Raw genomic sequence first — 56699 nt, 5'->3', positions numbered from 1 at the left:
CCCCCCCCCCCCCCCCCCCCCCCCCCCCCCCCCCCCCCCCCCCCCCCGCCCCCCCGCCCCCCCCCCCCCCCCCCCCCCCCCCCCCCCCCCGCCGGCGGCGGGGGGGGGGGGCCCCCCCCCCCCCCCCCCCACGCCCACTCCGCCGTCCTGCGCCGGGCGGTCGAACACCTCGTCCTGCGGCCGGGGCAGCGCCTGGTCATCGACCTGACCGGGCTGGAGCACTGCGATTCCACCGGCATCACCACGCTCCTGGCGGCCCGCCAGCACGCGATGACGGCCGACGCCGTCCTCGCCCTGGCCCGCGTACCCGCCAACACCCTGCGCGTGCTGCGCATGACCGGGCTCGACCAGGTCTTCACCCTCCACCCCGACGCCCCCACCGCCTGAACCCGGACCCGAACCCGGGCCGGGGCGGCCGGGGGACCGGCGCGGTCCGGTGCGCGGCCGTGTGAGGAAGTCGTCGCGGGCCGTTTCGGCATTGCACGGGGCCGGGGGATGCGCGATGGTTGCAGGAGGCAATCTTTTTCGAACGGCAGAGAGGTGGTGGGGTGCGCACGATGCGTCCCCCGGCTTGTGATCCCTTCCCCGGGAACCCCTGACAGTCCGCGCGACGGTGGCGTCCGCACCGGTCCGGCGTGGAGAGACGCCCCCTGTCCCGTCCTCGTCGCCGACGCGGCCGGGAACATCGTCGAGACCAACGAGGCCGCGCGCCGTCTGCTCCTCCGGGCCTCCGGAGACGGCGGGGACCCGGCACCCGACGGCATGCCGGACCGGCTCGCCGGGGCCCACCGGCGCCCGTGGCCGGCCGGAGAGCTGCCGGACGCAGTCTCGGGCACGGTGGCCGGCCGCGCGTTCGACGCGCATCCCTCGTCCGGGGAGGACGGGCGCGTGGTGTGGTGGCTGGTGGAGAACGCCGGCCCGCGCACGACCGGGCGGGCGCCGCGCGGCGAACGCGAGCCCACCGCGTTGCCGGCGGACATCTCCGACGCGCTGTTCTCGTCGCTGAACGTCGAACGGTGCGCGGAGACGACGGCCCGTACGGCCGCGGACCACTTCGCCGACGAGGCGGTCGTCGTCGTCCCCGCCCGGGGAGGCCGCCACGCCCTGACCCACGCGCGGGCGGGCGGCGCCGTCACCCGGCGGGTGGTGACGCTCGACACCCGGACGGTTCCGGGACTGACGGAGGCGCTGCGGGGGTTCCCGCCGGTGCCGACGCGGTGGATCGATCCCGCGGACATCCCCGAGGGAGCGGTGCCGCCCGGTTTCACGGGCCCCGCCGGTTCGGTGGTCGTCACGCCCCTGTCCGGGCACGGAGCCCTGATCCTGCGCTCCCGGGGGCACCGGGCGTTCACGGACGCCGAGGAGGTCTTCGTCCGGCTGTTCGCCGCGCGGGCCGGGGCCGCCCTGTCGGCGGCCAGGCTGTACGCGGAGCAGACGTCGATCACGGCCACCCTGCTGCGGGAACTGCTGCCGCCGCGGCTGGGGCGGGTGCACGGGGTGGAGTACGCCGGCATCTACCGGACCTCGCAGGAGCACGAACGCGTCGGTGGCGACTTCTACGACGTCCACCCCGGCGCGGACGCCTCGCAGGAGACCTTCGTCGTCCTGGGGGACGTGGCGGGGAAGGGCCTGGAGGCCGCCGTCCTGACCGGAAGGATCCGCAGCGTGCTGCACGCGCTGCTGCCCCTGTCCGGAGACCACCAGCGCGTCCTGGGCCTCCTCAACGACACGATCGTCAACTCCCACCACACCCGCTTCGCGACCCTGGTCCTGGCCTCCGTCCGGCGCCACCCGGAGGGGGTGCGGCTGCGGCTGACCAGCGCCGGGCACCCGCCCCCGCTGATCATCCGCGCGGACGGGAGGGTGGAGGAGGCGGACACCGACGGCACCCTCGTCGGCGTCCTGCCCGAGATCCGGGCGCGAAGCGCGGAGGTGACGCTGGCGCCGGGGGAGACGTGCCTGCTGTACACGGACGGGATCACCGAGGCCCGCGGCGGACCGCTGGGCGACCGGCTCTACGGCGAGGAGAGGCTGCGGAAGGCGCTGGAGGAGTGCGCGCGCCTGCCGGCCGAGGCGGTGGTGGAGCGCGTCCAGATGCTGGCCGCGCAGTGGCTGGGCGGCGGCCGCCACGACGACATGGCCACCGTGGCCGTCACCAACCCGGTCGGCGGCCACGGGGCACCCCGCGTCACGGATGGCGAGGAGGACCTGCGCCCCCGCGCGGAGGACCGGTGGTGACCTCCGTCCCCGCGCGGCGCGCACGGCCCCGGCACCGGAGCGGCCGTTCCCGTTCCGTCCGCTCCCGGGTCCGCTCGCTCCTCGACTCCGCTCACTTCCCGGGTCCGCGAACCGTCCGGGAGTCCTCGCCGGGCGAGCCTCCGGGCCGTCCGGCGGTCCCGGCCGGGACCACCCGTACCGGACGCCCCGTCGCCCGTGAGCGCGTGGCCGCCTCCGCGACGGCGAGGGCCGCGCGCGCGTCCCGGCCGGTGCAGGGGCTCGTGCGCAGACCGGCGACCACTTCCGTGAACGCGGCGAGTTCCGCCCGGTAGGCGTCCCGGAAGCGTTCCATGAAACCGGGGTACGGGGTGCCGGTGTCCCGGGCGGGACCCCCGGCCGGGACCAGCGGGGTGCGCTCGGTCAGGCCGGCGACCAGCGAGCCCTTCGAGCCGCAGACCTCGAGGCGCACGTCGTACCCGGCGCCGTTGTAACGGGTGGCGGTGCAGACGGCCAGCGTCCCGTCGTCCAGGGTGAGGACGCTGACCCCGGTGTCGACGTCGTCGGCGGCGGCGAAGAAGTCCTCACCGCGGTTGGCCCCGGTGGCGTACACCTCGACGACCTCGCGTCCGGTGACCCAGCGGACGGCGTCGTAGTCGTGCACCGAGCAGTCGCGGAAGATGCCGCCGGAACCGGAGACGTAGGAGGGCGGCGGCGGGGTGGGATCGGCGGTGCAGGCGCGCAGGGTGTGGGTCCAGCCGAGGCGTCCGCTCGCGACCGCCTCGCGCAGCTCCCGGTGCCCGGCGTCGAAGCGGCGCTGGAAGCCCACGTGCAGCGGCACGTCCGAACCGGCGAGGGCGGCGAGCACCGCGTCGGTCTCCGCGAGACCGCCGGCGACCGGTTTCTCGCAGAAGGTGGGCAGCCCGGCACGCCCGGCCGCCAGGATCAGATCCGCGTGGGTGGCGGTGGAGGAGGCGATGACGACCCCGTCGAGTCCGGCGCCGAACAGGCCGTCGAGGTCGCCGGCCACCTCGGCGCCGGTCCGGTCGGCGACCGCCCGGGCGGAGCGTTCGTCGGTGTCGTGGACGACGAGGGAGCCGACCGCGGGAAGACCGACGAGGGTCGCGGCGTGGAAAGCGCCGATCCGGCCCGTACCGATGAGTCCTATGCGCATGCTGGGTGAGCCTTTCGTGCGGAGAAGGGCGTCCGGGGACGACCGCCGACAAGAGGGCGCTCCCCATTGTTATTACATAAGGACGTAAGAACGTGGGGACTTACCGAATTCGGGAGAACGCGCCACACTGTGTGGGCGCACGCCGCGCGCGGGAGGGTGACGTGGAGCAGGTCGCGAAGTTGATCAAGATCGACCGGAGCAGCCCGGTCCCGTTGTACTTCCAGTTCGCCCAGCAGTTGCAACAGCTCATCGAGAACGGTGTGTTGCCTCCCGGGACCAGGCTGAGCAACGAGATCGCCCTGGCCGAGCAGTTCGGGCTCTCCCGGCCCACCATGCGTCAGGCCATGCGACACCTCGTCGACAAGGGGCTGCTGACCCGCAAGCGCGGGGTGGGCACCCAGGTCGTCACCCACCGCGTCCGCCGGCAGACAGAGCTGTCGAGCCTGTTCGACGACCTGCGGCGCGACGGCCGCCGTCCGGGCACCAGGGTGCTCTCGCTGGAGAGCCGGCCCGCCGGGACGGAGGTCGCCGCCGCCCTGCGGATCGACGAGGGGGACGCCGTGCTGGTGATCGAACGGCTGCGGTTCGCCGACGGACAGCCCCTGGCGCTCCTGCGCAACCACCTGCCGGCCGGCCGGATCGACCCGACCGCCGAGGAACTGGCCGACACGGGCCTGTACCGGCTGCTGCGCCGGTCCGGCACCGACCTGGTCACGGCCGAGCAGACCATCGGCGCCCGCCGGGCCACTTCCGCCGAGGCCGCGCTCCTGGAGGAGTCCCGCGGCGCCACCCTGCTCACCATGACCCGTGTCGCCCACGACGGGGCCGGGACACCGGTCGAGTACGGCACCCACGTCTACCGGGCTTCGCGCTACTCCTTCGAGATGACGATCGCCGCGCGCTGAGCCGCGCTCCGCCGTGGGCGGTCCCGCCCGGGGGCGGACACCCGGCGACGGGACGGAAGCCGGCCGCTCGGATCGCGTCACGGCCCGGCGGGCACCGTAAGGCACGATGTCCTGACATGTCGTTGACAGGCGTCGTCCGACGGGGCAGGCTCGTCCGCGGACGAGCCGGGCACCGGACCCGTACCCCGCCACCGGAAGAAGGACGTGGTATGCGCATCACGCCGCCCGGCTCCGACGCGCCCCTCGTCGGACGCGTCGCCGGCGCACCGATCTCCTGGGGCGTGTGCGAGGTCCCCGGCTGGGGTCACCAACTGGCGCCGGACGTGGTGCTGCGCCAGATGCGCGACATCGGCCTGGCCGCCACCGAGTTCGGTCCCGACGGCTTCCTGCCCGACGCCCCCGCGGCCAAGGCCGGGCTCCTGTCCGCGTACGGGCTGCGGGCCGTGGGCCAGTTCGTTCCCGCCGTGCTGCACGACCCCGGTCACGATCCGCTGCCCCGCGTGCGGGCCGCCCTGGCGGACCTGCTCGTGGCGGGCGCGACCACGGTCGTCGTCGCGGCCGCCGGCGGCGGTGACGGCTATGACGACCGCCCCGCCCCGGACGCCGAAGGCTGGAACACCCTGCTGGCCAACCTCGACCGGATCGACGCGGCGGCCGCCGGCGCCGGCCTCACCGCCACCCTCCACCCGCACGTCGGCACCCTGGTCGAGACGGCGGAGGAGACCCGGCGCGTCCTCGACGGCTGCGGCATCGCCCTGTGCCTGGACACCGGGCACTGCCTCATCGGCGGCGGCGACCCGGTCGACCTGGCCGCCCGCGTGCCCGACCGGATCGCGCACGTCCACCTGAAGGACGTACGACGGCACCTCGCCGACCGGGTGCGTTCCGGGGAACTCACCTACACCCAGGGCGTCGCGGCGGGCATGTACGCGCCCCTGGGCGCCGGCGACATCGACGTCGCCGCGATCGTCCGCGGGCTCGAAGCGCACCGCTACTCCGGCTGGTACGTGCTGGAGCAGGACGCCGTCCTCACCGCCCCGCCCGGACGGGACGGCGCCCACGACCCGCTGGACGACGCGCGGGCCTCCCTCCGGCACCTCCTGACCCTCGCGGAGACCGCCGCGGGCCCCTCGCGCCCCCCGGAGGGGTGAGCCGGCGAGGCCCACGGCCCGGGGCCCCGCACACCCCGGTCCGGTTGTGTTGACGTGCCTCAGGCCCTCTGGCAGGGTGACGCTGCACACCGGGCGGGGAGTTCGATCTCGAGCGCGACCGACGACCCGGTGCCGGACAAGACGCGGTCGCGGTCTTCGAGCGGGGGTCCATGCTGAAGCAGGTCGCCGAGGGCGTACTGGTCCACCAAAGTGAGTTGCTCGAGAACAACACCGTTGTCGTGCAGGGCGGGGACGGCGTGCTGCTCGTGGACGCCGGGATCACCGGCGCCGAAATGACCTGCCTGGCGAACGACCTCCGTGAGCTGGGCCAACCCGTGGTGGCAGGCTTCTCGACGCATCCCGACTGGGATCACGTGCTCTGGCACGCCGAACTCGGCGAAGCGCCTCGTTACGGCACGGCCCGCTGCGCGGCCTTCATGCGGGACGTGTTGTCGAACGCGGACTGGAGGGCCGGCGTCACCGAGGGGCTGCCGCCGGAAATCGCCGAGGACACACCGCTCGCCCTGTACGGCCTCATCACCGGTCTGCCTGCTGGAACCGCGCAGCTTCCCTGGGACGGCCCCGAGGTGCGGATCGTCGAGCATCCGGCGCACGCCCCGGGCCATGCGGCGCTGTTGATCGAAGACCGCCGAGTTCTCATCGCCGGCGACATGCTCTCCGATGTCTTCGTTCCCATGTTCGACGACACCGACAACCCGATGGAGGACTACCTCGTCGGGCTGGGAGTCCTGGAGGGCGTGGCGGACGGCGTCGGCGTCCTCATCCCCGGACACGGATCCGTCGCCAGGGGCGAGGAGGTACGCGCAAGGATCGAACGGGATCGGGCGTACGTGGAGGACCTGCGTGACGCCCGGATTTCCCGCGATCCAAGAGTCGTATCGCCCAAGCCCGGCTGGGAGTGGGCCCGCGACATTCACGAAGGGCAGGCCCGAAGCCTCGCCCGGGGAAGCGAGCGCGAGGGGACGCCTGACCAGGGATCCTCTTCCGCCGAGGGACGCCCCTGCCGGTGAGCCGTTCCCGTCCCTTCTCTGTGGGGCGAAACAGCGGGCCGGTAAGGGTGTGCAACGGGACGAGGCCCCGCGTCGTGCTCCTGAACCGGTCCGGGGTCTCCGCCGCCTCCTGGGCAAGCGGCCCCCCGGCGCGACGTCCTACCGAGTTCTCCTCGGCGGCCCGGGCGCCGTCCTCACCGCCGTGCTTGCTCGTCCTCTGTCCTCCCCCTCGGCCGTCAAGTGCGGGGGAACGCACTGAACCCGCTCCAGCACCGTCAGGCCCTCAGACGGCGGGGACAGGCGCGACGCCGGTCAGCTCCGTGCTCGCCTCCCACAGCCGACGTGCCGTTTCGGCGTCCTCCAGCTGGGCCCACAGCCGCTCGCGGTGCGGCCGGCCCCGCAGCCCGAAGACGCGCGGGCCCCACAGCTCGCCCCCGGCGATCCGGGGGTCGAGCACCGCCCGGACCGCGGGCCGGGCACCCGCGTGCTTGCCCTGGAGGACAAGTGCGGCGGCCGTCCCCCGCAGCGCCGCCCCGGCCTTCCGTACATGGACCGGCGGCCGCGACGGGGTGAGCGAGTCCAGCGCACCGCCGGGATGGACCACCACGCTCGACACCGTGCTGCCCACGGCCCGCAGGCGGCGGTCGAGTTCCAGGCCGAAGTGCATCTGGGCCAGCTTCGACCGGCCGTAGGTGCGCTTGGCCCGATAGCCGGCCCGGGACTGCAGATCGTCCAGGTCGAGCCGCTCGGACTTGGCGGCGAAACTGCCGACGGTCACGACGCGGGCGCCCGGCGCGGCCTCCAGCAGCGGCAGCAGCCAGTGGGTGAGCGCGAAGTGCCCGAGGTGGTTCGTTCCGAAATGCATCTCATTGCCGTCCCGCGTCTCCCTTCGCTCCAGCCCGTCGAGGAGGACGCCGGCATTGTGAACCACCGCGTCGAGGCGCTCCGCCCCCAGGGAATCCGCGGTTCCCCGCAGCGAGCCGAGGTCGGCGAGGTCCAGGCCCACCGAACGCACCCGCGCACCGGGCACCCGCGCGCGGATCGCTCCCACGGCGGCCTCGGCCCGCTCGGCGCTCCGGCTGCCCAGCACCACCGTGGCGCCGGTACCGGCCAACTGCTCGGCGGTGAAATACCCGATACCCGCGTTGCCGCCGGTGACCAGATACACGCGGTCGGCGGCGGAAGGGATCTGAGACATGGCGGAAACTCCCGTGAGGTGCGACGGCGGCTCCCGGCGGAGCGACCCGGCGCCCACGCTGCCACCGGTCTCCGACATATCACCGACAACCATCCGACAGGGCGGAGCCGGCTGCGCGTTCACGCGCAGCCGCACGACTGCCGAAGACCACCGGCCACGACGGCAACTGCTTGGTCCGCGACCGCCGCGGAGCGTCCCACAGGCCCCTCATCCTCAGCGACCTTCGGGTGACCGAGCCCGGAGGGAGGACACCGCCGGTCCCGGGGAGAGGGGGCGCCCGCCCCAGCCGCGTCGTACTGGTGCGGAACGTGGAAACCCCGACGGGGTCCGAGCCACTGGCCCGGTACGCCAACCGCAAGGGAGGCCGAAGTCCCCGGCGGGAGGAGGAAGATCCGAGAAGCGAGGGCCGGCGGGCCGAAAGACCGGAGGGAAACGGGAGGGGGCCTTCACCCGCTGGGCCGAGTACGAGGAGAACGTACGGCGGCTGAGGCGGAGGATCTTCAGGGCGACGCAGGACGGGGACCTGAAGAAGGTCCGCAACTCGCGGAAGCCCATGCTGCGGAGTCGCGGCAACACCCTGATCAGCGTGAAGCGGGTGACGCAACAGAGCAGTGGTCGCACGACCGCTGGCACCGACGGGGAACGAGCCCTCACGCCGGAGGCGGGAGGCACCTTGGCGGCCGGGACCATTCGGTCGTCGAAGCCCTGGAAGGCCAGGCGGTCAAGCGAGTGTTCATCCCGAAGGGCAACGGGAAACAGCGGCCACTCGGCATCCCTGTCATCCGTGACCGGGTCCTCCAGGACCGCGTGAAGAACGCCCTGGAGCCCGAGGGGGAAGCGCGGTTCGAACCGGGTGCGGGGAAAGCTCGCACGTCCGGTTCCGAGGGGCCGGGGATCAGCGATGGTCTCGGCTGCCCGACCGCACCCGGCCCGCGCGCCGGCCCCGGGTCCACGGGGCTACAGGCCGAACTCCAGGTGCTGGATGTCGGTGAAGCGGACCCCCTCCAGGCTCCCGGCCCGCCTGCCCCCGTCCTGGAAGTAGACCTCCCTGAGCGCCTCGGCCGCGATCTGCCGGAGCCGGTCGTCACTCGCGCCGGCGTCCTGGGCCTCGAAGAGACGGGCGGCGTGGACGGGGGGCGGGGCGACGGTCAGATGGCGGACGCGGTCCTGGTCGGTGGAGCCGATCGGGGCGGTGTAGCCCATGCGGGCACGGGTGTCGATGACGATGCCGTCGGTGGTGGCCGCCCTCCTGCGGGCCCCGGCCCTGATCTGCGGCTGCCACCGTGCCTTCACCTCGCGTTCCAGACGTGCGGCGAGGTCCGGACGGGGCTTCTTGATCTGGTCCTTCACATACCGCTCGACGGTGCGCCGGGAGACCCGCAGCAGCCGGGCGACGTCCTTGGTGCCGCCGAGCCGCTTGACCAGGTAGCGCATCTGCGCGCCGGCCGACTTCGGGACGGGGCGGGTGAACGCCTGGTGCACCGCCTCGTCCAGGCTGTCGCCGATCAGACCCATCGCCCTTTTCCCTACTCTCCGTCGTCGGCGTCGGTGACGGTGCCGTCCTTGATGTACCGGGCCAGGTTCAGCTCGGGCGCCCGGAACCGCTCCCGCACCCCTTCGCCCCACAGGACCGTCTGGGTCCCCTCGTGCTTGACCGGGCCCGGGTTCACGCCGAGCTTGAACCCGCCCGGCAGGGCCTTGCCGTCCCGGTGGGGCAGGAAGTCCAGCGGGCTCTCGCCGTCGGCGGCGTAGACGACGCAGTCCGACAGGACCGCGACGGGGTACTGGCCGGTGAACGCGGCGTGCCTGACCATCTTGCGGTGCAGGTTGATCCGGGTGCGGGAGATGACGGCCGCACGGATGTCCGGCCGCCAGGTGGGCCGGGACAGGGCGCGCCACGGCTCGCCCGGCCGCCAGCCCTCGCCCCGGGGCCGTTCACGGAGTTTGCCGATGCCGCCCTTCACCGTCGCCTTGACGGCGGAGACGACGAGCGCGAGGTCCGGGTCGCGGTCCCTGTAGCCCTCCATCTCGGCGAGGAACCGCTCCGGGCCGGTGTCGGTGTGGACGCCGAGGTCGGCCATCGTGGCGAGATAGGCGTCGCGGAGGCGGGTGTACCAGCCGTCGAGATAACGCCCGTTGTCATGGCGGACGTACGCCTCGACCGGACGCACCTCGTAGCCGAGCTCGACCGCGTAGGCGACGGCGGGGGTGGCGTACCAGGCGGGCCCCCCGGGACGCTCGCCGCTCGGTGTGAACGGGCTCGGCAGCAGGTCACCGTCCAGCTCGGCCCACCTGTCCTTGCCGACCTTCACCTCCGACAGGTCGACGTGGGAGAGGTCCACGAGCCAGGAACCGGGCAGCTTCGGGTCGAACACCGGCGCCTCGACGCGCGTCGGCGCGCCAAGGCCGACGACCAGGCCGTTGGCGCCGGCCGCGAAGGCCATGTTGACGTCGACGCCGACCAGGAACCGGCGCGTGCACTCCTCGTCCGTCATCGGCCGCGCCCAGTCGTACGCCTCCTCGAAGAGCTTCTCGGCCGGGCCGCGGACGTGGAAGGGCGGCAGATCGGCGAGGACGGGGTGACCGTCGGGGGGCCTCGCACGGCGCCGGGTCCACCGGGTCCTTGCCCAGGGAGCCGGGGTTCTTCCCGTCGGCCTGCCGCAGCGCACCGGTCTCCGGGTCGCGCACGGCGCGGGTCGGCGGGTGCAGCGCGGTCATCAGCTCCAGACCGGTCACGGCCGTCGAGCCGCGCGGCGTCATCACCCGCGACGCGTACGCGCCCATGACCCGGGCGAGTTCCGCCGGCGGCAGTGTGGCGGCGTGGCCCCAGTGCCGGGTGTCGAGCGCGTTCCACGACGGGAGGCACAGCTGCACGCACCGTCGTTCCGTTCCCTGGACGGGCCGGTAGATCCGGGCCCACGGCCCGAAACCGCGCTTGGTCAGCTTCCAGTCGGCGCGCGCGAGCTGCTTGACGGCCTTGTGGCCCTCCGGGAGCCGTCCGGCGTTCCGCTCCGCGTCGGTGAGCGCGGCCGGCAGGCCGTAGCGTTCGCACGCGGCGGCGGTGAGGACGAGGAGGGGATCGGCCGGCCGGGGCCGGACAGCTTCGGCTGCCCGAGCCGGGCCTCCTCCAGGGTCCACTCCACCAGCGCGGGCAGGGACTTGGCGGGCACGCCCAGGACCGCGCCGCCGACGCAGTGCGCCCGTACCCGCCCGGTCCCGTCGGCGTCGACGACCGCCAGCGGCCCGTTGACGAACCGGGGGTCGGCCCCGCCCGGCGCGGCGGCGACCGCCGGGGCCGCCTCCGGCGCCTCGTCCCGCCGTGCCGGCGCCGCGTTCCCGGCCGGGCGCGCCGACGCCTGCCCGGCGGCCGGGCCGCCGGAGGAGAGGGGGGCGGGGGCGGTCGGGACGGCGCCGTGTCCGGTCCCGTCCGCCGTCCGCGGGGCCGGCTCCGCGGGAACGGTCCGTGCGTCCGACGCGGGGGCGGCCGTGCCGGTGGACGTCTCCGGGGCGGTCACGGTGCCGGGGAGCGCCGGAACGGCCACGGTCTCGTCCGGGCCGGTGTCACCGGCGGGGGCGGGATAGAGCTTGGCGAGTCCGTCCAGGAGCCGCGCGTACGCGTCGCGTTCGGGCGGGCGCGGCTCGGTTCGGCCCGCCTCCCAGCTGGTGACCGTGGCCCGGCGCACCTTCAGCGCGGCCGCGACCTCGTCGACCGTCAGCGCGTGGGCCTGCCGCAGGCGTTTGCGCTCCTCGGGCGGCGTCAGCGCGGCGCGGGACGCGAGCAGCGCGTCGACCGCGTCGAACAACTCGGACATGAAAGGTCCTCCCGCGCGCACCATATCCCGCGAAGCGTGCTTCTCGCGTACATGTGGCGTGCCTGAGGCGCCCATATCGCGTTCGGGGGCGGAAGCGGAAGCGGAAGCGGAAGCGGAAGCGGAAGCGGAAGCGGAGGTGGAGGTGGAAGCGGGGCTCAGGGACGCGCCGGGACGGTCCCTGACTTCACCGGCCCCGGGCCTCACCCGCCTCCGGACCCCGCCACCCCCTCCGCGCCGGGGCCCACAACCGTTCCCCGCGCCCGCCCGTGCGAAGGCCAGTTCGTCAGTCACGAGCCGCGCGCGCCACACGTCCGGGTGCCAGTTGCCTCCCCCGGTGGCTTTTGGGCACCGAGGACCGGTGGAACCGGAAGAGTTGATCCGTGATCACCCACTCGCTTCCCAGTCCCGATCCCGCCGGCGATCCCGAATCCGGGCCCGTCCGGCGGCCCTCCCGCCGTACCGTCATCGCCGGCGCCGCCGCGGGAGCCGGCGCGCTCGCCGTCACCGCTCCCGGCGCCGGGGCCTCCCCGGCGGCCCCCCGTCCCGCCGCCCCTTCCGACTGGGACGCCTGTCTCACCGTCGCCCGGGCCCTCCTGGTGCGGGACGACGACGACCTGCCCCTCGTGCCGCGCTACGCGGACATCCTGCTGAGGACAGGCCTGCCCCGGCCGAACGGGGGAGGGGGCCGCCGCGGCCGCAAGGTGCTGATCGTCGGCGCCGGACCCGCCGGGCTCGTCGCCGCCCATCTGCTGCGCCGGGCCGGTCACCGGGTCACCGTCATCGAGGCCAACGGCAACCGGGTGGGCGGCCGGATCAAGACCTTCCGCACCGGGGGGCACGAGAAGGCCCCGGCGCCCTTCGCCGACCCGAAGCAGTACGCCGAGGCCGGCGCCATGCGCATCCCCGGCAGCCACCCGCTCGTCACCGGCCTGATCGACAGCCTGGGCCTCGAACGCCGTCCCTTCCACCTCGTCGATGTCGACGGGGCCGGCCGTCCCGCCTACCGCACGTGGATCCTCGTCAACGGCGTCCGCGTCCGCCGGGCCGACTACGCGCGCGGCCCGCAGGCCGTCAACCGCTCCTTCGGCGTCCCGGCGGCCTACGAATCCGTTCCCGCGGCGCAGATCGTGCGCGACGCCTTCGCCCCCGTCCGCAAGGAGATCGAGGGCAGGAAGGACAGGGAACTGGTCGAGGGCTGGGCCCGCGTCTTCCAGCGGTACGGCCACATGTCCATGTTCCGGTACCTGACGGAGGTGGCGGGGCTCGACGAGCGGACCATCGACCTGATCGGCACCGTCGAGAACCTCACCTCCCGTCTCCACCTGGCCTTCGTGCACAGCTTCATCGGGGCCTCGCTCATCAGCCCCGACACCGCCTTCTTCGAGCTGCCCGGCGGCACCGCCACCCTGGCCGACGCCCTCTACGACCGGGTCAAGGACCTCGTACGGCTGGACCGCCGCGCCACGCGGATCGCGCACGGCGACGGCAGGATCACCATCGACACCGTCTCCGAGGGCCGGGGCCCCGGGCCGGTGGAGCGCGAGACCTTCACCGGGGACGCCGCGATCATCACCGTCCCCTTCTCCGGACTGCGGCACATCCCGGTCACCCCCGCGCTCTCCTACGGCAAGCGGCGCGCGATCACCGAACTCCACTACGACGCCGCCACCAAGGTGCTGCTGGAGTTCAGCCGCCGCTGGTGGGAGTTCGACGAGGCCGACTGGAAACGGGAGCTGGAAGCGGTGCGGCCCGGCCTGTACCGGAAGTACCAGCTCGGGCAGACCCCCACGGACGGCAGCCTGCTCGGCGCGCACCCCTCCGTGCCCGAGGGGCACATCTCCGCCTCCCAGCGCGTCCACTACGCCGCCACGCGCCTGGTCTCCCGCGACCAGCCCGAGGCCGCCGGGGTCATCGGCGGCGGCTCGGTCACCGACAACCCCAACCGCTTCATGTTCCAGCCCTCCCACCCCGTCGAAGGCAGCCCGGGCGGAGTGCTCCTCGCCTCCTACAGCTGGTCCGACGACGCCCTGAAGTGGGACTCGTTCGACGACGAGGAGCGCTACCCCCGCGCCCTCGCCGGGGTGCAGGACGTGTTCGGGCAGCGGATCGAGGTCTTCTACACCGGCGTCGGACGCACCCAGTCCTGGATGCGCGACCCGTACGCCTACGGCGAGGCGTCCGTGCTGCTGCCCGGCCAGCACACCGAACTCTTCCCGCACGTCCGCGAGGCCGAGGGGAACCTGCACTTCGCCGGGTGCCACACCTCGATCAAGCCCGCGTGGATCGAAGGCGCCGTCGAATCCGCCGTGCGGGCCGCCCTGGAGGTCCACTCGGCGTGAGGGGCGACCGTGGGGCGGGCACACCGTGCCCGGCCCACGGCACGCGCCGGTCCCCGGGGTCAACTCTCGGCCAGCACGATCAGCCAGTCGCCCGCGGCGAACCGGACCCGGCACCTCTTGTCGGGGTTGACCCGCACGCCGTAGTCGGGGGCCGTGGCGGCCGACGCGCGCCGCCGGTACCCGACGGCGCACTCACCGCGCCGGCGCGCCGACTCCACGGCGGTGGCGAAGGAGACCTCCCGGTCGAGCCGGACGTAGTCCCCGGCCGGCTTCAGGTGGAACTCGCTCCCCTCGGCGGTGAACAACTCCTCGAAGACCGAGGCGAGATAGCCGCTCTCCGAGATCTGCGTCATGAGGAGGCTGATCAGCCTGCCGCTCACGATGAAGTCGGCGCCCGCCCGGACGGGCGCGAGCAGCCTGTTGCCGTCGTCGGACATCTCCGTGGTGAGGTCGAGCTCCCGGGACGCGGCGTCCCCGATCGCCCGCAGGTGCAGCAGGGTGACCAGCGTGCGGTCGTCCGACCCCGATTCCGCCCCCGGTTCCGTCTCCGTGCCTCGCCGCGTCGGCAGGCCCGTGTCGCCCATGACGATCACACCGTCGTACGACACCACGTCCAGCGCGGCCAGTACCCGCGGATCGGTGATGTCCCCGCAGCGGAAGGTGACGTCGAGGTGTTCCCGCGCCGGGACGTCGCGGACGGCGTCGCCCACGGCGGCGTCGTCGCCCCGCGCCACGACGTCCAGGACGGTCCCTGGACTCACGTACTGGCCGAGTTGCTCCACGACGAGCGGCGCCCGCCGGTTCCAGCCGAGCAGGAGCAGACGCCCGGCGACGGACGCCCGGGGGCGGGCGACGACGATCGCGTCCTCGTCGACGCAGGAGGACGCGTCCTCCGGTACGGCCGTGTCGTCGTCCCGGGTGATGACGACGATCCGGTCGTCCGCGCCGATCGTGGAGCCGGGATCGGGATTGAGGGCGACCACGCCGTCCGCGCGCAGCAGACCCACCACGGACGACGTGGTGAACGCCAGCAGGGCCTCGCCGAAGGGGCGTCCGGCCAGGTCCCCCGCCGCGGTGGTGTAGAACTCGTCGCCCTCGAAGTCCAGCAGTTCCTGGTACACGAGCGAGAGGCCCGGCTGGAGCGCGGTCTGGACGAGGAGCCGGGCGACGACGTGGTCGATGCACAGCACGTGTCCGCGCGGCCCGGCGGCCAGCCGGGCGGTGAGGTGGTTGCGGGCGTCGCGGACGGCGGCGACCACCACCGCCTTCCCGTCGCCGGGAGCGACCGCGCCGAGGGCGAGCAGGGTCTTCACCACGTGGGCGTCACCGTCCTCGTCCTCGGGCGGCAGGACGAGCACGGACTTGGCGGTCTGCGGGCTGACCCTGGACAGGACCGGAGGGTCGGTGGGGTGGCCGGTGCGGCAGATGATCCGGGTCGTGCCGGGGTCCGTGACGCGGGTGGCGATCCCCTCCTCCATCCCCACCTTGTCCCGGGGGGCGAGAACGGCGATGGCCGCCCGCCGCTGGTTGGCGTTGGCGCAGACCAGCTCCCCGATGACCGGGAAGATCTGGTCGGACCAGCCCAGGATGACGGTGTGCCCGGCCTCCAGGACCGTGGAATGGCCCAGACGGAGCGACCTGACGCGCTGGTCGATGCCCGTGGTGATCAGGCTGACCAGTGTCGACACGAACAGCAGGGCCACCAGGGCGAGCGACACGGAGGTCAGGACGTAGAGGGGGGAACCGACCGCGCCGCCGATCTTGAGCGTCTGCCCGACGCTGACCCACACCGCCTGGAGCCGGCCGGTCAGCGAGGCCGGGGCTTTCCGGTCGGCCCAGACCAGAACCGCGCTCGCCGGGACGACGACGGACAGACAGGCCAGGGTCAGCCATCCGATCAGCGCGGCGGTCCCTCCCGCCACCAGGTTGTCGAACCGGTACCGGAGGCGTTGGCGGAGGGTCGTGTGCTGCTGCGCCACGCGGGCTCCCGTGTATGAGACGTGCCGACCGGGCGGCTGTCGGCCGCTCGCACGCTCACCTTAGGGATCATGCGACGCCGTCCGGCGCGAAGCCGCCCGCCTCACCCGGAGGTGTGAACCGGAGTCAGATGGGGGACGGGCCGGGACCGGCGGTACGGGCCGGATCGGGCCCGGTACGGGACGGACCCGGTGGTGGGCCCGTCCCGCGTCCGGTCGTCCGTCCCCGGTTCAGGGACGGTGGAACCGCACCTCCGGGTGGGCCGGGTCCGGGCCGTCGAGGAGCGGCTGGTCCCTGTCCCGCAGGTGTTCGTCGAAGAAGGCGGCGAGGTACGCGCGGGTGACCGCCACCGCCCGGGGCGCCGGGAGGGCGTCGCCGGGAAGGCCGAGGTGGCTCAGGAGCACGGGCGCGTCGGAGAAGGCGAGGTGGCCGGAGCCCTCGACGGTCAGCCAGCGCTTCTCACCGCCCAGGGCCGCCCAGGTGGTGTCCCAGGAGGTGTCCCCGCCGCCCGGCCGGTGGAACTCGTCGGTCCCCAGGAACAGGAAGGGGCGTCCGCCGAGCCCGTCGGCGGGCGGCGCGTCCCAGAACGAGCCGTCCATGTTCGCCCCGGCGTCGATGCGCCCGTCGGCGGCCATGGCGGTGGCGGCGCTCGCGCCCCCGATCGAGTGACCGGCCATGCCGATCCGCGTCCGGTCGATGGAGGACGCGTACCGCCAGACGGGCCGGGGGCCGGTCAGCCGGTCCAGGACGAACCGGGTGTCGGCGGCCCGGGCCCCGGTCACCAGGTGCCCCAGGGACCAGTCGTTCTCCTCCATGACGGTGCAGGCGACGCAGGTCAGGGTGCGCCCGCCGGGCACCGACGTGCCGGACGACTCGTAGGCGTGGTCGAGCGAGGCGACGACGTAGCCCCGGGAGGCGAGGTCCACGGCGAGGCCGGTGAGGGTGAACCGCGGCATGCCGAAGCCGGGCGAGAGCACCACCAGCGGGTGCCGTCCCGGAGCGGGACGCGCGTCGACCGCGCTGTGCGTACGGGCCAGCGCCACCCGCCGTACCGCCTCCGGGTCCTGCACCGACACGCCCTTCAGGAGCAGCCGGACCTCTTCCGGGGTGGCGTACGGGGCGGGGCGCCCCGGGGTGTGCCGGGCGGTCGCGGGGCGGGCCGCGGGGTAGTGCAGGGTGACCATGAGTTCCCGGCCGTCGGCCCCGGGCACCCAGGGGTCGGTGCGGGAGCGGTCCACGAGGTGGAGGACGGAACTCCCCACCCCGTACGGCCCGGTGGGGGCCGGCAGCCGCATGCGGTCGGCCGGCCGGTCCGGGGTGTCCGCGGCGGCGGGCGGCGGAGCGGGAGCGGCGGTGGCGCTGGCCGTGGCGGGTAAGGCGACCGCGCAGGCGAGGAGGAGGGCGGTGGCCGCCCGGGTCAACGTGTTCATGCCGGGGACGCTACGGTCCCGGCCCCGGGGCCCGCGTCCTCCTGCGGTCGCGACCGTCGCCGGGGCCGTACATCCCCGGGCGGACGCCGCTCCCTCCACCGGGCGGGGGAGGGAGCGACGTCCGGCCCGGAGTGGTCCGGGCCGGCCCTCCGGCGCGGGAAGGGCCTCCTGCCGCCGCCCTCGCGGTGCGACGCGGTCGAGGGGAGGCCGGGACACGGCCGAGGCCCGGCGGACGGACGGCGGGGCCACGATGCGGTGGAAAGGACGCCCCCGTGTCGTCCACCGGACAAGTCCCCGGGGCGTGCCCCGGGTGGACAGGAATGAGGTCACTCGTGCGCAGGTCGACAAACCGACTGACGGCCGTCTCGCTCGCGGGCGCCGGCACGCTCGGCAGCGTGCTCGCCCTGGCTCCCTCCGCCTCGGCCGTGGTCGGCGGGACTCCGGTCGCGGACGGGCAGCGGCCCTTCGTCGTGCAGATCGAGAGGCGGGCCGAGGACGGAACCTGGTCGCACTACTGCGGGGCGGTGCTCATCGACAGCCGCGTCGTGGCCACCGCGGCGCACTGCTCCAAGTTCGCGGAACAGGGCAGGGAGACGATCCGGGTGGTCGTCGGCCGGACCGACTCGCGTGCTCCCGGAGGGACGGTGGTGACCGCCGACCGCTTCTCCGTCCACAGCCACCCCGGGTTCGACACCACGACCAACACGGACCTGGGGCTCATCGTGCTCGACAGCCCGGTGTCCCAGACCCCGGCGGCCCTGCCCGCCGCGGGGGAGAAGCCGCGCCCGGGCCGTCTGGTGCGCGTCGCCGGCTGGGGGCGGACCGACCTCGCCGACGAGACCAAGCCGACCCGTCTGCGGGAAGCCGTGCTGCCCGTCCAGAGGTTCGACACCGAGGGGGGAATCTGGGACAAGGAGTTCATCTGCGCGGGGACCGCCGGGACGCGGGTGGCGCCCGGGGACAGCGGGGGACCCCTGTTCGAGACGAAAGGACACGGCAAGGCGGTCGCGTACGGCCTCGTGACCGGTGAGACGAACACCTGCACCGGACTGTTCACGAACCTGGCCGACCCGGCCGTCTGGAAGCCGTTCCACGACGTTCTCGCCTCTCGCGGGCTCGGGCACGTCATCCCGAAGTAACCACGTCCGAAGCCCCGTTCCGCCCCGCGGAGGCTCGGTGGCCGCCGCGCACGCCCGGGACGCCCGGACGTGGCGGACCGGGGCTTCGGCCCCGGCCCGCTCTCCCTCCGTCCCCCTCGGGGCCGTTCAGGGCGTCACGTGGTAGTACCGGGTGCAGGCGCGGACCATGCCGTCGTCGGTGATGCTGAAGAGGTCGACGAAGCGCAGCTCCCGCCCGCCGGCGCCCGGGCCGACGCACCGGCCCGTGGCCACCACGCTCCGGTCCTGGGCGACGACGCGGTCGATCTCGTGGCGGCCGCTCGGCGCGGTGTGCCCGAGCCGGGCCCGCAGGACCGCGGTGCGGCCGCGGACGGGCGGCATGCCCGGAAGTTCGAACACCACGCCGTCGTGCAGCAGGGAGGCACACGAGTCCAGATCGCCGGCGTCGAGGTAGTCGTAGACGAGACGCACGTGGTCGACGCCTGCTGCGGTGACCAGGTCGACCGGTCCCGGCGGGCCGACGGCGGTCGTGTCATCGTGGCGGTTCAACGGCTGAGCCCCTTTCGCTCTCGGTACAGGATTCTCGGGGGAGCCGCCAACTCCGGGTTATCACCCCTCTATCTCCGACGTCTCCGACCGGGATCTTCACGGCATGGACAGACCGGGGGCGGGTGTGGAGACTGTCCTCACTTGGGTCTCCAGGGTCAACTCATTTGTTTTCGTGGGGGAATCGGTGGCTGACGTCGTGGGAGAGGGAGACCCGGAACCCCCGGACACGTCGCGCCTTCCCTTCAGGGTCCTCGGGCCGCTCCAGGTGTACGCCCCCGGCGGACCCCTGCGGGTGCCCCCGGGCCGTCAGGAGGTGATCCTCGCGGCCCTCCTCCTCGACGCCAACCGGGTGGTCGCCACCCACCACCTGGTGGACCTCATCTGGGAGGACAACCCGCCGGAGACCGCCCGCACCCAGGTGCAGATCTGCGTGTCGCGCCTGCGGAAACTGCTGGCCGCCTCCGACGGGGAGGCCACGATCACCACCCGGCCCCCCGGCTACGTGCTGCACACCGAGGCGGAGAACGTGGACGCGGCCCTCTTCACCGGCCTCGTGCTGCGCGCCCGGCGGCTGCAGGAACAGGGCGCCCCCGAACAGGCCGTGCGCCTGCTGCGGAGCGCGGTGAGGCTCTGGCAGGGCGAGTGCCTGTCCGGCCTGGACAGTGGCCCGCTGGCGAACCGGGCGCGCCGCCTGAACGAGGAACGGCTGACCGCCGTCGAGTTCCGCATCCAGCTCGAACTCGAACTGGGCCGCTACGACCGGCTGGTGGGGGAGCTGCAGATGCTCACCCACGAACACCCGCTGCGGGAGAAGCTGCGCGGTCAGCTCATCCAGGCCCTGTACTGGTCGGGGCGGCAGGCCGAGGCCCTGGAGGCGTTCCGGACCGGCCGGCGGATCCTCGCCGAGGAACTGGGCCTGGAGCCCGGCCGGGAACTCCGTGAGCTGGAGTCGGCGATCCTGGCCGGCGCCCTCCCCCCACCGGCGGGCGCCGGCCCCGCCCGGCCGCCCGCCGGCGCGGCCCGCGACACGACCGGACCGGCCGGCGACGGGCCCGGCGCGGTCCGCGAGGAGGGACGCGGTACGGCACCGCGCGAGACCGTGGCGGACGGGAGAGCGCGGGCTTCGGAGGACCGCGGCGGCGCGGGCCCCCCGGCGGCGGCCGCGGGGCCCGCGCCCGGCTCCGGGCCGCACCCCGCGCCCGATCCGGTCCCCGCCTCCGATCCGGGTGCCGCCTCCGAGTCCGTACGGCAGGACACCGTTCCGCACCAACTCCCGGCCGACGCAGCCGACTTCGTGTCGGACGACGCCCGGGTCGCCGGCCTGGAGCGGGCACTGACCGGGGGAACGGGCCGCACCACGGTGGGGCTCGCCGCCATCACCGGCAAACCCGGCACCGGCAAGTCGACCCTCGCCGTACACGTCGCGCACACGCTGGCCGAGACCGGATTCCCCGACGGACAGCTCTACTGCGACCTGCGCGGCACCACCGGCACCCCGACCGCCCCCGCCGAGGTGCTCGGCCGTTTCCTCCGGGCCCTCGGCATCCCCGGCCAGCTCATCCCGGAGTCCCTGGACGAGCGCGCCGAGATGTACCGCACCCGGCTGGCCTCCCGCCGGGTCCTCGTGGTCCTCGACGACGCGGCCGGCGAGGGCCAGGTGCTGCCCCTGCTGCCCGGCAGCCGCGACTGCGCCGTCCTCGTCACGGGCCGGGCCCGCCTCACCGCGCTCCCCGGCGCCCACCGGGTGGAACTCGACGTCTTCGACGAGGACCGGGCCCTCGAACTGCTCTCCCGGATCATCGGCCGGGAACGGGTCGCCGGGGAGGCGCCCGCGGCGGAGGCCCTGGTCCGCACGGTCGGCCGGCTCCCGCTGGCCCTGCGGATCGTGGCCGCCCGGCTCGCGGCACGCCCGCACTGGACCCTCGCGTCCATGGTGCAGCGCCTGGCCAACGAGCGGCACCGGCTGGACGAGCTGACGCACGGCGAGATGACGATGCGGGCCAGCCTGTCCCTCACGTACGAAGGGCTCGGTCCGGACGACCGGCGGCTGCTGCGGCTCCTCAGCATGGCCCAGACGCCCACCCTGCCCAGCTGGCTCGCGGGCGCCCTGCTCGACGACCACCGCCCCTTACCCTCGGATCTCATGGAACCGCTCGTCGACGTGCAGATGCTGGACGTCGACGGGATCGAACGGACCGGCGGCTTCCGGTACCGCTTCCACGAGATCATCCGGGTGTACGCGCGGGAACAACTGGCGGCGCACCATCCGCCGGAGACGCGGCGGGAGGCACTGGCCCGGATGGCGGGAGGCTGGATGCACCTGGCCCAGCAGGCCCACCGCGCCGTGTACGGGGGCGACTTCACCGTCCTGCACGGCGACGCCCCGCGCTGGGAACCGCCCGCCTCCTACGTCGAGGAGGTCGTGGCCGACCCGCTGAACTGGCTCGACGCGGAACAGACCGCCCTGTGCCGGATGGTCGAGCACGCCGCCGACGAAGGGCTCCACGACCTCAGCTGGGACCTCGCCACCTCCCTCGTCACGCTCTTCGAGGTGCGCGGCCACTACGACCTGTGGGAGCGGACGCACCTGAAGGCGCTGGGCGCGGTCCGCAAGGCGGGCAACCTGCGCGGCACCGCCGCCGTACGGGCGTCGCTCGGCTCGCTCTACATGAGCCGGAACCAGTTCGACGCCGCCCGACAGGCGCTGAACTCGGCGCTCGACGTCTTCCAGGCCCTCGACGAGCCCATGGGCGAGGCCCTGTGCCGGCGCGACATGGCGCTCATCGCCCGCACCAACGGCGACGACGCCTCGGCCCTGGAGCTGTACCGCAGGTCCCTGGCCGACTTCGACCGGGCCGGCGACGTGGTGGGCCGCGCGATCGTCCTGACCCAGAGCGCCCACATCCGGATGCGCCAGGGAGCGGTCGGGGAGGCGCAGAGGCAGCTGGACGAGGCGCTGGGGATATACGAGGAGGTGGGCTACACCGGCGGCAGGGCGCGGACCCTGCGGCGCGTCGGACAACTCCTCCTCGAACAGGGCCGGAGCGACCTGGCGGTCCTGACCTTCACCGAGGTGCTCGAACTCTGCCGGGACTCCGGCGACGTGATCGGCGAGGGTCATCTGCTGCGCGACCTCGGTCACGCGTTCGCGGTGATGGGCCGCCCCGACCGGGCCAGGGACTTCTACGACCGTGCCGTGGCCGCGCGGGAGGAGATCATGGACCTGAGCGGCGGGGCGCTGGCGCGTCTGGACCTCGCCCGGCTGCTGGAGGAGCCGGGACGTTCCCGGGAACTGCTCGCGCCGGCCGTCGAGGTGTTCCGCGAGCGGCGGATGGAGCGGGAGCTGGCGGAGGCGAAACGATTGCTCGGAACCGGGTGACGTCGGGGGCCCGTCGCGGCCGGGGTCCGTCCGAAGCCGAAGCCGAAGCCGAAGCCGGGGCCGGGGACGGGGCCGGGGCCGGCTGACGCCGGGAGACCGCCGGGACCGGGGAGCCGGGTGCGAGGAGTCGCGGTACAGAAAGCGCCGCCGAGGTTGACCATGGCCCGGCGGGCGCCGGGGCGAGCGGGTTGTCCGGCCGACGGTTACCCGTCTCAGCCCCCGAGACCGGGTCGGAGCTGCTGCCCCACACCCGGTCTCGCCGCCGATGCCCCGCTTCGCTTCCCGCTGCCTGGCCCCGTCCGGGCCTTCCGAGTCCCTCTCAGGAGGGCCTGTCCGGACGGGGGCATCGGCACCTGTGCCTGTACGGGCGGTCCGACCTCGCGGACCCGGCGGATCCGCCCCAGCCGCTCGCGCTCCGCCGGGCGCTACTCGGTGCGCAGCGCCGTGGCCGTACGCGCCCTGGCGGCCCAGCCTGCCGGGATCAGCGCGCCCAGCACCGCGATCACGACCCCGCCGAGCCCCAGCAGGAGCAGCTGGAAAGGTCCGTATACATCGAGGACCAGCGGTGGCAGGCCGGTTCCTACGGCACGCCCCATCACCGGCATGACGACGTGGTGCAGCGCGTACCCCGCAGGGACGCCGATGAGTCCGCCGATCGCGCCGATCATGGCCACCGAGGCGAGCACGAGGCACATGGTCTGCCGCGGCGTCATGCCGATCGCCTTGCAGACGCCCAGGTCGTGAATGCGTTCCCGGGTGTCGAGGACCACGGAGTTGAGTACGCCGAGACCGGCCACGGTGATCAGCATGAGGGTGAGCAGCGCCGCCATCGCGGACATGATGAGGATGACGCCCTCCTGTCCCGGGGAGGCGTTGGTGGTGGCGTCGCCCCCCAGCGGCTGTACGACTGCGGCGATCTTCTGGGCGTAGTCGTCGGCGGAGACGCCGGGCTTGGTCTCGACGAGGAAGGTACTGGGCTTGACCGACGTGAAGTTGGCCATGTCCGCGTGGATCACCAGCCGGCTGCCCGACGTGTCGAAGGACTCGCCCACGATCCGCAGGTTCGCGGTCTCCTTCTCGTAGGTCACCCGCACCGTGTCACCCACCTTGGTGCTGGTCCTCTCCAGGAAGCGGGAGGGCACCACGACCTGCCCCTTACCAGTGATCCAGTGCCCGGAGAGCATCTCGTAGCTGCCGGAGCGCGCATTGCCCTCGTAGAGGCCGGCCTGGATCGAGCCGGAGATCCCTGCCACGGTGACCTCGGTCCGGGCCTTGCCGTAGTACGACTCCGTACCCGGCTGCGACATGACGGCGGCCCGCACCCTCGCCGGATCTGCGACCTTGGGCTTTTCGGACGTGCTTGTCGCGCTGTTTTCCACGGGAGGCGGGCCCGACTCGCCGCCGCCAGGGGGAGGCGAGCCTCCCGCGTCGCCCCCCGCGGGAGGCGGCGGGGGAGGAGCTGCTTCGATCGCCCTGGTCGTCGTGATCGTGACCGCGGCACGGTTCTCGGGGTCCTGGGAGGTGCCGATCGCGTTCAGGGACGAGGTCAGCCCCACGGCGAACGTCGCCGCGACCGTGCCGAACGTCACCGCGAGCAGCATCCCGAGGGTACGTACCGGACGCGTGAAGGGGGTCGCGAGACCGTAGGTCACCGGCCGCGGCAGCGGCAGCGTCCCCATCGCCCGATGCGCCCACTGGCCGCGTCCTGTGCGTGGCGACCGGCCGACCGCGATGGCCTCGACCGTCCGCAGTCTTCCGGCCCGCAGTGCGGGAACCAACGCCGCGAGCCCCACGACGACCAGGGCGGCGGCCGGCACCGTGACGTCCACCCACCAGGCCACTGAAAGCGAGACGGTGCCGTATACCGCCTCGGTGTCCGAGAGCAGCGGCACTGCCAGGAGGTTTCCCAGGACGACCCCCAGGGCCACGCCCGCACCGGCCGGAATCAGCGCCTGGGCCACGTAGGCGCGTACGACCTCGCGCGGAGTGAAGCCGATGGCCTTGAGAATGCCGATCCTGCGCAGGCTGGTGCCGACCGCACCACTGATCACGCTGCCAACGATGATCACCGACATCACGATGCCGAGCATGCCGAAAGCCATCACGAACGGGACGGTCGCCGCCGCGCCCTGATCAGCGGCGCGCTTGGTGTCCAGCCAGGACTGGGTACCCAGCAGCGCCCCGGACCCCACGGAGGCGGCGAGCTTCTTGCGGTCGGCGAGGATCTGCTCCTTCGTGCTCGCGGAGTCGAAGCGGTAGAGCATCTGGCTCGAGACCGGGTTGCCCTCCGGCGCCAGCGCGTCGACCTGCGCGGGAGTCGCCCAGGAGTCGGCGGTCTTGCCGGCCGACACAGCGAAGCCGACGATCGAAAGAGTGGGGGCGTTCGTGGTGTCCGAGGCCTTCAGGGTGGCGCCGATCCCGATGGCGGGCCCCTCGAACGACGCGTCGAGCACGATCTCGCCCGGCTTCCGCGCCCATCGGCCGGACTTCAGTTCCACGCGGTCCACGGCGCCGTCCGGACCGGACCGTCCGACCAGGGTCAGCGTGGGCAGTTGGAAGCCCGCCTGATCCACCGGGCGGACCGAGGTGGACGGGTACGGCCCCGCGCTCGCGGCGACGCCGGGCAACTTCCCGGTCTTCGCCAGCTCTCCCGCACCCGCCTTGGCCGGATCGAACTGCGCAGTGATGTGCGGACCCCGTTGCTTCTCGAAAGCGTGGTCGAAGGGCGCGGCCGCAGCGACCATCAGCGACCCGGCTACCACGGCCGACGCCACGGCCATCATCGTGGCCACGGCGATCACCACGGTCTGCACCCGCCGCCGGCTCACCCCGGAACGTACGACCCGGCCCAGCGCGCCGGTACCGAACAGGCTCATCGGACGACCTGCGCGTAAGAGTCGAGGGCGACGTGGCCGTCGACCAGGTGAACGGTGCGGCTCGCACACGCCTCCGCCAGCGTCAGGTCGTGCGTCACCAGCACGATGGTCTGTCCGGCGCGGTGCAGATCCATCAGCAGATTGCGGACGTCGTGGCCCGAGGCGGTGTCGAGCGCACCGGTGGGCTCGTCGGCGAGCAGCAGCGCGGGCCGGTTGACCAACGCCCGAGCGACCGCCACCCGTTGACGTTCACCTCCGGACAACCGGCCCGGGTAGGCGCGGGCGTGCTTCTGGATCCCCAGCATCTCCATGAGCTCATCCGCGCGGGCCGCGGCCCTGCGCCGACTGGTCCCGATCAGCTGGGCCGGGAGCCGAATGTTGTCCGTAACGGTGAGGTCGTCGAGAAGATTGAAGAACTGAAAGGCCATGCCGATGTGCTCGCGGCGGAACGTGGCGAGGGCATGCTCGCTCAACTGGTCGATCCGTCGCCCGGCCACGGTCACGGCGCCTTCGGTCGGCTTGTCCAGACCAGCGACGAGATGCAGCAACGTGGACTTGCCGCTGCCGGAAGGGCCCGTAACGGCAAGGGCCTCACCCTTGGCGACGCTGAGCGTGAGCGGTCCGAGCGCCGGCGCGCCGGCACTGTCGTAGCGCTTCGCCACACCCTCCAGTTCGATCACTTGATGCATACGAGTTGTCCGTCCTTACGATCGCGAGAGGCACCGTTGCCGTTGCCTGCGAACCTAGAAGTGCCGCGTATGGGGCGCGTCGGCCGCGGAACCGACATCGGGTCCTTCCCGCGGAGGATTCGGCCGCGAGTCATACCTGAGAAGGAGGCCTCTCGGGCGATGTCCTGGCCGGACAGGCGGACGCGGCCGGGCGGAGAGCGCAGCACAATGCACGGGTGGAGACGGAAGACCGGCGCAACTGGCATCAGCAACTCGTCGACCCGCTACGCCCGGAGGTGAAGGCCGCCCCGCTGTCCCGGCGAGCGGTGCGCGCCGATGTGGTGCTGGCGGTCGTACTGACCGTCATCGCCCTGTTCGTGGCGGTGCGCCATCCCGGCGACGGGCCGGTGAACATCGATCCGCCCACGGTGGACGTCGGGACCGGGGTCCCGGCCCCGCCCTCGCCGCCCGACCCCGGTCAGGTGCCCGTGAAGGAGGAACCCTCTTCCGTGCCCTGGGCCCTGGTCGTCCTGTCGACGCTGCCGCTGGCAGCCCGGCGCCGGTATCCGCTGACCTTGTTCGTGGTGGTGCTGGGAGCGGCACTGGCCATCGGCGGCTCCGCCTCGTGGATCACCGTCCTGGCCTGTGTCATCGGCGCCTACAGCGCCGTTGTGCACAGCCGTTACCGGACAGCGGCGATCGTCGTCCTGGTGATCGCCGCTGCGCTGTCCGGCTTCGCTTTCCGCAACGCGGAGCCCGTGCTCCCCGGATGGTCCAGTCCGGGATTCGTGCTCCTGGTGGCAGGGATGCTGGCCAGCCTCGTCCGCTTTCTGCAACTGCGGCTGGCCTCCAGCCGGGACCGGATGGCAGAACTGCAGGCCGCTCAAGAGGAGGCCACGCGCCGCGCCGTCGAAGAGGAGCGTGCCCGCATCGCCGCCGAACTGCACGACGTCGTGACCCACAATGTGAGCGTGATGGTGATCCAGGCCGGGGCGGCCCGCAAAGTGATGGACATGGCGCCCGAGCAGTCCAAGGAGGCACTGCTGGCCGTCGAGGCGGGCGGTCGGGCCGCCATGACCGAACTCCGCCACGTGATGGGCCTGCTGGCCGCCCCGGACTACGAGAGGCCCGACGGCCTGGAGCCCCAGCCCGGGCTCGCGCAGCTCGACGCGCTCGTCGCACGCGTACGTGCCGCCGGTACGCCGGTCAGCGTCGGGGTGTCGTTGCCGCCGGATCCGCTGCCACCGGGGGTGAGCCTCGCGGCGTATCGCGTCGTACAGGAGGCGCTGACCAACACGATCAAGCATGCGCGCGGCGCGCGGGCGACCGTCACCATCGGTTACACCGACGCCTGTCTGGAGATCGAGATCACGGACACGGGCGGTGCCGAGGAATCCCCGCCCGCGCAGAGTAACGGCCGTGGCCACATGGGGCTGCGCGAGCGGTTGGCCGTTTACCAAGGTGAGCTGACGGCCGGACCGACGCCGAACGGCGGCTACCGCGTGACGGCCCGCATGCCGCGGAGCGCGGTATGACCGCGGACCGGTCGGCTCTGCGCGTCGTCATCGCCGATGATCAAGCTCTCGTACGCACCGGTTTCAAGATGATCCTGGCGGCGGACGGCATCGAAGTGACGGCCGAGGCCGCCGACGGGGCCGAGGCTGTCGCAGCGGTTCGCCGTACGCGGCCCGACGTCGTCCTCATGGACATCCGGATGCCGGAGATGGACGGCATCGAGGCCACCAGGCGCATCATCGGCGACGCCGGCCCGGCCGGAGCACGGGTGATCATCCTGACCACATACGACCTCGACCACTACGTCTACGCCGCGCTCACGGCCGGCGCCAGCGGCTTCCTGCTCAAGGACGTCACTCCCGAACATCTGGTCTCCGCCCTACGCCTGGTGCAGACCGGCGACGCTCTCCTCGCACCCACGATCACTCGTCGGCTGATCGAGCGCTTCGCCCGTCACCACGAACCGCAGACCATCGCCCCACACCGCGATCTGTCCGGCCTGACCCCGCGCGAGCTCGAGGTGCTCCGCCTGCTCGCGACGGGCCTCAGCAATGCCGAACTCGCCTCCCGGCTGTTCCTCAGCCCGACCACGGTCAAAAGCCACGTCGGCCGTATCCTGTCGAAGCTGGACCTGCGCGACCGCGTCCAGGCTGTCGTCTTCGCCTACGAGACGGGGCTGATCGCCCCGGGCGGGGGCGCCTAGGAACGTGTCTCTGTAACGGGCAACTGACCGGGTGGTCGTGACCGGCCGGATCGCTCGTGGTCGCCGGCCAGTGTCCTTGGGCGATCGGTGGCCGGTCCCGGCGGTCCGGAAATCGGCCCGGACAGGGCCGGTGGCCGCGCCGGTCGGGCGATCGCCGCGGCGAGTCCCGCGGTTCCCGCGTGCCGGAAGGCTTTGCGGAAGTTGTGGCAGGCGGCCGGCGGCAGCCATTCTCCTCGGGCTCCGTCCTCGCCGCGCAGGAGAAGCCGGCGGCCGTTGTGGCAGCTCATGATCTGGCCGAAGACGGGTTCGACGATCGCTTTCCGGGGGGGGCGTAGGCGGCCTTGCCGGTTTTCGTCCGGAGCTTGCGGGCCGTGCGTTCCTTCAGCGTGGCGTTCTTGGGGATGCGTCCGCGTGGTGCGGGCGCGACCTGCTCGTCGTGGGCGAGTCGACCGGTGGCCATGAACGTGTCCGTGTCGCAGGCCGGTTGGCGCTCTCGTGCGGCCTCGGGATTGGTCTCGGAGCAGTAGCCGACATCGACCAAGGCCTGCTTGGGGTGGACGCCGGTGTTCTGTGCGGACTGGTCGAGCGTCGTGGTGCAGTTCAGCGCGTCCGAAGGATTGGTCGTCACGTCGGCGGCGATGATGATGACGACCTGATGCTCTTCATCGACGACGGCCCGGGCGTTGATCGACCGCCAAGATCCGCGGACAGCGCCGCGTAGATGTACTCGCTGCCCCAGCGATCCCCGTCGAGGTCGTTCTCGACCAGGTGCGCCTCCCGGCGCATCCCGAGGCGCTCACAGACTCGCACAGACCCGGTGTTCTCCACATCCAGCCGTGCGTAGAGCCGGTGTACGCCCAGCGTGTCGAAGGCAAACCCGGCCAGCGCCGCAGCCGCCTCGGTCGCGTAGCCGTGCCCCTGGTGACCCGGGTCGAGAGTCCAGCCGATCTCGGCCTGGGCCGCGCGGGCATCGGCCAGGGCGAGGCTCACCTCGCCAAGGACGCCGGGCTCATCGCGTCGGCAGACAGCGAGCGCCAGCTTGTCCCCGTCGGCGCGCCAGACCGTCTGCGCCGCGCGCTCGGCGGCAACCTGCTCGCTGCGCTCACGCGTGTGCGCCGACCGGTACAAGTAGCGCGCCACGCTCGGCAGGCCCTGATAGGCGTACAGGTCGTCGGCGTCGCCGGGAGTGAACAGACGCAGCGACAACCGGGCCGTGGTCAACGGCAGCAGCGGGGATACGTCCATGCGGACCTCCGGGACGCGATGTGGATCAAGGCGCGGTCTGATTTTCGCATCGCGACTGCCCGGCAGCCACGCCTTTTCAAGAGCAGCGCCCGGCAGCCGCACTTCACCAGGAGGCGCGTCATTCCAGGAGTTGTTCACTGACCCACGCTCCTGGCCGACCATGATCGTTCTCACCGGGATTTCCTGTACGCCAACTACTCACGCCCGGGAGCGCCGGAACCGCGGAGGCGGTCCGCCCGTACCGGGTCAGTCCCACGGGTTGTTGTCGGTGGGGCCGGGCGTGGTCGTGGTGCCACCGGTGCTGGTGCCCGTGCCCGTGCCCGTGGTGCCGCCGGTCCCGTCGCCGCCCCCGGTCCCGGTCCCGCTCTCGTACGAAGCCGTCGTCGTCGTACCCGTGGACTCGTCCGCCCAGCTCGTCCCGGCGCCGAAACCGGTCACGAGCACGATCAGCGCCGAGGCGGCGGCGGTGCGGAACGCGGTGCGGGCGGCGGTGGTCTTCGACATCGGACTCTCCTTCTCGGCGGGGCGGCGTTTCCTTGTGACCACCACGTTAGGAACGACCGGATTCACCGGACCGTCCGCTGTCCTATCACTCCGCTATCGCGGCGCGGCCCCCGCTTTCACGAGTGCGCCATCCCCTGTCGCCGGGGGCCGAGCACCGCTCCCACCAGGGGGTTAGCCACGGGATGCCCCCTGGATAGCCCCGTCCTCACGATGGAGAGCAGAAGACGGCGAGACCCTCGCACCGGCCGGCGGCCCGACCCGGGCCGCCGGCCGGGGTTCTCGCCCCGACTCGACCAGTGGGGGCTTCACATGGCGACGACCAGTCTTTCCAGTCCTTCCCCGGAGGGCGGCGCGGCGGGCACCGCCGCGCTCGGCACGCTCATCCGCGACCACCGGCTCCGCATCGGCCTCACCCAGCGCGAGCTGGCCGACCTGTCCACCATCAGCGTGCGGGCCATCCGCGACCTGGAGAAGGGAAAGGCCCAGCGGCCGAGAGCGGACACGATCCGGCTCATCGCGGACGCCCTGCGCCTGGGTCCCCGGGCCCGCGCCGCCCTGGAGGACGCGGGACGGCGCGGCCACCGGAGCGGCGGCCCCCGGCACCTGTCCCCGGAGCGGTCGGCACCGCCCGTCCCCCTGCACCCGCTGATCGGGCGGCGGGCCGAGGCCGCCGTCGTCACGGAGGAACTGCGCTCCGGGACCGAACGGCTGATCACCGTCGTGGGCCTGAGCGGCGTCGGCAAGACGAGACTCGCCCTGGAGGCCGCGGCCGGCCTCCACGCCGCCGGTTTCCCCGTGCTGTGGCACACGGCCCCGGGAGCGGTCGCCGACTGCCTGCCGGCCGACGACGACCCGCTCGGCGTCCCGGCCGCCGAGTGCGCCGGCTTCCTGCGGGGCGACGGACCGGCCGAGAGCGTTCCGCCCGCCCTCACGGGCCTGTTGGGCGACCGGGAGGCGCTCCTCGTCCTCGACGGCGCCGACACCGGGACGCTCGACTTCCACCGGCTGGGCCGACTGCTGCGCGAGCTGCCCGGACTGCGCCTCCTCGTCACCTCCGACACGCCCTGGAACGTTCCCGGCGAACGCCTCTTCCTCCTCGCCCCCCTGGAGGCGCCCGCCCCGTCCGGCGGCGCCCGGCCCGATGCCCCCGCCATCCGGTTCTTCCTCAGCCGGCTCCGTCACGTCCGCCCCGACATCGTCCCCGACGACCGGGCCCTGACGGACATCGCGTGGATCTGCCACCGCCTCGACGGGCACCCGCTCGCCCTCGCCGCGGCCGCCTCCTGGCTCACCCTCTGCGACCTGCCGACCCTGCGCGGCATCGTCGACTCCGACCCCGCCCCGCTGCTCGACCACCTGGCCGACGGCCGGTCCGGGTCCCGCCTCCGGGAGGGCGTCGGCCGGACCCTGGCCGGGCTGTCCGCCGGGCACCGGAGCCTGATCGCCGGGCTGTGCGCCGCCGGGCGGGACGAATTCCTCCTGGAGGACGTCGTCCGGCTGACCGGCCTGCCCCTGGCGCAGTGCGGCCGTACGGTCCGGGACCTGCTGGTCGGCGGCGTGATCCGGTCCAGCACGGACAGCGGCCGGTCCGCGTTCCGCGTGCTGTGCGTCGTACGGGCCCTCGCCGCCCCGGCCACCCCGACGGACCTCGCCGCCGTACCCGCGACGGATCTCACCCCCGTACCCGTGACGACGGGCCTGGCCCCCGTCCCCGCGACGGCGGCCGGTGCCGCCGCCCCTGCCGCCACTCCTGCCGGAACCGCTGCCGCCTGACTGCCGCCGCACCGCCGAACCGCTCGCGTACCGCCGGACCAACTGCCGCCCCGGGCCCGCCCCCGCGGGTTGTATGGCCACTGCCCCGCCCGAAGCCCGCCGCGCCTTCCTCCCAGGAGCCTTCCATGCCGTTCGACACGCCCGTCGCACCCGCTCCGGCCGCCGTCCGGCTGCCGCTCTCGGTGGCCCAGCGTGACATCTGGACGGCACACGCCCTCGATCCCACCGGCATCAGGTACAACGTCGCCGAGTGCCGCGAGATCAACGGTCCGGTCGACCCGGAGCTGATGGCGGCGGCCTGGCGCCGGCTCGTCGAGGAGGCCGACTTCCTCCGCGTCCGCGGCTTCGAGGACGACGGCGAGCAGGTGTGGCAGCTCGTCGAAGCGGCCGACGCCGCCGGCGACCGCACCCTCCCGTTCACCGACGTGAGCGCGGCGGACGACCCGGAGGCGGAGGCCCGGCGGCTGATCGACGGCATGATCACCACCCCCTTCGACCTGACCCGCCCACCGGTCCGCTGCGCGCTGATCAAGCTGGGCGAGGAGCGGTACTTCTACTTCTACGGGTTCCACCACCTGGTCGTCGACGGCGTGGGCGTGTCGATGGCGCTCGCCCGCCTGGTCGAGCTGTACGAGCGGGCGGTCGCGGGCGAACCCTGGGGGGCCTCACCGTTCGGGAGCCTCGCCGACCTGCTGGCCGAGGACGACGCGTACCGGAACTCCGAACGGGCCGCCGCCGACCTGGCCGCCTGGCGGGAACACCTCGCCGGCGCCCCGGACGCACCCGCCGGCCTCGTCCGGGGTACCGGCCGGGCCCCCGCCGCACACGGCGGCCTGCCCTTCGCGCGCCGCAGCGTACGGGTGCCCGCGGCGGACGCCGACCGGCTGCGGACGGTCGCCCGCGACGCGCGGGTCTCCTGGTCCGTCCTGCTCGTGGCGCTCTTCTCGGTCTACCTGCACCGCGTCACGGGCCGCGAGGAGCTGGTCGTCGCCCTGCCCGTGACCGGCCGGACGACCCGTCAGGCGCGCAGCACGCCCGGCATGACGTCGAACGTGGTGCCGCTCCGGCTCCGGATCCGGCCCGGAGACACGCTCGGCACCCTGGTCCGCTCGGCCGCCGCCGAGATCAAGCACGGGCTGCGCCACCAGCTCACCCGGTACGAGGACCTGTGCCGGGACGCCGGCGTCATCGACGGCTCCCGCCGCCTCGCCGCCCCCGTCCTCAACATCATGGGCTTCCACGCGGAACTCACCGTGTGCGGCCGGCCGACCCTCAACCACAACATCAGCAACGGCCCGGTGGACGACCTCGCCGTCGCCGTCCTCGACCTCGGCGCCGACCACGGTCTGCGGATCGACTTCGACACCCCGGTCGAGGGCGTCGACGTCGAGGCCGTCGCCGCCCACCAGGACCGCTTCGCCGCGTTCCTCGCCACCGCCCTCGCCCCGGACCGGCCGGCCGAACGCCGGATCGCCGACCTGGAGGTGCTGTCGGAGGCCGAATACGCCCTGCTCACCGGCCCCTGGGCCGGACCGACGGCCGACACCGCCGGCCCGACCCTCGTCGAGCGGTTCGAGGAGCGGGCGGCCCGGTTCCCCGACCGGACCGCGCTGATCGACGGCGAACGGACGGTCACGTACGCCGAGCTCAACGCCGCCGCCAACCGCTGGGCCCGCCACCTGAGCGCACGCGGCCTGGGACGCGGCGACCTGGCGGGCGTCCTGCTGGAACGCGGCATCCGCTTCGCCACCGCCCTCCTCGCCGTACTGAAGACCGGCGCCGCACACGTCCTGCTCGACCCCGACTTCCCCGACGAGCGCCTCCGCGCGGCGGCCGGCGACGCCGGCATCCGCCACCTCCTCACCCGTCCGGCCCTCGCCGGGCGCCTCGACGGCCCCTGGACGACCCACGCCGAGGCCCCCGGCGAACTCCTCTCCCACAGCCCCGGCAACCCCGGCCTCCCCGTCACCCCCGACGATCCGGCCTGCCTGATGTTCACCTCGGGCTCCACCGGCCGCCCCAAGCCCATCCTGTCCACCCACCGCAACCTGGTGTCCACCCTGACCGGCCAGCCCTACCTCCCCACCGGCCCGGACCAGGTGTTCCTCCAGTGCTCGCCGGTGTCGTGGGACGCGTTCAGCCTGGAGTTCTGGGGCGGCCTCCTCCACGGCGGCACCGTCGTGCTCCAGCCGGGACAGAAGCCCGAACCGGCCCTCGTCACCGAGCTGGCCCGCCGGCACGGCGTCACCACGCTCCTGCTGTCCGCGACCCTCTTCAACTACCTGACGGACGAGCACCCGGAGGCGTTCGAGACCGTCACCACCGCCTTCACCGTCGGCGAGGCCGCCTCCCCGGCGCACGTGCACAAGCTCCAGCGGCTCAAGCCCGGCATCACGGTCCTCAACGGGTACGGGCCCGCCGAAGTGATGATCTTCGCCACCACCCACACCGTCGAACCGGGCGAACGCCCCCACACCGCGATCCCGGTCGGAACGCCCCTCGTCAACAAGCCGGCCTACGTCCTCGACGCGCACCTGAACCTGTGCCCGCCCGGCACCACGGGAGAGCTGTACGTGGCCGGGGAGGGCCTGGCCCACGGTTACCTGGGCCGTCCGGAGCTGACGGCCGCCCGGTTCGTGCCGAATCCGTTCGGGCCGGCGGGCAGTCGTCTCTACCGGACCGGTGACCTGGCCCGTTTCGACGGGAACGGTCACCTGCTCTACGAGGGCCGGGTGGACGACCAGATCAAGATCCGGGGCTTCCGGATCGAGCCGGGGGAGACCGAGGCCGCACTCCTGACCCACCCGCGCGTCACCCAGGCCGCCGTCACCGTCCACGAACAGCGCCTCGCCGCCTACGTCGTCACCGACGGCGACGCCCACCCCGACGAGATCCGGCGGCACGTCGCCGACCGGCTCCCCGAACACCTCGTCCCCACCTACCTCACGCCCCTCGACCGGCTGCCCGTCACCCCCAACGGGAAGATCGACAAGCGGGCCCTGCCCGCACCGGTGGCCCTCCTCGGCACGCGACGGGCCCCGCGCACCCCCACGGAGGAGATCCTCACCGCCCTCTTCGGCGCGACGCTGGAGACGACCGCCCCGATCGGCATCGACGACAGCTTCTTCGCGCTCGGCGGTCATTCGCTGCTCGCGGCGCGGCTGACGAACCGCGTCGCGAAGGCGCTGGGCGTGCGGCTGACGATCCGGGACGTGTTCGGGCGTCCGACGGTGGCGGGCCTCGCGGAGCTGATCGCGGACGAGTCCGGCGTACGGAACGCCCTTCCGGCACTGGTCGCGGGGGAGGGCTCCGGGACGGACGGACCGCCCCCGGCCTCGTACGCGCAGCGCCGGCTGTGGCTCCTCGCCGGCCTCGACGGGGACAGCGCCGCCTACAACGTGCCCATGGTGGTGCGCCTGGAGGGGAACGGCCTCGACCTGACGGCGCTGGAAGCGGCACTGGGTGACGTGGTGGAGCGGCACGCCCCGCTGCGGACGGTCTTCGAGACGGTGGACGGCGAACCGCGTCAGCGCATCCTCTCGCCGGACCTCGCGAAGGTGACCGTCCGGCGGCGCCGGGTGGAGACGGAGGCCCTGGACGCGGAGTTGGTGGCGGAGGCGGGTCGGGTGTTCGACCTGGCGGTGGACGTGCCGGTGCGGGCGGTGGTGTTCGACCTGGGCGACGGGTCGGCGGTGCTGTCGCTGGTGGTGCACCACATCGCGACGGACGGTGTGTCGAGTGGGGTGTTCTTCGCCGATCTCGAACGGGCCTACGAGGCCCGGGTCGGGGGAGCGGAGGGGCGCGTACTGGAACCCCTCGCCGTCCAGTACGCCGACTACGCCGCGTGGCAGCGACGGGTACTGGGCGGGACGGACGACCCGGAGAGCCTCTCGAGCCGGGAGCTGGACTTCTGGCACGGTGCGCTGGAGGGGCTTCCGGAGGAGCACGGCCTGAGCACGGACCGCCTCCGGCCGGCGCGGGCTTCGCACCGGGGCGGCGAGGTCGAGGTCGATCTCGGTGGGGATGTGTTCGAGCGGGTGGCCGCTGTGGCGCGGGCGGAGGGGTGCACGCCGTTCATGGTGGTGCACGCGGCGTTGGTGGCGGCGTTGGCCCGGTTGGGCGCGGGTTCCGATCTGGCGATCGGTTCGCCGGTGGCGGGGCGTGGGGACCGGGCGCTGGAGGAGCTGGTCGGGTTCTTCGTGAACACGCTGGTTCTGCGCACGGACAGCTCGGGTGATCCGACGTTCCGCGAACTGCTGGGCCGGGTGCGTACGGCTGATCTGGATGCCTTCGCACACCAGGAGACGCCGTTCGACCTGGTTCTGGAAGCGCTCAATCCCACCCGTACGCTCTCCCGCCATCCCCTCTTCCAGATCTGCCTCACACTCGAAACCGGCGGCGGTCCGGCGTTCGCGCTGCGGAACGTACGGACCGGACCCGTGGAGAAGGTCTCCAACGGTTCCGCCAAGTTCGACCTGGAGTTCTTCCTCCGCTCCGACGACGAGAAGTCCCTCCGGGCCACCGTCCTCTTCGCGGCCGACCTGTTCGACGAGACGACGGTACGGCGCATGACGTCGGTCCTCGGGCGCGTACTGGTCCAAGCCCTTGACGACCCGGAGATGCGTCTTTCGGACCTTGAGGTGGTGTCGGGTGCGGAGCGCGCGCTGCTGACCGGTCCGTGGGCCGGGACGGCGACCGACATGGGGGACGCTTCGCTGGTCGAGCGGTTCGAGGAGCAGGTGGCCCGGTTCCCCGACCGGACCGCCCTGGTCGACGGCGAGCGGACGGTTACGTACGCCGAGCTCAACGCCGCCGCCAACCGCCGGGCCCGTCATCTGACCGCACACGGCCTGGGACGCGGCGACCTGGCGGGTGTCCTGCTGGAGCGGGGTGCGGATTTCGCCGCCGCGGTGATCGCGGTGGTCAAGACCGGGGTGGGGTACACGCTCCTGGACCCGGACTTCCCCGACGAGCGACTGAGGACGGCCGCCACCGACGCCGGCATCGACGTCCTGATCACCGGTCCCCGCTTCGTGGGGCGCCTGGAAGGGCCGTGGCGGACCGTCTCCCCCTCGCCCGGGGAACTGGACGGCTTGCCGGGGGAGAACCTGGGCACGGAGCTGACCGGGGCCGATGTGGCCTGCTTGATGTTCACGTCGGGTTCGACGGGGCGGCCGAAGGGGATCTTGTCGTCGCACCGGAATCTGGTGTCGACGGTGAGCGGGCAGTCGTACGGCCGGTTCGGTCCGGAGCAGGTGTTCCTGCAGTGCTCGCCGGTGTCGTGGGACGCGTTCAGCCTGGAGTTCTGGGGCGCGCTGTTGCACGGCGGGGCCTCGGTGTTGCAGCCGGGGCAGCGGCCCGAGCCGGTGCTGATCAGTGAACTGTCCCGTCGTCACGGGGTGACGATGCTGCAGTTGTCGGCGAGTCTGTTCAACTTCCTGGTGGACGAGCACCCGGAGGCGTTCGACACGGTCGCGGTCGCCTTCACCGGGGGTGAGGCCGCTTCCCCGGCGCACGTGCACAAGCTCCAGCGGCTCAGGCCGGGCATCGAGGTCGTCAACGGGTACGGGCCGGCGGAGTCGATGGGCTTCACCACCACCCACCCCATCGAAGCGGCCGACCGGCCCCAGGCCGTCGTCCCGATCGGATCACCCCTGGTGAACAAGGGTGGTTACGTCCTCGACGCCCATCTGAACCTGTGCCCGCCGGGCGTGACCGGTGAGCTCTATCTCGCGGGGGAGGGCCTGGCCCACGGCTATCTGGGCCGCCCGGATCTGACGGCGGTGCGGTTCGTGGCGAATCCGTTCGGGCCGGCGGGCAGCCGTCTCTACCGGACGGGTGACCTGGCCCGTTTCGACCGTGAGGGCCGTCTCGTCTACGAGGGGAGGGTGGACGACCAGATCAAGATCCGGGGCTTCCGGATCGAACCCGGAGAGACCGAGGCCGCGCTTCTGACCCACCCCCACGTCACCCAGGCCGCCGTCACCGTCCACCAGGACCGGCTGGTCGCGTACGTGGTCGAGGACGCGGAAGCCGAGGACGTTCCGGTCGAGGCACTCCGCAAGCACGTGGCGGACCGGCTCCCCGAACACCTCGTGCCCACCCACGTCATCGTCCTGGAGCGGCTGCCGCTCACCCCCAACGGCAAGATCGACAAGCGGGCCCTGCCCGCGCCGGCCGCCGTCACCACCGGCGGCCGCGCCCCGCGCACCCCCCTCGAAGAGACCCTGCTCACCCTCTTCGCCCATGTCCTCGACACGACCACCGTTCTCACCGTCGACGACGACTTCTTCCACCACGGCGGTCATTCGCTGCTCGCGGCGCGGCTGACGAACCGCGTCGCGGACGCGCTGGGCGTGCGGCTGACGATCCGGGACGTGTTCGGGCGTCCGACGGTGGCGGGCCTCGCGGAGCTGATCGCGGACGAGGGAGGCCGGGCCGCTCCGCCGCTGGTCGCGGGGGAGGGTTCCGGGGCGGACGGTCCGCCCCCGGCCTCGTACGCGCAGCGTCGCTTGTGGCTGCTCTCGCAGCTCGACGGGGACAGTGCCGCCTACAACGTGCCCATGGTGGTGCGCCTGGAGGGCGGAGGGCTGGACCTCGGGGCGCTGGAAGCGGCACTGGCCGACGTGATGGAGCGTCATGCACCGCTGCGAACGGTCTTCGAAACGGTGGACGGCGAGCCGCGCCAGCGCATCCTCCCGCCGGAGAAGGCACGCGTGCACGTGGAGTCGCGCCGTACCCGGGCCGGTCTGCTCGACGCGGAGTTGGTGGCGGAGGCGGGTCGGGTGTTCGACCTGGCGGTGGACGTGCCGGTGCGGGCGGTGGTGTTCGACCTGGGCGACGGGTCGGCGGTGCTGCTGTTGGTGGTGCACCACATCGCGACGGACGGTGTGTCGAGTGGGGTGTTCTTCGCCGATCTCGAACGGGCCTACGAGGCCCGGGTCGGGGGAGCGGAGGGGCGCGTACTGGAACCCCTCGCCGTCCAGTACGCCGACTACGCCGCGTGGCAGCGACGCGTGCTGGGGTCGGCGGACGATCCGGGCAGTGTGCTGGGCCGGGAACTCGGTTTCTGGCGGGGTGCGCTGGAAGGTCTTCCCGAGGAGCACGGCCTGAGCACGGACCGGCCCCGGCCGGCGAAGGCATCCCATCTCGGCGGACAGGTCGACATCGACTTCGGTGCGGAGGTGTTCGAGCGGGTGGCCGCTGTGGCGCGGGGGGAGGGGTGCACGCCGTTCATGGTGGTGCACGCGGCGTTGGTGGCGGCGTTGACCCGGTTGGGCGCGGGGTCGGATCTGGCGATCGGTTCGCCGGTGGCGGGGCGTGGGGACCGGGCGCTGGAGGGGCTGGTCGGGTTCTTCGTGAACACGCTGGTCCTGCGCACCGACAGCTCGGGTGATCCGACGTTCCGCGAACTGCTGGGCCGGGTGCGTGCCGTCGATCTGGATGCCTTCGCACACCAGGAGACCCCCTTCGACCTGGTTCTGGAAGCCCTCAATCCCACCCGCACGCTCTCCCGCCATCCCCTCTTCCAGATCTGCCTCGGACTGGAGGCGGGCACCGCCCCGCGCCTCGACCTGGCCGGTGTCCGTACCTCCGAGGTCACGGGTGTCGCGAGCGGGTCGGTCAAGTTCGACCTGGAGTTCCTGCTCCGCTCCGACGACAGCCGGCGCCTGCACGGCGCGGTCCTCTTCGCGGCCGACCTGTTCGACGAGGAGACGGTGCGGCGCATGACGTCGGTCCTGAGCCGCGTGCTGGTCCAGGTACTGGCCGATCCGGGCGTACGTCTCTCGGATCTTGAGGTGGTGTCGGGTGCGGAGCGCGCGCTGCTGACCGGTCCGTGGGCCGGGACGGTGGCCGACGTGGGGGACGCCTCGCTGGTCGAGCGGTTCGAGGAGCAGGCGGCGCGATTCCCCGACCGGACCGCCCTGGTCGACGGCGAGCGGGAAGTCTCCTACGCGGAACTCAACGCGCTGGCCAACCGGTGGGCCCGACTGCTTCGGGAACGCGGCCTGGGGCGCGGTGACCTGGCGGGCATCCTGCTGGAGCGGGGCGTGGACTTCGCCGCCGCCGTGATCGCGGTGGTCAAGACCGGGGCGGGTTACACGCTCCTGGACCCGGACTTCCCCGACGAGCGGCTGAGGACGGCCGCCACCGACGCCGGCATCCGTCACCTCCTGACCTGCCCGGTCCTCGCCGGGCGCGTCGACGGCCCCTGGACGACCCATACGGAAACCCCGGCCGACCTCCCCTCCCCGGAAACGGGCAACCTCAGCCTGCCGGTCGGCCCCGACGACTCCGCCTGCTTGATGTTCACGTCGGGTTCGACGGGGCGGCCGAAGGGGATTTTGTCGTCGCACCGGAATCTGGTGTCGACGGTGAGCGGGCAGTCGTACGGCCGGTTCGGTCCGGAGCAGGTGTTCCTGCAGTGCTCGCCGGTGTCGTGGGACGCGTTCAGCCTGGAGTTCTGGGGCGCGCTGTTGCACGGCGGGGCCTCGGTGTTGCAGCCGGGGCAGCGGCCCGAGCCGGTGCTGATCAGTGAACTGTCCCGTCGTCACGGGGTGACGATGCTGCAGTTGTCGGCGAGTTTGTTCAACTTCCTGGTGGACGAGCACCCGGAGGCGTTCGACACGGTCGCGGTCGCCTTCACCGGGGGTGAGGCCGCTTCCCCGGCGCACGTGCACAAGCTCCAGCGGCTCAGGCCGGGCATCGAGGTCGTCAACGGGTACGGGCCGGCGGAGTCGATGGGCTTCACCACCACCCACCCCATCGAAGCGGCCGACCGGCCCCAGGCCGTCGTCCCGATCGGATCACCCCTGGTGAACAAGGGTGGTTACGTCCTCGACGCCCATCTGAACCTGTGCCCGCCGGGCGTGACCGGTGAGCTCTATCTCGCGGGGGAGGGCCTGGCCCACGGCTATCTCGGCCGCCCGGACCTGACGGCCGCCCGGTTCGTGGCGAATCCGTTCGGGCCGGCGGGCAGCCGTCTCTACCGGACGGGTGACCTGGCCCGTTTCGACCGTGAGGGCCGTCTCGTCTACGAGGGGAGGGTGGACGACCAGATCAAGATCCGGGGCTTCCGGATCGAACCCGGAGAGACCGAGGCCGCGCTCCTGACCCACCCCCACGTCACCCAGGCCGCCGTCACCGTCCACGAACAGCGCCTCGCCGCCTACGTCGTCACCGACGACGGAATCCGCCCCGACGTCCGGCCCGACGAGATCCGGCGGCACGTCGCCGACCGGCTCCCCGAACACCTCGTCCCCACCTACCTCACCTTCCTGGAGCGGCTGCCGCTCACCCCCAACGGCAAGATCGACAAGCGGGCCCTGCCCGCACCGGCCGCCGTCACCACCGCCGGCCGTGCCCCGCGCACCCCCCTCGAAGAGACCCTGCTCACCCTCTTCGCCCGCGTCCTCGACACGACCACCGGCCTCACCGTCGACGACGACTTCTTCCACCACGGCGGCCACTCCCTCCTGGGCGCCCGCCTCACCAACCACATCGCCGGCGCCCTCGACGTGCGGCTCACCGTCCGCGACGTCTTCCAGCACCCCACCCCCGCCCGCCTCGCCGCGCACATCGAAGCCCTCGAAGAAGCGCGCGGGACCACCACCGCCCCGGCGAGGAAGGCCCGACCCGCCCTCCGCCGCCGCACCGAGACAGAACGGATCAGCTCATGAACCCCTCCCCGGACACCGCCCCCGAGGACATCGTCTGGGACCTCCCCGGAGACGCCCCGCACCGCCTCTCGCTCCTCGTGCTGCCGCACGCCGGAGGCAACGCCCACGCGTACAGCGCGTGGCGCGAGCACCTGCCGGCCGACGTCCGGCTGCTGATCGGCCAGTACCCGGGCCGGGGCGCCCGCTACAGCGAGGACCTGCCCGAGTCCGTCGACGACCTGGCGCTCCCCGTGGTCGACGCCCTCCCCCGGGACACCGGCCCCCTGGTGGTCCTCGGGCACAGCATGGGCAGCCTGGTCGCCTTCGAGGTGGTCCGGGCCCTCCAGGCCGGCGGCCGGACCCCGCAGGGCCTCGTCGCCTCCGCCTGCCGGGCGCCCGTCCTGCCCAACCAGTGCCCGGTGCGCCCCGAACGGCTGGACGACGACCAGCTCGTCGCCGCCATCAAGGAGCGCGGCGGCACCGACGACGGCATCCTCGACGACCCGGAGCTCCGCGAGATCGTCCTGCCGTCCATCCGCGCCGACTTCGCCGTCGACGACGTCTACCGGTGCACCGCCCCGGACGTACGGCTCGACTGCCCGGTCGCGGTGTTCGGCGGCGACGCCGACCCGATCGTCCCGGTCGACATGCTCGCCGGCTGGTCCCTCGTGGCCGGGCACCCCGTCGAGCCCGAGGTCCTGCCCGGCGACCACTTCTACTTCCAGCAGGACCTGCCCGGCTTCTTCGCCCGGCTGAACCCGGTCCTCGCGGCCCTGGGCGCCTCCGCGGTCACGGCCGCCTGACCCGCCCGTACGGCACGACCGCACGCGGCGTCCGTCCGGCCCGCCGCCACCCACGAACCCCTCCCACGGAAGGCGAGGAACCCGCCATGACCACCTTCGTCCCGAGCCCGGCCGCCGCCGGCGTCACCGTCGTACGGGAGCCCGGCAAACCGGCCGTCCTCCACACGCCCGCCTTCGGCACCATGGCGGAGGCCACCGCGTGGCTGTCCGCGCGGCGCCCCGACATCCAGGCCGAACTGCACCGCTCCGGCGCCCTCATGCTGCGCGGACTGCCCGTGACGGACGCGGCGACCTTCGCCGAGGCACGGGACGCGCTGATCGCCGAGCGCGCCGGGTACAAGGAGAAGGCCACCCCGCGCACCGACTTCGGCGAGGGCGTCTTCTCCTCCACCGACCTGCCCGCCGCCCAGCCGATCCGCCTGCACAACGAGAACAGCTACACCCTCGACTTCCCCGGCGTGCTGCTCTTCGGCTGCGTCACCGCCTCCGAGACCGGCGGGGCGACCACGATCGGCGACATGCGGCAGGCCCTCGCCCTGCTCCCGCGCGACCTCGTGGACCGGTTCGCCGAAGCCGGCTGGCTGCTGGTGCGCAACTACTCCGACCTGGCGGGCATGCCCTGGCGCAAGGCGTTCTCCTCGGACGAGCCGGCGGGCGCCGAGGAGTACTGCGACGCCCACGCCATCGGCTACGAATGGCTGGACGAGGACACCCTGCGCACCCGCCAGCGCCGCTCCGCGATCATCACCCACCCGGTGACCGGCGAGCGCGTCTGGTTCAACCACTTCGCGTTCTGGAACGCCCGCAGCCTGGACGAGGACGTCCGCGAGGTCCTCACCGACACGTTCGGCGAGGACGGCCTGCCCTTCCAGACCCTCCTGGGCGACGGCACCGCCCTCACCGACGCCGAGGTGGACGCCGTCAACGACGCCTACCGGGCGGTCACCGTGCGGGAGAGCTGGCGGGCCGGCGACCTGATGCTGGTCGACAACATCCTCTGCGCCCACGGCCGGGAGTCGTACACCGGGGACCGCAAGATCCTCGTCGCCATGGGCGAGCCGGTGCCGCTGTCCGCCTGCTCCCCGACCTCCGCCCCCTCCACCGCCCCGTACGGAAGGTGAACCCCGCCGTGACCGCCGTCCTCCCCGAGCGCCCCGCCACCCTCCCGCAGGAGCACGCCGCGGACGCCCGCGCCGCCGCCGGCACCGGCGCGGCCGACCTGCTCGCCCGGCTCGCCGCCGCCCCCGGCGGCCGTACCGCCGTCGTCGCGGGCGACCGCACCCTCACCTTCGACGAGCTGCGGGCCGAGGCCGCCACCGTCGCGGCCCGGCTCGCCGCCCTCGGCGCCGGCCCGGAGAGCGTCGTGGCGCTCTGCCTGCCGCGCGGCGCCGGCCTCGTCGCCGCGATCATCGGCACCCTCACCGCCGGCGCCGCCTACCTGCCGGTCGACCCCGCCCTGCCCGCCGAGCGCCGCCGCTACCTCGTGGAGGACTCCCGCGCCGACCTGGTGGTGACGGACGGCACGGCCGGGTCCCCGGCCCCCGGCACCCGCGCCGTGACCGTCGCCGAACTGACGGACGCCCGCGACGGCGTCCCCGTCCCGTACGAGCCCGTCCCGGTCACGGCCGGCACCCTCGCCTACGTCATCTACACCTCCGGCTCCACCGGACGCCCCAAGGGCGTGGAGATCGGCCGCGGTGCCGCGTCCCTGCTGCTGCGGGAGCTGGAAGAGGCGGGAGCCGCCACCGGCGAGGGCCGCCGGGTCGGCTGGAACGCCTCCCCGTCGTTCGACGCGTCCGTACAGCAGTGGGTACGGCTCTGCCGGGGCGACACCCTCGTCGTGATCGACGAGGAGACCCGCCGCGACCCGGCGCTCCTCGCGGCCTTCGTCGACGAACAGGTCCTCACCGACCTGGACATCACCCCGTCGCACGCGGACCCGCTGCTCGACCTGCTCACCCCCGGTGGCGGTCCGCGCCCGCTGACCCTCCTGGTCGGCGGCGAGGCGATCGGCCCGGCACTCTGGGACCGCCTGGCCGCCGCCCACGCCTCCGGCCTCCTGCGCGCCCTCAACCTGTACGGGCCCACCGAGTGCACCGTCGACGCCACCCTCGCCCGGATCGACCGCCCGGACGAGCCGCACATCGGCACCGTCCTGCCCGGACTCCGGGCGCGGCTCCTCGACGGGAACCTCGCCCCGGTGGGGGAGGGGGAGACCGGCGAGCTGTACCTGGCCGGTCCGCGCGTGGCCCGGGGCTACCGGCACCGCCCGGGCCTGACGGCGGAACGCTTCGTCGCCGACCCGTCCGGAGCCCCCGGCGGACGCATGTACCGCACCGGCGACCGCTGCCGTCTCCTCCCCGGCGGCCGGCTCGTCTACCTCGGCCGCGCCGACGGCCAGGTCAAACTGCGCGGGCACCGCGTCGAACTCCCCGAGATCGAGGCCGCCCTCACCCGGGTGGACGGCGTCGCCGAGGCCGCCGTGGTCCTCGGCGAGGACGCGGGCGGCACCCCCGGCCTGATCGCCTACCACCGGGGCGGCGACGCCACCGCGCTCCGCACCGCCCTCGCCGCCGTGCTGCCGCCGTACATGGTCCCGTCCGCGTACGTCGCGGTGGACCGGTTCGCCACGACGCCCAGCGGCAAGCTCGACCGGTCCGCGCTCCCCACCCGCGTCGCGGCCCCGGCCGGCCCCGCGCCCAGGTCGGCCGGGACCGGCGCCGCCGACGGGCCGAGCGGCCCGGCGGAGGAGCTGATCGCCCGCGTGTGGACGCAGGTCCTGGGCGCCGCGTCGATCGGCCCCGACGACAACTTCTTCAAGCTCGGCGGCCACTCCCTGCTCGCCATCAAGCTGGTCTCCCGGGTGCGGGCCGAACTCTCCGTGGCCCTGCCCGTCAAGGCCGTCTACGCCCACCCGCGACTGCGCGACCTCGCCGCCCACATCGAGGAGCTGACGGCCGCGAAGGACGCCTGACCGTCACCCGCGCCCCGCGGTCCCCGTCCCCGGCCCCCGCCCGCACCCCACCCCGAGGAGCAGCAACCGTGATCCCCCTGTCCTACGCCCAGCGCCGGCTGTGGTTCCTGAGCCGGCTGGAAGGCCCGTCGTCGGCGTACAACGCGCCCGTGGTGCTCCGCCTGGAAGCGATGCCCGACCCGGGGGCGCTGGAGGCGGCGGTACGGGACGTGACGGAGCGGCACGAGGTGCTGCGGACGGTGTACCCGGTGCGGGACGGCGAACCGTACCAGCGGATCGTCGACGCGCCCGAACTCCGGTTCGAGGTCGAACGGGGCACGGCCGCCGGGGACGTGCGGGCGCGGGCGACGGCCTTCGCCCGGACACCGATCGACGTGACCACCGAACCGCCGCTCCGGACGAGGCTGTTCGAGGTGGAGGACGGGACGGCGGTCCTGGTACTGCTGGTCCACCACATCGCCACGGACGGCTGGTCGGTGGGCTGCCTGCTCACGGACCTGGACCTCGCCTACCGCGCCCGCGCCGGGGGACGTGCCCCGGACTGGGAGCCGCTGCCCGTCCAGTACGCCGACTACGCCCTCTGGCAGCGCGACATGCTCGGGGACCCCGGGGACCCCGACAGCACCGCGCACGAACAGCTCGCCTTCTGGCGCGAGGCGCTCGACGGCATTCCGGCGGAGACACGGCTGCCCGCCGACCGTCCGAGGCCGTCCGACCCCGGACGGCGGCGGGGTGAGGCGGTCTCCCTGGACCTGGACGCCGGAACCCACCGGGCGCTGACCGGACTCGCCCGTGCCCGGCGGGCGACGTTCTTCATGGTGGTGCGGGCCGCGCTCGCCCTCGCGCTGCGGGCGGCGGGCGCGGGACCGGACGTGGTGGTGGGGACGCCGGTGGCGGGGCGGCCCGAGGAGGCGCTGCACGACCTGGTGGGCTTCTTCGTGAACACGCTGGCCCTGCGGACCGACCTGCCGGACCGTCCCACACCGGCCGAACTGGTGGACCGGGTGCGGGAGACGGACCTGGCGGCGTTCGCGCACGAGGACCTGCCGTTCGACCTCCTGGTGGAGGACCTGAACCCCGAGCGGTCCCTCGGCCGGCACCCCTTCTTCCAGGTCCTGGTCAGCGCGCGGACCGCGCGGGACGCCCCGTACCGCCTGGGCGGCATACCGGCCGTCCTCGACGGCGCCGACCTCGCCGCCGCCAAGTTCGACCTCTCCTTCGACTGCCTGGAGCGGTTCGGCCCGGACGGCGAACCGGACGGTCTGCGGCTCGGACTGCAGTACGCGACCGACCTGTACGACGAGGAGACCGCGCTCCTCCTCCTCGGCCTGTTCCGGCGGGCGCTGACGGCGCTCGCCGAAGGGCCCGCCGACACGCGCCTCGACGCCGCCCGTCTGCTCACCGACGGGGAACGGCGGGACCTGGACCGGCGCCACGAGGCCCTGGCGGCGGCCGAACGGTGCCGGGCGGACGGCGGGAAGGAGCCGCGCGAGGACGGACGGGCGCGTGCCGCCGCCGACCCCCGCGAGGAGATCCTCCGCGGTCTGTTCGCGGAGGTCCTGGGGCGGGAGGAGGTGTCACCGGAGGAGAACTTCTTCAAGCTCGGCGGGCACTCCCTCCTCGCGGGCAGGCTCACCAACCGCGTGCGCGGCGCCCTCGGCCTCCAGGCCGCGCTCCGTGACGTCTTCCTCGCCCCGACCCCGCGCCGGCTCCTGCGGCGCCTCGGCGAACGGGGCACCGGACCCGCCCGCCCGGCCCTGCGGCCCGTACCGGAGGAGGCGCGGCCCGAGCGGATACCGCTCTCCTTCGCCCAGCGCCGGCTGTGGTTCCTGAACCGGCTCGAAGGACCGAGCGCCACCTACAACATCCCCCTCGCGATCCGGCTCCACCGCCCCCTCGACCCGGCCGTGTTCGCCGAGGCCCTCGCGGACGTCACCGCCCGGCACGAGGTGCTGCGCACCGTCTACCGGTCCACCGGCGGCGAGCCCCACCAGCAGGTCCTCGACGGCGTCGCGCCCGTCCTCGAACAGGTCCGGGCCGACGGCCCGGACGCGCTGCGGGCGGCCGTGGACGAGGCCGCCGGGCACGTCTTCGACCTGGCCGCGGAGATCCCCTTCCGGGCCCGCCTCGTGACCGACGGCGACGGCGGCCAGGTGGTGGTGCTGCTGCTGCACCACATCGCGGGCGACGGCTGGTCCACCCCGTGCCTCCTGGCCGACCTCGACACCGCCTACCGCGCCCGTGCCGAGGGACGCGCCCCGGACTGGAAGCCGCTCCCCGTCCAGTACACCGACTACACCCTCTGGCAGCACGACCTCCTCGACGGCGAACACGGCGAGCACGACGAGCAGAGCGAACGGGGTGAACGGGCCGAACACGCCGGGGACGGCCGGCGGGGCGGACGCAGCCTCGCGGAAGCGCAGCTGGCCCACTGGCGGACCGCCCTCGACGGACTGCCGCCGCTGCTCGCCCTGCCCACCGACCGGCCGCGCCCGGCGGAGAGCGACGGAGCCGGCGCCCTCACCGCCTTCGACGTGGGCGCCGCCACCCACCGCGCCCTGCTGCGCCGCGCCCGGAGCGACGGCGCCACCCTCTTCATGGTCGTGCAGGCCGCCCTCGCCGCCCTCCTCACCCGGCACGGCGCGGGCACCGACATCGCGATCGGCACCACCGTCGCCGGCCGCGCGGACGACGCCCTGCACCCCCTCGTCGGCTTCTTCGTCAACACGCTGGTCCTGCGCACCGACACCTCCGGCGACCCCGCCCTCACCGACCTGACGCGGCGCGTCCGCGAGGCGGGACTCACCGCCTACGGCAACCAGGACCTGCCCTTCGACCGGCTCGTCGAACACCTCAGCCCGCACCGCTCCGCCGCCCACGCCCCGCTCGTCCAGGTGATGCTCCAGGTCCACGCCGCGAACACCGGGGCGGCCCCCGGCGCCCCGAACGTCCTGGACGGCGAACCGGTCGCGTTCCGGACCACCGGCGCCAAGTCGGACCTCACCTTCGCGCTCACCGAACTCACCGGCGCCGACGGCGCCCCGGCCGGCCTGCGCGGCGTCCTCGAATACGCCACCGCCCTCTACGACGAGGACACCGCCCGCCTCCTGGCCCGGCGCCTCGCCGAGACCCTCGACGCGTTCGCCGCCGACCCCGGACTCCCGCTGTCCGGACTGCGGTACGGCCCGGAGGCCCCCGCGGGCCCGGAGACCGTACGGGACGAGCGGGGACGCCCCGTACCCGTACGGGTGCCCGGCGAGGTGTACGGGCCGGCCCCCGGCGGCGGTGCGCGGCCCACCGGCCGACGGGCCTTCCCCGCAGCCGACGGCACCCTGCGGCCCGTCGCCACCCTCACCGCGGGCGGTTACCCGGTGGAGCCCGGCCGCGTCGAGGACGTCCTCACCGGCCGGCCCGGCGTGACCGGCGCGTCCGTCGCCGTCCGGGACGACCGGCTGTACGCGTACGTCACCCGCGCGCCCGGGGGCCCCGGCGGGGAGGAGCTGCGCGACCGGGCCGCCGAACGGCTGCCCGAGTACCTGGTCCCCGCCCGCGTCGTCGTCGTGGACCGGCTGCCCGCCCCCGGCGAACACCCCGCCCTCCTCCCCGAGGAGGAGACCCGGGAGACGGCGGCCCCGGACGGCGGGGAGGAGGAACTGCTCGCCCTCTTCCGGGCCGTCCTCGGCGGCCGGCCCCTGGGCCGGAACGACAACTTCTTCAAGTCCGGCGGCCACTCCCTCCTCGCGGTCAGGCTGCTCAACCGGATTCGTGCCGAGTTCGGCCGGGACCTCACCCTGCGGGACGTGTTCCGCAACCCCACCGCGGCCTCCCTCGCCCGGCGCCTGGCCGACGCCGCCGGAGCCGGACCGGCCGCCGGAGCCGACGCACCCGGTGGAACCGGAGCCGGGGCCGTCCCCGGCAGGGCCGCGCCGGCCGCTCCGCCCGCCCCCGGCGGACCGGCGACCCGCCCGCCCGCGGCCCCGGCACTGCGCCGCCGCACCAGGGCGGGCGCGCGACGGGCCCGCTGACGGCCCCGCACCGGCAGCTCCGGACGGCCCTTCTGCCGCCCGGAGCTGCCGGGCCGACTGCCCCGGAAGCGGGGGCGCCGCGCCTAGCGTGAAGGGCACGGAGGCGAGAGGAACCGTTCGCCCCGGTCTCTCGGCCCCTTACCGGAGGAACCCAGCATGCCCCCCAGCGGAACGGACGACCTGCTCGACGGCGGACCCTCTCCCGTCCCCGCCCCGCCCGTACTCGACCTGATCGCCCATCAGGCGCGCACCCGCCCCGGTGCCCCCGCCCTGGTCCACGCCGACACCCTGCTGACGTACGCGCAGCTCGCCGCGGCCGTGGACGCGAGGGCCCGGGAGCTCGCCGCCCGGGGAGCGGGGCCCGGCCGCCTCGTCGCGCTCCACCGGCCCCGGGGCGTCGACGCCGTCGTCGGCCTCCTCGCCGTCCTCACCACCGGCGCCGCCTACCTGCCGCTCGACGTCCAGGCCCCCGACGCCCGCAACGAGGCCATCCTCAAGGACGCCTGCGGCGACCTGGCACCCGCCCCGGCCGAGGTCGCCCGGCACGGCGAACTCGTCCTCGGCGGACCCGGCACGGAAGCGGGCGCCGCCTACGTCATCTACACCTCCGGGTCCACCGGCACCCCGAACGGCGTCGTCGTCGCCCACGACTCCCTCGCCCACTTCGTCGCCGGCGCGACCCCCGCCTACGGCATCGGCCCCACCTCCCGGGTCCTCCAGTTCAGCCCGCTGCACTTCGACGCCAGCGTCCAGGAGGTCTTCGCCACCCTCGGCGCGGGCGGCACCCTCGTCCTGCGCACCGACGACATGCTCGACGTCGGCGAACTCCTCGCCGGCTGCGAGCGGTACGGCATCACCCTCCTCGACCTGCCCGCCGCCTACTGGCACGAACTCGTCCACGTCCTGACCACCGGCTCCGTCCGTCTCCCGGACCACCTGCGCACCGTGATCGTCTACGGCGAGGCCGTCCTGCCCGAGCGGATCGCCCAGTGGCGCGGACTCGTCGGCGACCGGATCCGGCTGCTCAACGGCTACGGCCCGACCGAGACCACCGTCGTGGCCACCGTCGCCGACCTCACCCGGCACGAGACCGGACCGGTCCCCATCGGCCGCCCCCTGCCCGGCGTCCGCGCCGCCGTCGTCGACGGCGAACTCTGGCTCCTGGGCGGCGGCCTGACCCGCGGCTACCTGCACCGCCCCGAGCTGAACGCCCGCCGCTTCACCACCCTGGACGGCGAGCGCGCCTACCGCACCGGCGACCTCGTCACCCTCGGCGAGGACCGGCAGATCCTCTACCACGGACGCCTCGACGACGAGGTGAAGATCGGCGGCCAGCGCATCGACCCCGCCGCCGTCGACTCCGTCCTCGCCGGCCACCCCGCCGTCCGGGAGGCCGCCGTCGTCGCCCAGCAGGACGACGACGGGGTCAAGCGACTGGTCGCCTTCGTCGTCACCGGGGGAGGCACCGGCGCGGAGGAGCTGCGCGCCTGGGTGCGGGACCGGATGCCGCCCGCGGCCGTGCCCGCCGTCAGCGTCGTCGTCGCCCTGCCCCGCACCAGCTCCGGCAAGATCGACCGCAAGAGGCTGCGCACCACCGACCCGCGCCTGCCCGTCGTCCACGAGGAGCTCCCGCCGGCCGGGGACCGGGTGCCGCTCTCCCACGCGCAGCGACGGCTCTGGCTGGTCAACCAGTTCGACGGCCCGTCCGCCGCCTACAACATGCCGGTCGTCCTCCACCTGGACGCGGCGCCCGACCGCACCGCCCTGGCCGCCGCCGTCACCGACCTCGCCGAACGGCACGAGGTGCTGCGCACCGTGTTCCCCGCGCCCGAGGACGAGCCGTACCAGCACGTCCTCGCCCCCACCGCCGTCCGGCTCCGCACCGTCGAGTGCCCCGCCGCCGACCTCCCCGCCCGGGTCGCCGCCTTCACCGCCGAGACCTTCGACCTCTCCCGCGAACTCCCCCTGCGCGTCGCCCTCTTCCTCCCCGACGAGGGACCCGGCGCCACCCTCGCCGTCCTGCTCCACCACGTCGCCGGCGACGGCTGGTCCCTCACCCCCCTCATGACCGACCTGGCCCGCGCCCACGCCGCCCGCGCCGGGGGCGCCGCGCCCGACTGGGAGCCGCTGCCCGTCCAGTACGCCGACTACACCCTCTGGCAGAACGACGTCCTCGGCGCGGACGACGACCCCGACTCCCTCGTGGCCCGGGGCCTGGCCCACTGGCGGGCCGCCCTCGACGGCCTCCCCGACGCCACCGGCCTGCCGCTCGACCGGCCCCGGCCCGCCGTCCGCGACCACGGCGGCGCCCAGGTGGCCACCGCCCTCGAACCCGCCGTCCACGCGCGGCTCGTCCGCCTCGCCGAGGAACACGGCGCCAGCCTCCTCATGGTCCTCCAGGGCGCCCTCGCCCTCGCCCTGCGGGCGTCCGGCTCCGGCGACCGCGTGGCCCTCGGCACCCCCGTCGCCGGACGCGACGACGAAGCCCTCGACGACCTGGTCGGCTTCTTCGTCAACACGCTCGTCCTGCCCACCGACACCTCCGGAGACCCCGCCTTCACCGACCTCCTGCGGCGGGTCCGCGACACCGACCTCGCCGCCTTCGACCACCAGGGGCTCCCCTTCGACCTCCTCGTCGAACACCTCAACCCGCCCCGCACCCCCGGCCTCCACCCCCTGTTCCAGGTGATGCTCACCCTGCGGACCGGCGGGACCGGCGACGGGACCTTCCGGTTCGGCACGTCCGAGGGCCGGTTCGCCGCGGACGGCCCGGCCACCACCAAGTTCGACCTCACCGCCGCCTGCGAGGAGCTCCGCGACGCCGACGGCGCCCCCGCCGGAATCCGGCTCGCCCTGGAGTACGCCACGGACGTCCTCGACGAGTCCACCGCCCGGCTCCTCCTCACCGCCCTCGAACGCGCCCTGCGCGCCGCCGCCGACCGCCCCGGCGACCCCGTCCCGGACACCGCGCTCGTCGCCCCCGCCGACCGGCTCGCCCTCGACGGACGGAGGGCCCGCGCCGCCGAGGCCGCGCGGGAGGAGGCCCGGTCCGCCGCGCACACCGCCGAGGAACCGCCCCCGGCCCACGTCGACACCCTCCGCGCCCTCTTCGCCGAAGTCCTCGGCCTGGACCACGTGGGCCCGCACGAGGGGTTCTTCACCATCGGCGGCCACTCCATGAGCGGCGTGCGCCTCGCCAACCGCGTCCGTGCCCGCCTCGGCGCCGACGTCCAGGTCCGCGACCTCCTCCTCGCCCCCACCCCCGACGCGCTCGCCCGCCGCATCGCCGCCCAGGAGGCCGACGGCGCCGGTTCCGCCGGTGCCACCGGGACCGCCCGGCCCCGGCCCGTCCCGCGCCCGGACCGGCCCGCCCGCCTCCCCCTCTCGTACGCCCAGCGCCGGCTGTGGTTCGTCGACACCCTCGAAGGACCCGGAGCCTCCTACAACATCCCCCTCGTCCTGCGGCCGTCCGTCCCCCTCGACCCGGACGTCCTCGCCCGCGCGCTCACCGACGTCTCCGACCGCCACGAAGTGCTCCGCACCCGCTACCGGGCCGTCGACGGCGAACCCCACCAGGAGGTCCTGACCGGGGTCCGCCCCCCGCTCGACGTACGGACCGTCCCCGCCGCGCGGCTCCCCGAGGCCGTCGCCGAGGCCGCCGCGCACGTCTTCGACCTCGCCGAGGACACCCCGCTGCGGGCCACGCTCCTCCTGCCCGACGACGAACGGGAACGGCCCGGTGACGGCGGACAGGTCCTCGTCGTCCTCGTCCACCACATCGCCGCCGACGGCTGGTCCACCGGACCGCTGCTCGCCGACCTCGCCACCGCCTGCCTCGCCCGCGCCGCGGGCCGCGCCCCCGACTGGGAACCGCTGCCCCTCCAGTACGCCGACTACACCCTCTGGCAACGGGACCTGACCGACGGACCGGCCGCCCGCGCCCACCTGGAGTTCTGGGAGAAGACCCTGGCCGGCGCGCCGCCCGTGCTCGACCTGCCCTGCGCCCGGCCCCGCCCCGCCGAGGCCGCCCACCGCGGCGGACACGCCCCCGTCACCCTCGACCCCGCCACCCACCGGGCCCTGGAAACCCTCGCCCGGAACAGCGGCACCACCCTCCTCATGGTCCTCCAGGCCGCCCTGGCCGCCGTCCTCACCCGGCACGGCGCCGGCACCGACCTGCCGCTCGCCACCATGACCGCGGGACGCGACGACGAAGCCCTCGGCGATCTGGTCGGCTTCTTCGTCAACACCCTGGTGCTGCGCACCGACACCTCCGGCGACCCCACCTTCGCCGAACTCCTCGAACGGGTCCGGCGGGCCGACCTCGCCGCCTACGCCCACCAGGAACTCCCCTTCGACCGCGTGGTCGAACACCTCAACCCCGTCCGCACCACCGCCCACCACCCGCTGGCCCAGACCGTCGTCCAGCTCCACCACGACTACACCCGCGACGCGCCCGGCACGACCACCGCGCGAAGCCTCTTCCGGGACGGCGGACCCGCCCTCCTCGACACCGTCTCCACCAAGTTCGACCTGACCTTCGCCCTGACCGAGCGGCGGGACGCGGACGGCGGCCCCGGCGGCCTGACCGGCGGCCTGGAGTACGCCACGGACCTGTTCGACGCCCCCACCGCCGCCCTGCTCGCCGCCCACCTCGACCGGACCCTGCGCGCCGCCGCGACCGACCCCGGCGTACGGATCGGGGACATCGGCCTCCTCACCGACGCCGACCGGTTCCTGCTCACCGTCGCGCACAACGACACCGCCACCGTGCCGCCCGCGGGCCCGGACACCGTCCACGAGCGGATCGCCCGCCGGGCCGCCCGCACCCCCGGGGCCCCCGCGCTGATCACCGACGACGAGACCGTCACGTACGGCGAGCTCGACGCCCGCGCCGACGCGCTCGCCGCCCGCCTCCGGGCGGCCGGAGCGCGCCGCGGCGACACCGTGGGCGTCCTCCTCGACCGGGGCGTTCCCCTGGTGGTGACGGCGCTCGCCGTCCTCAAGTGCGGCGCCGCCCACCTGCCGCTGGACCCCCGCCTCCCCGAGGCCAGGATCCGGCTGATGACCGAGGACGCCGGGGCCCGCCTCGTGGCGACCGACACGGCGCACGGCGCCGCGCTCCCGGAGGGCTTCCCCGCCGCCGTCCTCGCCGTCGACGCGCCCGGCACGGCACCGGGGGAGGACGACCACGAGGACGCCCGCGCCACCGGGGACGACCTGATGTACGTGATGTTCACCTCCGGTTCGACCGGCCGGCCCAAGGGCGTCGGCGTCACCCACCGCAACGTCCTCGAACTCGCCGCCGACCGCGACCTCGCCAGGGGCGGGACCCGGCGGATGCTGGTGCACTCCGCGACCGGCTTCGACGCCTCCGTCTTCGAGACCTGGGTGCCGCTGCTCGGCGGCGGCAGCCTCGTGATCACCCCCGGCGACGGCACCGACCTCGCCGAGACCGCCCGCGCCGTCCACCGGCACGGCGTCACCGACGCCTACTTCACCGCCGGCCTGTTCCACGTCATGGCCGACGAGGGACTGGACACCCTCCGCTCGCTGCGCGAGGTGTGGACCGGCGGGGACGTCGTCTCCCCGGCCGCCGTCCAGCGGGTCCTCACCCACTGCCCCGACACCGTCCTCGTCCACTCCTACGGGCCCACCGAGACCACCTTCGCCTCCCACAACCAGTGGTTCACCACCGGGCGGCGCACCCCGCGGGATTCCGGCGTCCACCTCGGGCGGCCCATGGACAACACCCGCGGCCACGTCCTCGACGACGCCCTGCGACCCGTGCCGCCCGGCGTCCCCGGCGAGCTGTACATCGCCGGCGCGCACGTGGCACGCGGTTACGTCGGCCGCCCCGGCACGACCGCCGAACGCTTCGTCCCCGACCCCTTCGAGAACGACGGCAGCCGCATGTACCGCACCGGCGACCGCGTCCTGTGGACCCCCGGCGGCGAACTCCGCTTCCTCGGCCGCGCGGACGGCCAGATCAAACTGCGCGGCGTGCGGATCGAACCCGGCGAGGTCGAGCGGGCGCTGGCCGAGCACCCCGCCGTCGGCCAGGCTCTCGCCGTGGTCCGCGAGGACCGGCCCGGCGAGAAGACCCTCGTCGGCTACGCCGTCCCCCGCGCCGGGCGCTCCGTCACCGGGGCCGAACTCCTCGCCGCGGCCCGGGCGACGCTCCCCGAACACCTCGTGCCCTCCGCGGTCGTCGTCCTCGACGCCCTGCCGCTGACCGTCAACGGCAAACCCGACCGCGCCGCGCTGCCCGCCCCCCGCGGGTCCGCCCCGGCCGGAGGAGGACGGCGGCCCCGCAACGCCCGCGAGGAGGTGCTGTGCGCCCTGTTCGCCGAGATCCTCGACGTGCCCGATGTCGGCATCGACGACAACTTCTTCTCCCTGGGCGGCCATTCCCTGCTGGGCGTCCGCCTGGTCAACCGCATGCGCGGCGTCCTGGGCGTCGAGCGCACCGTCCGCGACCTCTTCCGCCTGCCCACCCCCGCCGGCCTCCTCGGGCCGGACGGGGCCGGAGCCGGGGACGGGACCGGAAACGGCGGTGACGGCACGGCCGCCGCCCTGGGCGTCCTGCTGCCGCTCAGCACCCGGGGCACCCGCCCCCCGCTGTTCTGCGTCCACCCCGGCACCGGCGTCGGCTGGGCCTACGCGGGCCTCGCCCGCCACCTCGGCGACGACCAGCCGCTGTACGCGCTCCAGGCCCGCGCCCTGGGCGACCCCGGCCACCGGCCGCGCAGCGTCGAGGAGATGGCCGACGACTACCTGGAGACGATCCGCCGCGTCCGGCCCCGGGGCCCCTACCGGCTGCTCGGCTGGTCCTACGGCGGCCTCGTCGCCCACACCATGGCGGTACGCCTCCACGAGGCCGGCGAACACGTCGAACTCCTCGCCCTGATGGACGTCCACCGGACCGGACCCGGCAGCGTCTCCGTACTGCCGCCGGAGGAGCGGACGGTGGCACCCGTCGAGGACCCCGCCGGGGCGATGGCACGGATCCGCCGCGAGGACCCCGTCCTCGCCGGCTTCTCGGACGAGGAGCTGCGGGCGGTGCTGCGCGCCTCCGAGACCCACGCCGGACTCATGGCCCGGCACGTGCCCGGTGTCGCCGACACCGACGTGCTGTTCTTCACCGCCCGCAGGCCGGGGGAACCGGAAGGTGCCCTCGCCGCCACCTGGATTCCCTTCACCCAGGGGATCGTCGACAACCACACCGTCGAATGCGGCCATCTCGAAATGGTCGAACCGAAGCCACTCGCACACATCGGAAGAATTCTCTCGGAGAAACTCTCCGCCCTGCAGAAGAAGGAAACGAGGAGCCAGTCATGAGCGATTCCGTCAACCCGTTCGACAACGCCGAGGGAACCTTCCGCGTCGTCGTGAACGACGAGGGCCAGCACTCCCTGTGGCCGGACTTCGCGGACGTCCCCGAGGGCTGGACCAGCGTCCACGGCCCCGCCGACCGGGCCGGCGCCCTGGAGTACATCACGACCCACTGGACCGACATCCGCCCGCGCAGCCTCGTCGCCCAGTACGCCTGACGCCCCGCCGGGACACCCGGAAAGGCGGCGCGCCCCCCCCCCCCCCCCCCGGGGGGGGGCCGCCCGGGGTTGGGGGGGGGGGGTTGGGGGCGGGAATAACGGCAATAAAATTGCGGGGCGTTGTGGCGCGCCCCCCAAACCCCCC

The 56699-nt window shown here is 73.9% G+C and carries 30 protein-coding genes and 1 pseudogene; 19 read left to right on the top strand and 12 right to left on the bottom strand.

The annotated features are described in order from the left end of the window. Both ACFYZY_RS28025 and ACFYZY_RS28020 read left to right on the top strand, forming a co-directional pair. The coding region (locus tag ACFYZY_RS28025) for an STAS domain-containing protein (protein ID WP_388699548.1) at nucleotides 1-387 on the top strand (387 nt) is incomplete at its 5' end. 186 nt (nucleotides 388-573) lie between these two features. Next, entirely contained in the window at nucleotides 574-2238 is a 1665-nt protein-coding gene (locus tag ACFYZY_RS28020; protein ID WP_388699546.1) for a PP2C family protein-serine/threonine phosphatase, read from the top strand. Between the two features lie 91 nt (nucleotides 2239-2329). On the opposite strand, the gene ACFYZY_RS28015 is transcribed toward ACFYZY_RS28020, so the two are convergent. Then, nucleotides 2330-3388 (bottom strand): Gfo/Idh/MocA family oxidoreductase, encoded by a 1059-nt coding sequence (locus ACFYZY_RS28015; protein ID WP_388699544.1) that lies wholly within the window; start codon nucleotides 3386-3388, stop codon nucleotides 2330-2332. A gap of 161 nt (nucleotides 3389-3549) precedes the next feature. Between ACFYZY_RS28015 and ACFYZY_RS28010 the strand changes: the two genes are divergently transcribed. The 3 genes from ACFYZY_RS28010 (at nucleotide 3550) to ACFYZY_RS28000 (ending at nucleotide 6475) form a co-directional block, all read left to right on the top strand. Then, nucleotides 3550-4293: a GntR family transcriptional regulator gene (locus ACFYZY_RS28010; protein WP_388699542.1), complete on the top strand. Its 744-nt coding sequence runs from the start codon at nucleotides 3550-3552 to the stop codon at nucleotides 4291-4293. A gap of 209 nt (nucleotides 4294-4502) precedes the next feature. Continuing rightward, nucleotides 4503-5444 carry a TIM barrel protein gene (locus tag ACFYZY_RS28005; RefSeq protein ID WP_388699540.1) on the top strand — a complete coding sequence of 314 codons (942 nt, stop codon included), beginning with the start codon at nucleotides 4503-4505 and terminating at the stop codon, nucleotides 5442-5444. Between the two features lie 170 nt (nucleotides 5445-5614). Next, nucleotides 5615-6475 (top strand): MBL fold metallo-hydrolase, encoded by an 861-nt coding sequence (locus ACFYZY_RS28000; protein ID WP_388699537.1) that lies wholly within the window; start codon nucleotides 5615-5617, stop codon nucleotides 6473-6475. Nucleotides 6476-6737: 262 nt separating this feature from the next. On the opposite strand, the gene ACFYZY_RS27995 is transcribed toward ACFYZY_RS28000, so the two are convergent. Then, complete coding sequence (locus ACFYZY_RS27995; RefSeq protein ID WP_388699535.1) at nucleotides 6738-7652, bottom strand: SDR family NAD(P)-dependent oxidoreductase; 915 nt, start codon at nucleotides 7650-7652, stop codon at nucleotides 6738-6740. On the opposite strand from ACFYZY_RS27995, the gene ACFYZY_RS27990 reads away from it, so the two are divergent. Beyond that, entirely contained in the window at nucleotides 7651-8463 is an 813-nt protein-coding gene (locus ACFYZY_RS27990; protein ID WP_388699532.1) for a reverse transcriptase N-terminal domain-containing protein, read from the top strand. The genes ACFYZY_RS27995 and ACFYZY_RS27990 overlap by 2 nt on opposite strands. A 146-nt stretch (nucleotides 8464-8609) precedes the next feature. On the opposite strand, the gene tpg is transcribed toward ACFYZY_RS27990, so the two are convergent. Then, nucleotides 8610-9167: a telomere-protecting terminal protein Tpg gene (gene tpg / locus ACFYZY_RS27985; RefSeq protein WP_388699530.1), complete on the bottom strand. Its 558-nt coding sequence runs from the start codon at nucleotides 9165-9167 to the stop codon at nucleotides 8610-8612. Between the two features lie 11 nt (nucleotides 9168-9178). Next, nucleotides 9179-11464: pseudogene (gene tap, locus ACFYZY_RS27980) on the bottom strand (telomere-associated protein Tap). A 464-nt stretch (nucleotides 11465-11928) separates the two neighbouring features. Here tap and ACFYZY_RS27975 point away from each other — a divergent pair. After that, complete coding sequence (locus ACFYZY_RS27975) at nucleotides 11929-13803, top strand: flavin monoamine oxidase family protein (protein ID WP_388699559.1); 1875 nt, start codon at nucleotides 11929-11931, stop codon at nucleotides 13801-13803. A 59-nt stretch (nucleotides 13804-13862) separates the two neighbouring features. On the opposite strand, the gene ACFYZY_RS27970 is transcribed toward ACFYZY_RS27975, so the two are convergent. Together ACFYZY_RS27970 and ACFYZY_RS27965 are read right to left on the bottom strand one after the other, a co-directional pair. Then, nucleotides 13863-15782, bottom strand: a complete 1920-nt coding sequence (locus ACFYZY_RS27970; protein WP_388699528.1) for an NAD-binding lipoprotein — start codon at nucleotides 15780-15782, stop codon at nucleotides 13863-13865. A gap of 228 nt (nucleotides 15783-16010) precedes the next feature. Then, a complete protein-coding gene (locus tag ACFYZY_RS27965; protein WP_388699525.1) occupies nucleotides 16011-17210 on the bottom strand; it encodes an alpha/beta hydrolase family protein in 1200 nt (399 codons plus the stop codon). A gap of 332 nt (nucleotides 17211-17542) precedes the next feature. On the opposite strand from ACFYZY_RS27965, the gene ACFYZY_RS27960 reads away from it, so the two are divergent. Next, entirely contained in the window at nucleotides 17543-18349 is an 807-nt protein-coding gene (locus ACFYZY_RS27960; RefSeq protein WP_388699523.1) for a S1 family peptidase, read from the top strand. Between the two features lie 126 nt (nucleotides 18350-18475). On the opposite strand, the gene ACFYZY_RS27955 is transcribed toward ACFYZY_RS27960, so the two are convergent. Then, nucleotides 18476-18877, bottom strand: a complete 402-nt coding sequence (locus ACFYZY_RS27955) for a nuclear transport factor 2 family protein (protein ID WP_388699521.1) — start codon at nucleotides 18875-18877, stop codon at nucleotides 18476-18478. 196 nt (nucleotides 18878-19073) lie between these two features. Here ACFYZY_RS27955 and ACFYZY_RS27950 point away from each other — a divergent pair, with 196 nt between their 5' ends. Continuing rightward, nucleotides 19074-22256, top strand: a complete 3183-nt coding sequence (locus ACFYZY_RS27950; RefSeq protein ID WP_388699556.1) for a BTAD domain-containing putative transcriptional regulator — start codon at nucleotides 19074-19076, stop codon at nucleotides 22254-22256. Between the two features lie 425 nt (nucleotides 22257-22681). Here ACFYZY_RS27950 and ACFYZY_RS27945 read toward each other — a convergent pair whose 3' ends face one another. Next, nucleotides 22682-25132: an ABC transporter permease gene (locus tag ACFYZY_RS27945; protein WP_388699518.1), complete on the bottom strand. Its 2451-nt coding sequence runs from the start codon at nucleotides 25130-25132 to the stop codon at nucleotides 22682-22684. Further along, nucleotides 25129-25821 (bottom strand): ABC transporter ATP-binding protein, encoded by a 693-nt coding sequence (locus ACFYZY_RS27940; RefSeq protein WP_388699515.1) that lies wholly within the window; start codon nucleotides 25819-25821, stop codon nucleotides 25129-25131. The genes ACFYZY_RS27945 and ACFYZY_RS27940 overlap by 4 nt, the downstream gene beginning before the upstream one ends. 215 nt (nucleotides 25822-26036) lie before the next feature. Between ACFYZY_RS27940 and ACFYZY_RS27935 the strand changes: the two genes are divergently transcribed. Together ACFYZY_RS27935 and ACFYZY_RS27930 are read left to right on the top strand one after the other, a co-directional pair. Continuing rightward, the gene (locus ACFYZY_RS27935; protein WP_388699512.1) at nucleotides 26037-27335 is read left to right on the top strand and encodes a sensor histidine kinase; all 1299 of its coding nucleotides are present in this window, start codon (nucleotides 26037-26039) and stop codon (nucleotides 27333-27335) included. Continuing rightward, nucleotides 27332-28018, top strand: coding sequence for a response regulator (locus ACFYZY_RS27930; protein ID WP_388699510.1), 687 nt, complete (start codon nucleotides 27332-27334; stop codon nucleotides 28016-28018). The genes ACFYZY_RS27935 and ACFYZY_RS27930 overlap by 4 nt, the downstream gene beginning before the upstream one ends. Here ACFYZY_RS27930 and ACFYZY_RS27925 read toward each other — a convergent pair. From ACFYZY_RS27925 to ACFYZY_RS27915, 3 genes are all read right to left on the bottom strand, one after another. Further along, complete coding sequence (locus ACFYZY_RS27925; protein ID WP_388699553.1) at nucleotides 28015-28497, bottom strand: transposase; 483 nt, start codon at nucleotides 28495-28497, stop codon at nucleotides 28015-28017. The two genes, ACFYZY_RS27930 and ACFYZY_RS27925, sit on opposite strands and share 4 nt — an antisense overlap. A 145-nt stretch (nucleotides 28498-28642) precedes the next feature. Next, complete coding sequence (locus tag ACFYZY_RS27920; protein ID WP_388699551.1) at nucleotides 28643-29263, bottom strand: GNAT family N-acetyltransferase; 621 nt, start codon at nucleotides 29261-29263, stop codon at nucleotides 28643-28645. A 246-nt stretch (nucleotides 29264-29509) separates the two neighbouring features. Then, a complete protein-coding gene (locus ACFYZY_RS27915; RefSeq protein WP_388699507.1) occupies nucleotides 29510-29767 on the bottom strand; it encodes a hypothetical protein in 258 nt (85 codons plus the stop codon). A 309-nt stretch (nucleotides 29768-30076) separates the two neighbouring features. Between ACFYZY_RS27915 and ACFYZY_RS27910 the strand changes: the two genes are divergently transcribed. The 8 genes from ACFYZY_RS27910 (at nucleotide 30077) to ACFYZY_RS27875 (ending at nucleotide 56554) form a co-directional block, all read left to right on the top strand. Beyond that, the gene (locus ACFYZY_RS27910; protein WP_388699505.1) at nucleotides 30077-31540 is read left to right on the top strand and encodes a helix-turn-helix domain-containing protein; all 1464 of its coding nucleotides are present in this window, start codon (nucleotides 30077-30079) and stop codon (nucleotides 31538-31540) included. A 125-nt stretch (nucleotides 31541-31665) separates the two neighbouring features. Continuing rightward, a complete protein-coding gene (locus ACFYZY_RS27905) occupies nucleotides 31666-41220 on the top strand; it encodes an amino acid adenylation domain-containing protein (RefSeq protein ID WP_388699503.1) in 9555 nt (3184 codons plus the stop codon). Further along, complete coding sequence (locus ACFYZY_RS27900; protein WP_388699502.1) at nucleotides 41217-42002, top strand: thioesterase II family protein; 786 nt, start codon at nucleotides 41217-41219, stop codon at nucleotides 42000-42002. The genes ACFYZY_RS27905 and ACFYZY_RS27900 overlap by 4 nt, the downstream gene beginning before the upstream one ends. A gap of 86 nt (nucleotides 42003-42088) precedes the next feature. Further along, nucleotides 42089-43123: a TauD/TfdA family dioxygenase gene (locus tag ACFYZY_RS27895; protein ID WP_388699499.1), complete on the top strand. Its 1035-nt coding sequence runs from the start codon at nucleotides 42089-42091 to the stop codon at nucleotides 43121-43123. 8 nt (nucleotides 43124-43131) lie between these two features. Beyond that, nucleotides 43132-44976 carry an amino acid adenylation domain-containing protein gene (locus ACFYZY_RS27890; RefSeq protein ID WP_388699498.1) on the top strand — a complete coding sequence of 615 codons (1845 nt, stop codon included), beginning with the start codon at nucleotides 43132-43134 and terminating at the stop codon, nucleotides 44974-44976. Between the two features lie 68 nt (nucleotides 44977-45044). After that, entirely contained in the window at nucleotides 45045-49001 is a 3957-nt protein-coding gene (locus ACFYZY_RS27885) for a condensation domain-containing protein (protein ID WP_388699496.1), read from the top strand. 156 nt (nucleotides 49002-49157) lie between these two features. Next, complete coding sequence (locus ACFYZY_RS27880) at nucleotides 49158-56342, top strand: amino acid adenylation domain-containing protein (protein ID WP_388699495.1); 7185 nt, start codon at nucleotides 49158-49160, stop codon at nucleotides 56340-56342. Then, nucleotides 56339-56554 carry an MbtH family protein gene (locus ACFYZY_RS27875; protein WP_388699494.1) on the top strand — a complete coding sequence of 72 codons (216 nt, stop codon included), beginning with the start codon at nucleotides 56339-56341 and terminating at the stop codon, nucleotides 56552-56554. Before ACFYZY_RS27880 ends, ACFYZY_RS27875 begins: the two co-directional genes overlap by 4 nt. Nucleotides 56555-56699: the final 145 nt, after the last annotated feature.

Source organism: Streptomyces sp. NPDC001744 (assembly GCF_042892575.1).
In the GTDB taxonomy this organism is placed as follows: Bacteria; Actinomycetota; Actinomycetes; order Streptomycetales; family Streptomycetaceae; genus Streptomyces.
The sequence above is the reverse complement of the archived record's forward strand: the minus strand, read 5'-3'. Positions and strand labels throughout refer to the sequence as shown.

What these genes read in the sequence shown, in the direction of transcription:
- ACFYZY_RS27895 (WP_388699499.1), top strand. Translation starts at nt 42,089, where the DNA reads ATGACCACCTTCGTCCCGAGCCCGGCCGCCGCCGGCGTCACCGTCGTA.
- ACFYZY_RS27965 (WP_388699525.1), bottom strand. Translation starts at nt 17,210, where the DNA reads ATGAACACGTTGACCCGGGCGGCCACCGCCCTCCTCCTCGCCTGCGCG.
- ACFYZY_RS27915 (WP_388699507.1), bottom strand. Translation starts at nt 29,767, where the DNA reads ATGTCGAAGACCACCGCCGCCCGCACCGCGTTCCGCACCGCCGCCGCC.
- ACFYZY_RS27990 (WP_388699532.1), top strand. Translation starts at nt 7,651, where the DNA reads ATGGCGGAAACTCCCGTGAGGTGCGACGGCGGCTCCCGGCGGAGCGAC.
- ACFYZY_RS28015 (WP_388699544.1), bottom strand. Translation starts at nt 3,388, where the DNA reads ATGCGCATAGGACTCATCGGTACGGGCCGGATCGGCGCTTTCCACGCC.
- ACFYZY_RS27930 (WP_388699510.1), top strand. Translation starts at nt 27,332, where the DNA reads ATGACCGCGGACCGGTCGGCTCTGCGCGTCGTCATCGCCGATGATCAA.
- ACFYZY_RS28005 (WP_388699540.1), top strand. Translation starts at nt 4,503, where the DNA reads ATGCGCATCACGCCGCCCGGCTCCGACGCGCCCCTCGTCGGACGCGTC.
- ACFYZY_RS27995 (WP_388699535.1), bottom strand. Translation starts at nt 7,652, where the DNA reads ATGTCTCAGATCCCTTCCGCCGCCGACCGCGTGTATCTGGTCACCGGC.
- ACFYZY_RS27875 (WP_388699494.1), top strand. Translation starts at nt 56,339, where the DNA reads ATGAGCGATTCCGTCAACCCGTTCGACAACGCCGAGGGAACCTTCCGC.
- ACFYZY_RS27920 (WP_388699551.1), bottom strand. Translation starts at nt 29,263, where the DNA reads ATGGACGTATCCCCGCTGCTGCCGTTGACCACGGCCCGGTTGTCGCTG.
- ACFYZY_RS27940 (WP_388699515.1), bottom strand. Translation starts at nt 25,821, where the DNA reads ATGCATCAAGTGATCGAACTGGAGGGTGTGGCGAAGCGCTACGACAGT.
- ACFYZY_RS27910 (WP_388699505.1), top strand. Translation starts at nt 30,077, where the DNA reads ATGGCGACGACCAGTCTTTCCAGTCCTTCCCCGGAGGGCGGCGCGGCG.
- ACFYZY_RS27880 (WP_388699495.1), top strand. Translation starts at nt 49,158, where the DNA reads ATGCCCCCCAGCGGAACGGACGACCTGCTCGACGGCGGACCCTCTCCC.
- tpg (WP_388699530.1), bottom strand. Translation starts at nt 9,167, where the DNA reads ATGGGTCTGATCGGCGACAGCCTGGACGAGGCGGTGCACCAGGCGTTC.
- ACFYZY_RS27905 (WP_388699503.1), top strand. Translation starts at nt 31,666, where the DNA reads ATGCCGTTCGACACGCCCGTCGCACCCGCTCCGGCCGCCGTCCGGCTG.
- ACFYZY_RS27945 (WP_388699518.1), bottom strand. Translation starts at nt 25,132, where the DNA reads ATGAGCCTGTTCGGTACCGGCGCGCTGGGCCGGGTCGTACGTTCCGGG.
- ACFYZY_RS28000 (WP_388699537.1), top strand. Translation starts at nt 5,615, where the DNA reads ATGCTGAAGCAGGTCGCCGAGGGCGTACTGGTCCACCAAAGTGAGTTG.
- ACFYZY_RS27900 (WP_388699502.1), top strand. Translation starts at nt 41,217, where the DNA reads ATGAACCCCTCCCCGGACACCGCCCCCGAGGACATCGTCTGGGACCTC.